Consider the following 55817-nt stretch of genomic DNA (forward strand, 5'->3'; position numbering starts at 1 on the left):
CGATCTGCCGCCGGCCTATCTGCGCGAGGCGCTGCTGGCCTGGGCGGAAGCCGGAGAGACTGTCGAGCCTTCCACGCTGCGGCTGCTGGTCGTCGGCGGCGAGGCCGCACCGCCCGACCTGCCGGCGCTCTGGCGTGCCGGGCCGCTGCGCGGGGCGCGGCTGCTGAACGCCTATGGCCCGACCGAGACCACCGTCACCTGTACGCTGCATGAGGTGCCACGGGATGGCGCGCCTGAAGAGGCGCTGCCGATTGGCCGGCCGCTGCCGGGCACCGAGGCCTATATCCTCGACCCTTCGGGGAATCCGGTGCCGGAAGGGATTGAGGGCGAATTGCATATCGGCGGGCGTCGGCTGGCGCTCGGCTATTTCCGCCAGCCCGACCTTACCGAATCGCGTTTCGTGGAGCGGAAGCTTCCGGGACGGCGCCGTCCCGTGCGGCTGTACCGCACCGGCGACCGCGCCAGCTTCATCCCCGGCCGCGACGGGCTGATCGGTTTCCATGGCCGTATCGACCAGCAGGTGAAGCTGCGCGGCTTCCGCATCGAGCCGGGCGAGATCGAGGCGGCGCTGCGGGCCGGCGGCATGCGCGATGCCGCCGTGGTGGTGCAGGGCACGGGTGCTGCCCAGCGGCTGGTTGCCTATGTCGTCGCCGGCGAAAAGGGGCTGCGCGAGGAGGAACTGCGGCGCTGGCTGGCCGGGCGTCTGCCAACCTACATGGTGCCAGCGGCCTTCATGGCGCTGCCCGCCCTGCCGGTGATGCCGAGCGGCAAGCTGGACCGGGCCGCGCTGCCGGCCCTGCCGGACATCGGAACGCAGCAAGCGGTCATCGGGACGCACGATCCTGTCGAGGCCGACCTCTCCAGTCTGTGGCGCGCCGTGCTGGAGCTGCCGGAGACGATTGCCATCGGCCCCGCCTGCGATTTCTTTGCGCTGGGCGGCCATTCGCTGCTCGCCCTGCGGCTGCAGACCCGCATTCGCCAGCATTTCGGACGCGAGCTGCCGGTGGCGGCGCTGATCGCCACGCCGGTGCTGGCGCATCAGGCGGCACTGTTGCGGGAGCCTGCTGCGGCCCCAGAGACTGCGGGCGGACCGGGGCTGGTGCCGCTGCGGACAGAGGGTGGCAAGCCAGCACTGTTCGTTATCCATCCGGTCGGCGGGTCGGTTGCCTGCTACCGCGATCTTGCGCGGCTGTTGCAGTCGGGCCGGCCGGTGATCGGCATACAGGCCGCCGGTATCGAGCCGGGCGAGCAGCCCTTCGCGGGCGGCCTTCCCGCCATGGCTGGTGCCTATGCCGCGCTGATCCGTAGCCATCAGCCTGACGGGCCCTATCATCTTGCCGGCTGGTCGATGGGCGGGGTGCTGGCCTTCGAGACGGCACGGCAACTGGCGGCGGCGGGCCAGCCGGTGGGGACGGTGACGCTGATCGAGAGTTACACACCGGCCTTGCTGAACAGTTTCGGTGAGCCTTCAGAGGAGCCGCAGGAGGTGCGAGAGGTCCGCGCCTTCGCCCGCGATCTCTTGGGGCTGGCCGATATTCCGCCGTTGCAAGTGGCCGAGGGGCGCGATCCCTTCGCCGCGCTGCTGCTGTCGCCCTGGCTAACGGCGGCGCTGCCCGGCATGGACAGCGGCCAGCTGCGCCGGCTGTTCGCGGTGTTCCGCGCGCATGTCCAGGCGCTGGCCGATTACGAGCCGGCGCCCTATGGCGGCGCGGTCACGGTGCTGGCGGGCAAGGCGGTGCCGGTGGCGGACCAGTCCCGCGGGTGGACGCCGCTGGCGGGTGGCGGTCTCGATCTGCACGCGGTGCCGGGCGATCATTACACGATCCTGCGGCCGCCGGGGCTGGCACGCTGCGCGGCCATCCTGGAGTCTGCCCTGTCGCGCGCCGAGGGTGGCCGCCGCCCGCGGCGCAAGGCGCAGAACGGTTAGGGAGAAGGGCCGATGATCCAGGATCGAGGCTGGCAAGAATCGGAGGGGCAACGCATAATGCCGGGCACCAGGCGCCGAACGGGAGCTGTCGAGCTATATGTCTGACGATATTGAAGAAGACTATATCGAAGAGGCAGACAGCCGCCGCTTCCATCGTCGGACTGTCGCGGCCCTGCTGCTGATCGCGCTGCTGATCGCCAGCGTGCTGCTGTGGAGCCGGATCGTCGTCTCGATCCGCTCCGGTGAGGCCGGCGTGCTCTACCGCTTCTTCAGCGGCACCGAGATGGAGCAGATCTATGATGAAGGCGTGCATCTGCTGTGGCCATGGGACCGCATGTTCATCTACGACATGCGCCTGCAGACCAAGGAGCGGGAATATTCCCTGCTGACCAGCAGCGGCCTGCCGGTGGACCTGAATGTCGCGGTGCGCTACCGCCCGGATATCCGCATGCTGCCGCTGCTGCATGTCGCCGTCGGCCCGGAATATCTGGAGAAGGTGGTATTCCCGGAAACCGAGGCGGTGCTGCGCCGCGCGGTCGGCCAGTACGGGCCGGAGGAGGTCTATACCAGCAAGCGCGGCTTCCTCGAATCCATCGTCGTCAGCAGCCTGTCGAAGGTCGAGAGCCGCTATGTGCTGATCGACGATGTGCTGGTGAAATCGGTCGATCTGCCGGTCCCGGTGCGCGATGCCATCGAGCAGAAGCTTGTGCTGGGCGAGCAGGAGAAGGCCTATCAGTACCGGCTGGCCATCGAACATAAGGAGGCCGAGCGCAAGAAGATCGAGGCCGGCGGCATCCAGGAATATCAGCGCCGGGTGGGCGAGACCCTGACCCAGGACCTGCTGCGCTGGCAGGGCATTCAGGCAACGCGTGAGCTGGCGACCTCGAACAACGCCAAGACGGTGGTCATTGGCGCCGGCAAGGATGGGCTGCCGATCATCCTTGGCGACCGGTAGCGGCAATGCGGCGTGTCGATTCGATAGCCTCCCGTCTGGCGGGCAACTGGGCACTGGTGTCCTGGCTGCTCTCGGCGCTGATCGTTGCCGCGGTGGCCGGCATGGCGGCCTTCCTGTATCTCGGCCCGCAGGGCACGGATACGGCGCTTGCCGGCGAGCGCTTCAAAATCGCCGTGGTTTATCCCGACGACCCCGGCAGCCGTCAGTTCCTGGCGGGTATCCGCCTCGCCGTCGAGCAGGTGAATGCCGGGAACGGGCTGGCCGGCGCCCAGCTCGATGCGGCCTATGTGCCCGAACAGCCCTTCACCGACAGGATGAAGCTGACCAGCGTGGTGGAACGCACGCTGGATCTGGCCGGGCGCATCGTGGCCGACAAGGACACCATGGTGGTCGTGGGGCATGGCTATTCCGCCACGGCGGTGCCGGCCAGCGCCATCTATAACCGCGAGAGGCGGCTGTTCCTGGCCACCCATGCCACGGCGACATCGCTCAGCAACCTGCAATTCACCAATCTTTTCGCCCTGCAGCCGAACAATGCCGATATCGCGCGGGTGATGGCGCATTTCGCCATGTCGCAGGGCATGCGGCGCTTTGTGTTGCTGTCGGACAACAGCGGCTATGGCACGGAGACGACGAAGCAGTTCCAGAGCTTCATCGGCCAGGAGGGCGGGGAGATTCTCTATCGCGGCGCGTTGTCCGCCGAGGGGCGCTCCATCGACGATCTGCTGCTGTTCATCCTGGATAACAACCTGTTCTCGGTGAACGAGATCGATGCGTTCTTCATCGCCACCAACTCGATGGAGGATGCGGGCTATTTCATCCGCCGCGCCCGCACGCTCGGCCTCAGTATCCCGATCTTGGGGCCGGAGAATCTGTTCGCCACCGCGCTGGAGGATGTGGCCGGGCTGGCGAACATGCATGATGTCGCGGCCGTGTCGCTCTATGACGAACAGAGCGACAGCCCGGTCGCGCGGCAATTCCTGGCCGATTTCGAGGCGCGCTATGGCAAGAGGCCTGACCTGCTGGCGGCTATCGGCTATGATGCGATCAAGCTGCTGGATTATATCGTCGATATCACCGGGACGCGCGATACCACCAAGCTGGAGGACAAGCTCAGGGTGATGCGCTACGAGACGCCGTTTGAAGGCGCCACCGGCATGGTATCCTTCGACAGCAACGGGCTGATAACCGACACGGACACCTTTATCGTCTATCATAACGGGAAGAATTTCGAGGCGGTGGCCAAATACCGCAAACCTTTCGCCTGGCACGGGTCTGTTACACCGCCGGACAGCGGCCGGCCATCGGCAATCATCAAGGATTACATGCGATGACCTTCCTCTTCCATCCTGGCTTCCTTGTAACCTGGATCGGCGCGAGCTGGCTGATCGGTATCCTCGGCCGCAACAAGCGCTTCGGCTTCCTGGGGAACTTCCTGATTTCCTTCCTGTTCAGCCCGGTGGTCGGCGTGATCGTCCTGCTGGCCTCCGACGACAAGGTCGGCAAGCGCGCCCGGCTGTTCTGATAGGACCCTTCCGCAACGAAAAACGCCGCCGTCCCGGCCGGGGCGGCGGCGTTTGCGTTCAGAGCCGGCGAGGTCAGGCGGCGGGCGCTTCCTCGAAATCGGCCTCGGCGGAGCGCTTGCGGGCTTCAGCCTTGACCTTGGCGGCCAGCTTCTTGCCCTTCTCGAACTGCTCGTCATAGTAGCTGCGCATGCTCTCGACATCGAAGTCGAAGACCGAGCCGCCCTCCTCGAAATGCTTCAGATAGGCGCGACCGATGGCGTAGGTCGAGCCGCCGGCAATCACCGGCATGGAAACCATGCCCAGCATCCAGCCGATGCCCGGGATCGCCTTGGTCATGCTGATCGCAACCGCAGCACCGACGCCATAGCCAAGCACGCCACCGGCCAGCGCGGTGATGACGTTGCGCACGGCGCTCTCGGAGAAGGGCGTGCCATACAGCTGGGACAGCTTCTGGATCATGCGCAGCTGGATCGCCGTGACGGCGGCGATGTCGAACAGCGGAACCGGCACGATGGCCGCCGCGGTCGAGGCGATCACATAGCTCTTGATCTTGCTCTCGCCGCTGAGCGCGCGTGCCACGCCGTCAGCGCCGGAAACTGCGGCCGTCTTGGTGTCGGCAGCACTGCCGCTGTCGGTGGATTTCGTGGCCATTGGCTCTCTCCCGTTGTTCTCTGCCCGCCATATCTCGCCCACCGCTCAATATTAGCGGATGGATACTCCAGACGGTACCGCTTCGCCGCCGCGATGGAAAGAGGGTAAATGCGGTGTTGGGCGTGTTTCATCAAACCTTTACAGGCAATCGGGCAGGCTGCAGAACAGGGGGCAGGCCAGCAGCGCCTGCAGGGAGTGAGTAAGCATGAGTGAGTCCGCCTCCGCCCGCCCGGTGGTGTTCTGCTTCGCCGGCCAGGGCGCGCAGTACTTCCGCATGGCGGCGGATCTGTACGAGCAGGAGCCGGTGTTCCGCGACTGGATGCGGATTGGCGATGCGCTGTTGCGGGACCGGTTCGGCTATTCGCTGATCGCGGAAATCTATGGGCCGGACCGCCGCATCGGTGACCCGTTCGACCGGCTGGCGGTCAGCCACCCTGCGCTGTTTCTGGTGCAGTATGCGGTGGCGCGGGCGGTGATGCAGCGCGGCCTGCGCCCGGACCTGCTGCTGGGCGTCAGCCTGGGCGAGTTCGTCGCCATGAGTGTCGCCGGCATGCTGCCGTTCGAGGAGGCGTTGCTGCATGTCGCCGATCAGCCGGCCCGGTTCGAGGCAAGCTGCGCGCCCGGTGGCATGGTCGCGGCACTGGCGCCGCCCGCGCTGTGGCGCGAGGAGCCGGAACTGGCGCAGAACAGCGAGATCGCGGGCATCAGTTCCAACGGGCATTTCGTGCTGTCGGCGCCGGCCGGGGCGCTGGAGACGATAGAGGCAACGTTGCGCGCTCGCTCGGTCGCGTTCCAGCGCCTGCCGGTGGGCTTCGCCTTTCATTCCAGATGGATCGATCCGGCGGCGGAGGCCTGCCGCGCCGCCTCGGCCGGGTTGCGGCTCGCGGCACCCTTCTGGCCCTGCTGGTCGAGCTGCCTGGGCGGGCCGCTGGACCCTGCCAAGCTGCCGGCTGACTTCCTGTGGCGTATCGTGCGCGACCCGATGGATTTGCGCGGCTGCTTCACGGCCCTGGAAGAGCAGGGTGGCGCCCGCTACGTCGATCTCAGCCCGTCGGGCACGCTGGCCGCACTGGCGCGGCAGAATATGGGGGCGTCCTCTGCGTCCCAGACCCTTGCGCTGCTGTCGCCCTTCGGCGGCAATATGAAACGGCTGGAGGGGCTGGGGAAGGCGGTCTGAGCGGGGCGTTATTGGTTAATGCGTGCCAGGCCGGTGTTTGTCATTCCGGTCACTGTCGCGTTTCACGATGTACAGCATGATGACGGCCATCAACAGGCCAGCGGCTGGCATGAGCAGCAGCGCCAATGTTTCCTGTGTCATGGCTTCAGCCTCCGCAAAATATCGCGTGCCATAAGATGTATGGCGAAGGCGGCGAGGAAACAACCCGCCGCGATGGCCAGCAGCGACTTGTCGAGTGCTCTGCCGTCATAAAGCCGCGTGAGCATGGGGGCGATGCCGCCAACGGCGAATATGGCAATGGACAGCCCATTCAGCCATGTTGCCGATAGTTTAACCCTCTCATTATGTATCCGGCTCATGCTGGCTTTACCTTGCACAGGCATACACCAGGTTCCGGCGTGGCCGACTCCTGCAGTGCAATGATGACACGGCGGTGCCGTCGGCACCAGATCATCAGCTGAGATTTGGTCTGGAATGGTGGGCGCGACAGGGATTGAACCTGTGACCCCTACGATGTCAAGACGGCGTTGTTCAAAGAAATCAAAGGCATAAGTTAGCAGATCAACTCGCATGCCAACTCCGGTTTTCAAGGGGTTAGGATGACCGTGCGTGCGAGCGGCGTGTTAGACGATTGGGGCGATATTTCCTCCGCTTCGGCAGAGCTGCGGGTTCTTGCGCGCGCTGTCCGAATGCTTGGCGATGGCTATCGCACCGACCCCGAATCCATCGCTATTGCAAAGTCCGAAATCGCGCATCGGCTGGTGAAGCTGGCAATCCGCCTTGAGGGTGCCAGGTGACAGACTTCGCCGCGCTGCTGCCGGACGTGGCCGAACGGCTGTTGGGGCGGCCGAACAAGGCGCTGTCGAACAAGGCCGAGCTGCGCTACGGCACGCACGGCAGCCTGTCGGTGAAGGTCGGCGGGCCGCAAGCCGGCACCTGGCGCGATCATGAATCGGGAACGGGTGGCGGCGTGCTGGACCTGATCATCCGCCAAGGCGCGGCGCGCGACAAGGCCGGCGCGATGGGCTGGATCAGGCAGGAATTTCCCGAGACCGCCCCCGAAGCGTCACCCGCCACCTCACCGCGCGGCAAGCGCGAGATCGTCGCAACCTATGATTACACCGACGAGGCTGGCGAACTGCTGTTTCAGGTGGTGCGCCTCACCCCGAAGGAGTTCCGCCAGCGACGGCCGGATGGCAAGGGCGGCTGGACCTGGAACCTTAAAGACACGCAGCGCCTGCCCTACCGGCTGCCCGAGATGATCGAGGATATCGCCCTCGGGCGGCCGGTCTTCATCGTGGAAGGCGAGAAATCCGCCGACAGGCTGCGCAAGATCAACGTGCCGGCAACGTGCTTTCCCGGCGGTGCCGGCAAGTGGCGCGCCAACTATGCCGAATGGTTCAGCGGCGCGCATGTCGTCGTGCTACCAGACAATGACGATCCGGGGCGGCTGCATGGCGAGGCTGTGGCGCGCGGCCTATACACGGCGGCAGCCAGCGTGAAGCTGCTGAACCTGCCGGATCTGCCGCGCAAAGGTGACGTGGTTGACTGGCTGGATAGTGGCGGCACGGTCGAGGCGCTGAACGCGCTGGTCGAGGCGTCGGCGGAATACCGGCCGGATATCAAGACGCGGCTGCCTTTCATCTGGTTCGGCGAGGAAGACAAACAGCCGCCCTTGAGCTGGCTGGTGAAGGGCGCGCTGCCGAATGGCGGCTTCAGCGTGATCTATGGCGCGCCGGGCAGCAGCAAGAGTTTCCTGACGCTGGACCTGGCGCTGTCTGTCGCGCATGGGCGGGACTGGTTCGGCCATCGAGTGACGGCCGGGACGGTGCTGTATGTCGCGGGCGAAGGTGCAACCGGCATGATGCAGCGCATGGCGGCGTGGCGGCAGGAGAAGGCGGGCGATCCTGCCATACCCTTCGCGCTGATCCCGCGCCAGCTCAATCTGTTCGATGACGATGACGATACCGACATGCTGCTGGCCGATATCGCGCAGCAGGCGCAGCGGCTGGGTGAGCCCGTCCGGCTGATCGTCTTCGATACACTGTCCCGCATGATCGGCACCGGCGACGAGGACCGGGCGGCGGAAGTCAGCCAGGTGGTGCAGCGGTGCGCGCGGCTTCAGACGGAGACCGGCGCGCATGTGCTGATCGTCCATCATTCCGGCAAGGATCAGGCGCGCGGCATGCGCGGCAGCAACGCGCTGCTGGCGGCGGCCGATGCGACTGTTGAGGTCAAGCAGTTCGACAGCGGACTGTGCGAGGCGAAGTTTACCAAGGTGAAGGACGGAGCGGGGATAGAGGCTATCCGGTACGAGCTTCGGCAATCGGTTCTCGGCCAGGACGAGGATGGCGAGGATATCGCCTCCTGTGTCGTGACGGCCACGGATGCGAGCCAGGGCTTCGGGACGGCGAAGAAGACCAGGCTATCCGATACCGAACGCATCGCCCTCGATGCGTTGAAACAGGCCATCGATGAGGGCGGCGAAGCATCGCCGGGTGGTCATGTGCCGGCAGGGGTCCGAGTGGTTCTTGCCGATCACTGGAGGCGCTATGCGGATCTGAAGGGGCTTTCTGATTCGGACAAGCCGAACACAAAACGGCAGGCCTTCCTTCGCGTCCGCAATAAGCTCCAGTCGCGCGGAATCATTGGCATCTGGAATGAGAGCGTCTGGATTGTCCGTGAGCCGCGTGACGGTGACAGGGGATGATGTGTCACGCCTGTCACGCTTTGGAGCCTTCGGGGCGTGACATTCCGTAGCTGTGACGTCTGCCCTAATCGAGGCTTCTGGTGGAGCATTCGGCTAAGGATATCAGCAGGCGGCGGGCTTATGAAAACCCACCGATTCCAACGATTTGACGATGGTTGCGGCGGTGCCCTGACATGGTTGAAGCGAAGCGCTACAGGGCGTGACATGTCACTCCTTTGTCACGGCATGTCACGGGGGAAGGTGACAGGTGACAATCCCCCTAAAGGGGGTTGTCACTCTGTCACCGCTTACGCCCCGTGCCGGCTGTCGTCTCGTCGGCTGTCGTGCCCGTCCGGATCAGGCCGGCAAGGGCTGGAAATTTGATCGCCCTTAGGCTTTGCAGAAGATTGGCGAGGGCTCAATGGGTCCTTCCCTGCCCAAATCCGTATACGGGCAGCTTTAGCGCATGAGTTCGCCAGTTTGAGAGCCTTACGAAAAGGCTAAAGTCAGCGCAAGTCAGACTAAATTCAGCAAGTCAATGCAATGGGTTAAAAAAAATTACTAACACGCATTATAAATCTGTTTGACTCACATTTATCTTCCGTGAATGCTTGTGAAGCGATCAACGGAGGATTTTGAAATGATCGATGCAGCCATGCGGAACCGGGTGCTTGGGGCGACTTTTACGCCTGCCGAGATGGACATCATCCTGCACAACCGCAACTTCACCAATCTGCGGTCTGTGATCAGTCGCCCGACCAAGAGCACTGTGCCGACAGCACGAGGTGCCTTGCTGCTGCCGCAGGAAGCCGGACGGGGTAAGCGAGGCGAAGTCTACACCTTCGCTCACGCAATCGAATTCGCCTTGCACTACGACATTCCGGGCACACGAGAAGAAGTGCTCACCCTTATCTATCTGGCGTTCCAGGAGATGGCTGGACCGACGCGTTTCATCCGCAGCCTGAATAAGCTGCCGGAAAAGGAGCGGCAGGACATCATGTCCAAATGTCGGGCAATCGGCCGCACCGACGACCCCTGCGAGCTTGGCGCTCTCACGGTTGCTCCCGAGATTGCTTTCAGTCCGGAATTTATCTCTCGCGATCCTGCGCACCCAACCTTCTGGGTGATGCGCTACCGAGGGGATGGCCGGTTTTCGGGCTTCTGCTGGATCGATGATGGGGCTGGCTATTCTCTGGCTGCTGCTGCCGGTGATATAGCCGAACGCATGGCGATGCCTGCATCGGAGCCAGATCATAAGGCGTTGATTCGTCGTGAAGCGCGGTGCCCGTTCATCCTTAACGTCACCGAACTGATTCTCGATCTGGAGAGTATGTGCGCCAAGGTTCTTGCCTGGCGCGATCTACACGGCAGTGCCGGCTGATGCGCGGCAATCTCCATACTGATTCGCTCCGGCCGTGCATCGCCGATGGCCGGCAGCGACCCTGCGAGGGAGGCGATCTGGTGCCCCTCGCAGGGACCCTTTCTAATCGGCAGGGGGCCGCCATGTCAGCGGGTTACTGCCGACCCCTCGCCCTGGTCGAGCTGCGCGACCTAGGCGAGGGGGGCTTTTCGCGGCTGCTGCCGTCCGTACTGCGCCGCCCCACTTTCTGGCTGTAGGAGGATCTGCACATGAGCCTGCTAAAGCGCTTCCTGAATATCGGCCTGGCATCCCAGCCGATCCGTTCTGGTGCCGGGTTCCCTGAAGACGATGATCCTGCTGCCCACACCGACGATGAAGAGGCCACGGCGGACAATCCCGAAGATGATGAATCTCTGGAAGGCGGAGACGAGGCAGGCGACGGCGATGAACAGGATAAGGAAGAAGCCGACGGCCGCTCCAAGTCCAGGGGCGAGCGGGCGCGCATCGCGGCCATCCTGAACAGTGAGGAAGCCACGGGCCGGGAGAAACTGGCCCGGTTCCTGGCATTCGAGACCGACTCAGCGCCAGGCGATGCACATGCCATTCTGGCCGCCGCGCCGAAGGCCAGCCCCGGCACCGGTTTGGATGCCCGCATGGCTGCAATCCCCCAGCCGGATATCGGTCGCGGTGGTGGTTCACATGATGGTCTTCCGCGCGGCGGCAGTGTCGAGGCGCGCGCCGCACGCATCCTGGAGGGCTACCGTGGCTGAGCGCGATACCCTTGCCGCGTTCGCGGACAGGCCGTTGCTGCTGGCACCGGCCGGCACGCGCGATCTGTTGACTCGCCCAACCGAGCGTATCGCGAGCGCCTTGGAAATAAGCCCTGAAGGGCTGGCCGTTATCGGCATATCGGGCCCGCTCGTTACCCGGCAGAACTGGTGGCGTGGCTATGACGCTATCGAGGCCGAGCTGCAGGCGGCGCTGTCCGCGCCGGAAGTCCGGGAAATTGTGCTGCACCTCGATACGCCGGGCGGAATGGCAAACGCTTTCGACCTGGCCGATCAGATCTACGCGGCCCGAGGATCCAAGCCGATGACCGCGCTGGTCGATGAAATGGCATTGTCAGCCGGGTATCTGCTGGCTTCGGCCTGCGACAGGGTGATTCTGGGCCGCACCGGCAGTGTCGGTTCGGTTGGCGTCATCACCATGCATGTCGACCAAAGTCGGATGCTCGATAAGGCTGGCCTTGTCGTCAGCGAGATCATCGCCGGCCTGCGCAAGGCCGATCTTTCCCCTTTCCAGCCGCTTTCCGACGCGGCGCGCGAACGCCTTCAGGCCGAGGTTGACCGCCTCTATGCCCTGCTGGTGGAGACGGTCGCGCGCAATCGCGGGCTGTCGACAAAATCCGTCCGCGACCAGCAGGCGGGCGTTTTTCATGGTCCCACGGCCATCGCAGCTGGCCTTGCGGATGATCTTTTCAGCTTCAAGGGCGGCCATCGCGCCGCGTAGCAAGGGAGCATCCTATGTCAGTTGCTGTCACCAAACCGAAACCCTCGCCGTCTTCGCGGCTGGCCGGCGCGGCACGTCCCAATATCCGCATCCTGCGCCCTGACGGTATGCCCCGTCCCGCCACGGCTACCGAGGGGCTAAGCCGGCCCTCCAGGACCGGCCTGCTTGCCGAGGCGGCGAACTGTCTGAGTTCCGCTGGCGTGACGGTGCCAACCGCACGATTGCTGGACGATCCGGCGGGCGTCTTCATGGAGGCTGTCACGCATGGCAGCAGCGACTTCGCAGCCGTGCTTGGCACCGTCTACTGGACGCAGGTGGTCGAACAGTCGAAAATGCTGCCGGCCTGGATTCGCGTCGTCGGCAAGAAGGTGGACGCGCCGGACTTCCGGGAGATCGCGCATATTCGTCTGGGCGATATGGAGCTGAAGAAGCTCAACGAGACCGGCGAGATCGAGCAAGTCTCGATCCCTGAGGGCGGCGAGCGGTGGAAGCTGGAAACCTACGCCGCGATTTTCACCCTCTCCCGGCAGCTCATGACCAACGATATCGACGGGGCGATCATCCGTGCCGCCGGCAATAACGGTCGCACCATCGGCAAGCTGGAAGCGAAGGTGGCGACTGACGTTCTGACCCAGAATGCCGGGCTTGGCCCGATGATGGCCGATGGGAAGACCTGTTTCCACGCGGATCACGGCAACATTGGTGACGAGCTGCTAGACGTCGAAGGCCTCGACGCCGGGCGGAAGCGGATGCGCCAACAGAAGGCGCTGGACGGCGAGACGCCGTTGAACGCGCCGCCGAAGTTCCTGTTGGTACCCTCTGCGCTGGAAACCAAGGCCGAACAGGTGCTTGCCGAACTGCAGCCGGCCAAGGTCGAAGACACCAACCCGTTTTCGCAGAAGCTGGACCTGGTGGTGGAGCCGCGCCTAGATGCGGTCAGTGAAACCGCCTGGTACCTGCTGGCCGACCAGATGGCCGTGGAATCGGTCATCTACGGCAATCTGCGCAGCGCGCAGGGGCCGATGGTCGAGTTGCGCCCGGCCTGGGAACAGGATGGCCTCGGCATCCGCGTCATCTATGACTTCGCCGCGGCCATCACCGACCATCAGGGCGTCTATCGCTCGTCCGGCGATGCCGGCGGCGGCGAATAATCGGGAGGGTTGGCAAGATGAAGAACTATATCCGTACCGGCAACACGATGCCGATTGTCGCCCCGCTGGGCGGCGTGGAGACCGGCCAGCCGGTACTGGTCGGGGATATCGTCGGCGTGGCTGCTGTGGCTGCTCAGGAGGGGGCTGCGACCGAGGTACATATCGAGGGCGTGTTTGATCTGCCGAAGGTGGCCGACGACATCGACCAGGGCGCGCTGGTGTACTTCGACGCAACGGCCGGCAATTTCACCACGGACCCGGCCGACAATGCGCCGGCCGGTATTGCTTTCCGTGCCGCTGTGGCGCTGGACGGGACGGTGCAGGTGAAGCTTACCCCCGGCGCAGGGTTCCGCGTCGAGCTTACCGAAGCACCATAAGGTAACGGATCGAAGGAACACGGGAAGGCGGTGAGGACGGTGCGCGGCTCACCGTGAAGTCCTGCGGGGTGCTTTCCCGTGCCGGGGCCTGAGCAACCCCGGCGGTCTTTTCCCCCGCAGGACAAGCCGAAATCTCTAAAGTTTACTTACTTTGATTTCTTAGCGCTGAAAAAATGGCTGTCCTTGCCCTGCAGATGTTGTGAAGCCAGTTAGGATTTCCCTGGTCCATGAAAGTACTTCCAGGTCTTCAGTCCCAAATTCATGCCTTTTTCTGGCATAGGCCTCATCTAGACGTTTTAAGAAACGTTCCTGGAAACTTGGGTCTGTCTCATTCATCGTTGTTACGATGCATGCCGCTAACAGGGATACAGCCTGTCGGCCATCGGAAGGAATTTCCTTATCACTCATTGGGAGGGCTCCATAGTTTTAGCTTCGGACGTATTTTTATTTTTGAAATGGTTGTTCTAAATATTTGTTCTTTCGTAGCCATTCTACGAGGATTTTTTCAATCATTGATGACGTGGAGCGTAGGTCGTCTTTTGCCGCTTTCTCTACTGCGGCTTTTACCTCAGGTTCTACGCGGAAGCCGAGTGGATGGGTTTTTGCCATGTTGCACAATCTCATACAATGTAGTTGATTTTTGCAAACATTGTATGAGAAAGTTGGGGATGCTGCAACGAGCAGCGGCCCGCCGTGGTGTTGGAGCACCAGCGACGGGCCTAACCCCAGGCAAGAGGAGAACACTCATGCCCGAAGCTGGCTTGCACTCTATCCGCATCCCCGTCGAGCTGCCAGACGATGCGCACAAGCGTTCGGCACTGCTGAACCTTATCGAGAACATCGACATCATTGAAACGCCGGCCGGCCCCTGGCTGCTGTTGCCGGCGCATCCCGTCCTGATCGATAAGCTTGCCTGCCTGCTGACCGAGGACGAATGGCCGGAAGACGATGATCCTGCAGAGGACGATGATCCGGACGAAATGAATGGCGATGAGATGGAGGAAAGCGAGCCGGGAGACGACACGGCCTATTGCTCGTTGCGATGGAAGCAGCAACAGGCGCTCAATTTCGGACGTCATGTCGACCGTGCACCGGAAGATGACCGGCCCGGGATGTTGCCTATAGAGTTCGCCATTCCTTTAAGGCCGGTCATATGAGTGGCGGACCAATCGATCTGCCAAGGCTACTGACCGAGCGGGAGGCGGCGGAGGCGCTGGGCGTGTCTGTCTACACCATCCAGCGCCTGCGGAAGCAGGGGGAAATCCGATTCAAGCGCCTCGGCGGCCGCTGGAAGACGCGGGCGGATTGGTTGAAGGAATATCTCGACCGGGAGGACAATCAATGTCTGGAAAGCGAGAGGAAGACCGTGGCGGAGACCGTCCCGGCGAGATCGCTGGTCACTGGCTCAGCCGGCGGCACAATTCACCCCACTGGTGCGCCACCTGGTTCGATTCGCAATCCCGACAGACAATCCGCCGCAGCCTCGGCACGCCTGATCTTCGGATCGCGGAAGGCCGGTTAGCCGAGTTTGTCGCCAAGCGTATCCAGCCGGAAAACGAGCGGCCGGAGGATATCGCCCTGGCGACGGTCTTCGTCCGCTACTGGGAGGCGCATGCGCAGCATCGGCCGAGTGCCGACCAGGCTCGGCATGCCTTGAGGGAATGGAACGACCATTTCGGGGAGGCTGTGGCGGCTGACGTTAAGCCGCGCACTGTCCGGGAGTTCGTCACGGCCTTGTCCGCGCGCGGGCTGTCAGGCGGCTATATCAAGCGCATTCTGTCTGTTGGCAAGGCCGCATTGAACTGGGCTTACAGGGAGGGCGAGCTTCAGGCGCCGCCTTTCGTGGACCTGTCCCTGGCGCAGGCCGGAGAGCCGAGGGAACGCTATGTGACCCTTGAGGAAATGGCCTGGCTATTTCGGGCCGCTACCGTCCCTCATGTGCGCCTCTATCTGCTGCTGGCTTGCGGCACGGCAGCCCGACCGAAGGCGATTCTCGACCTGGGGCGCGACCAGGTGGATACCGAGCTGGGGTTGCTGCGCCTCAATCCGTCCGGCCGGGCGCAGAACAGGAAGCGCCGTCCGACGCTACCGCTTTGTCCGACCTTGCGGACCCTCGTGGAACAGCTACCCGCTGGCCCGCTCGTGCATTGGAAAGGGCAGCCTCTGCTGCGCACGAAGATGATGTTCGAGCGCTTGCGTCTCCGTGCCGCGAATCTGCTGCGCGATGACGCGGCGGCCAAGGTGCGGGCGCTGCGGGGTGAAGGGAAGCGATCGGCGGCGATGGCGCTGGCGATCGACGTGCAGCGCCGATCGCGGGCCATGCTGGATATCACCGCCTATGCGATCCGCCACACGATGGCGATGGATCTGCGCCGGCGCGGTGTGTCGGTGTGGGAGGTCGCTGGCTGGCTAGGTCATTCGTCCGGCTATAGGACAACCGAAATTTATGCGAAGGCCGGTCCGGACCATCTGGCGGCGGCCGTGGCGGCAACCGAGTCGTATTTTCAGGACCTGCGGAAGCTGGCCGGCGGCGATCTGGCTGGGCCGGTTACTGCTGGTTTGCGTGTGGATGGTGTGCGAGTTGACTTTGCTAATGTGCCGCAAGTCATTGATGGAATGGTGGGCGCGACAGGGATTGAACCTGTGACCCCTACGATGTCAACGTAGTGCTCTCCCGCTGAGCTACGCGCCCATTCCATGCGGCGTTCAGGGCGAAAACGGGGTGTCTCCTGAACGGAGCGAAGCGTTTAGCATCGCCGCGCCGCCAAGGCAAGCCCGACGAACGTCGTTCCGCGCGGTTTTTCAGGCCGGCCTGTCGCGGGCCTTGCAGACCACCGGAAGCTGGCTGATGACAGGTCAGTGCGCCCGCCCTATCATCCTTCGCGATGACAAGAGACACGGCTTTTCCCGATCATCCCGGCGATAACAGCCTCGCGGCGGAAATCGCACCGGCCTTCGAGGTGCTGCGCCCGGCGGCGGGTCAGCGACTGCCTTTGGTATTCGCCTCCCCGCACAGCGGCAGCGTCTATCCGGAGTCGCTGAAGGCGGCATCCCGGCTGACCGACCATGCGCTGCGCAAGTCGGAGGATTGCTTCGTCGATGAGATCGTCGCGGCCGCCCCCGGCCTCGGCGCGCCGCTGATCCGCGCGCTGTTTCCGCGCGTCTATGTCGATCCCAACCGCGAGCCGTTCGAGCTGGACCCGGCAATGTTTGAGGGCCAGCTGCCGGACTATGCCAATGTGCGCTCGCCGCGGGTGGCGGCTGGGCTGGGCACCATCGCGCGCATCGTTGCCGATGGCGAGCCGATCTATCGGGAAAAGCTGCCGGTGGCGGAGGCGATGCGCCGCATCTCCACCTGCTATCGCCCCTATCACGCCGCCCTGGCCGCGCTGATCGAGGAGACGCGGCGGCGTTTCGGCTTCGCCATCCTGGTCGATTGCCATTCCATGCCCTCCACTGGCCTGTCGCCGATCGGCAGCGGCCGTGGCTCGCAGAAGAACGGCCGCATCGACACGGTGCTGGGCGATTGCTTCGGCACGGCCTGCTCGCCGGCGGTCACCGAACGCTGCGAGGCGCTGCTGAGCGGCCTTGGCTATTCGGTGGTGCGCAACCATCCCTATGCCGGCGGCTACACCACGCGCCATTACGGCCGCCCGCGCGAGGGCGTGCATGCCATCCAGATCGAGATCAACCGCGCGCTCTACATGGACGAGCGGACGCTGGAGCGCAAAGCCCACCTGGCAGTGCTGGCGGATCAGATGCGCCAGCTGATTGTCGGTCTGGGAGACATCAACCTGAACCTGCTGGCCGCCGAATGAACCTCGACACCATTGTGGTCCGCGACGCGCGCGAGGCCGATATTCCTGCCATCCGCGCCATCTATGCCCATCACGTCCAGCACGGGCTGGCCAGCTTCGAGGAGACGCCGCCGGACGAGGCGGAGATGCTGCGCCGCTTCCGCACGCTGAAGGAGGGTGGCTTTCCCTACCTAGCGGCCGAGTTGGCCGGCGATCTCGTCGGCTATTCCTACGCCGGCCAGTACCGGCCGCGCCCGGCCTACCGCTATTCGGTCGAGGATTCGGTCTATGTCCGCGACGGCATGGCGGGCAAGGGGGTGGGGCGCGCGCTGCTGACGGCGCTGCTGGCGCGCTGCACGGATATGGGCTTCCGCCAGATGATCGCGATCATCGGCGACAGCGGCAATCACGGCTCCATTGGGCTGCATCAGGCGCTGGGCTTCAAGAATGTGGGCACCATCCGCTCTGTCGGCTTCAAGCATGGCCGCTGGGTGGACAGCGTGCTGCTGCAGCGCGCGCTGGGCGAGGGCGATACGAGCCTGCCGTCATCCCGTTCCTGAGGCCCGTTTCTGATCCCGTTTCCGGGTATCTTTTCGCAGGCGCAAAAAAATGGGCCGTGCGGCTGCACGGCCCAAGTTTAGGGAGGAAACGCCCAAAAGTGCGTACGACAGAGGACAAGGTCATGTCGCACTGCAAAATATGATCCTCGACTTTCGGCTTGTCAACGCATTCTCGCGTTAAAAAAGATAAGAAAATCAGAGATTCTTTAATCTGTAATCCTATGAAAGAATTAACTGTGCGTTGCAGCATAATCGGTCGCCTGGTAGCAGCTGGCCGTAATCTTCGGTCGTGCCGGCCGAGGGAATAGGAGCTGGCAGCATGGGCACTGTCAGAATCCCGGTGGTGGTTATCCTCTTGCATATGCTATTTTACTGAAGTGCCGGTTCGCCCGGTGCAAGCCAAGGACGATCAAGAAACGGGCCCGCAAAATCGACGGCGTCCGCTCCCTCGAAAAGAACAGTTTCAATGGGTCTTGCGGTCCCGCTCAGCCGCGCGGGATTGCCTGGATATGGGGATAGGCGGTGACGGAAAACGGCAGTCAGGCACCTGCGGAAGCCATGCGGGCGGAGCTTATCGAGCAGGCGCTTGAGGCCTCGGACGTTGCGGTCGTCATCTATGATGCGGCGGACCGGATGGTCGTCTGCAACCAGGCCTTCCGCAATTTCTACCCGGACTGGTCGCCGCATTTCCGGACTGGCCGGCTGCGGCTGGATATCTTGCGCGACTGCCTTGTCGCCGGGCTGATCCCACCGAAGGATGAGGTGTCGGGCGAGGCCTGGATCGCCCGGCTGGTGCTGGAGCGCCAGCCGCCCTGGAGCAATCCGGAGCAGCAGCTGGCCGACGGGCGCTGGCTGCGCGGCGAGCTGAAGCAGCTGGCGGATGGCGGCATCCTCGTCACCCAGGTGGACATCACCGCGGACAAGCAACGCGAGATGACCCTGCTGCTGCAGCGCAGCGAGGCGGAGCGGGCCGAGCGCAGCAAGACCGAATTCCTGTCCAACATGACGCATGAGCTGCGCACGCCGCTGAACGCCATCCTGGGCTTTTCCGAACTCATCATGGGCGAGGTGAACGGGCCGCTGGGCGACCCGCGCTACCGGACCTATGCCGCCAGTATCCGTGAAAGCGGGGAGTATCTGCTGTCGATCATCAACGATTTGCTCGACATGGCGAAGTTCAATGCCGGCCGTACCCAGCTGGTCGAGGCGCGGGTCGATATCGCCGGCATCGTCGCGGCGGTGGCGCGCATGGTCGATGGGCGGGCCCGCAATGGCGGGGTTGCGTTCCAGGCCGCGCTGGAGCCGCCGGTGCCTGACCTGCTGGCCGACGAACGGCAGCTGAAGCAGATGCTGCTGAACCTGGCCTCGAACGCGGTGAAGTTCACGCCTTCCGGCGGTGAGGTGCAGATCACCGGCACGATGACGGAAGAGGGCGGCTATGCCCTCAGCGTGCGCGATACCGGCATTGGCATGACGGAGGCGGACATCCCGGTCGCGTTGTCGCCGTTCGGGCAGATCGATTCGCCGCTGGCGCGCGGCCATCACGGCACCGGGCTTGGCCTGCCGCTTGTGAAATCGATGATCGAGGCGCATGGCGGAAGGCTGCTGCTGTCCAGCCGCCCCGGCAAGGGCACCACAGCGACCCTGCTGTTCCCGGCGCGCCGCGTGCTGACCGACCGCGCCGCCCCCGCTGGCGAACAGACAGCGAAGTAGCGTTTCCTTATCCGAACTGTGCCGTGGCCTGCATGCCGAGGTAATTGCCCGGCCCGGCGATCCACAGATCGGCGCCGCCGTCTTTTGGCGTGCCGTTCACATGGAAGGGGGCGGTGTCGAACACCGGGCTCATGCCGCGGAAGGAAAAGCCGGTCAGGCGCTTCTCCGGCGCCTCGCGGCGCACCAGGTCGAGCAGCAGCGTCGCCATCAGCGGGCCATGCACGATCAGGCCGGGATAGCCTTCCACCTGCGTGACATAGGGGTGGTCGTAATGGATGCGGTGGCCGTTGAAGGTCAGCGCGGAATAGCGGAACAGCAGCGGCGGCGTCGGTACCACCTCGCGCGACCACACGGCCTCGGCGGCCGGTGGCGCGGCGGGCGGCTGCTTCGCCTTTTCCGCCTCGCTGGGCCAGCCGCGATAGACGATATCGTGCTCCTCGACGATGGCTACGCCCTCGGCCCCGGCGATCTCATGCTTCACCGTGACGAACACCAGCGGCCCGGTGCGGCCCTCCTTCACGGCGACCGACATCACCTCGGAGGTGCGGGTGGCCCGTTCGCCGATGGCCAGCTTCTTGAGGAACTGTAGCCGTCCGCCGGCCCACATGCGGCGCGGCAGCTCGACCGGCGGCAGGAAGCCGCCGCGTTGCGGATGGCCATCCTCACCCAGCTGGCTGGTGCGTGCCGCCTCGTGGAAGAAGATCCAGTGCGCGCCGGGCGGCAGCGGGTCGCCTTCCTTCGGCTTTTCGTCCTCGCGGTCCAGCGTGGCGTTCCAGGCATGCACGGCCCAGGCGGCGAGGCGTTCATTCACCTCCTGGCGCTTGCCGATCCAGCCCTGCAGCTTCTCTGCGTCAATGCTCATGCGGCGAATTCCTTGCGGATGGCCTCGCTGTGCTGGCCGATGGCGGGCACGGGCTTCAGGCCGGGTGTCATGCCATCCACGATGGCGGCGGGGGCGACGATCTCGACCGCTCCTTCCGGCGTCTCCACCGGGACGAGGCGCAGCGCCGGATGGCCCACAAGATCGGCAACGCTGTTGACCGAGGCGAAGGCGATCTTCGCCGCCTTCAGCTTTTCGACCACCTGTGCGCGCGGCAGCGTCCTGAACACGGCCTCAATGGCGTCGCTCAGCGCCGGGCGGTTGGCGCAGCGCGCGACGTTGGTGGAAAAGCGTTCATCGGTGGCGAGGGAGGGCTGGCCCAGCACCTCGGCGCAGAGCCGCGCCCATTCGCGCTCGTTCTGGATCGCCAGCATCACCTGCCCGTCGGCGCAGGCGTAGGCGCCATAGGGCTGGATGGTGGCATGGCCGAGGCCGATGCGCGCCGGCGCCTTGCCGCCATAGGCATATTGCAGGTAGGGCACGTTCATCCAGTCGGCCAGCCCGTCGAACAGCGAGACCTTGATGGCGCTGCCCTGGCCCGTCGTGCCGCGTTTGATGAGGGCTTCCAGCACGGCGGCATAGGCATTCATGCCGGCGCCGATATCGCCGACCGACACGCCGACCCGGGCCATGCCCTCCGGCGTGCCGGTGACCGAGCACAGCCCGCTTTCCGCCTGCACCAGCAGGTCATAGGCCTTCATCTCGGCCAGCGGGCCTTCCTCGCCATAGCCGCTGATATCGACGGTGATCAGCGACGGATGGCGCTGGCGCAACTGCTCCGCGCCGATGCCGGCGCGCGTGGTGGCCCCGGGGGCGAGGTTCTGCACGAACACGTCGGCCTTCGCGATCAGCCGTTCCAGCAGCGCCTTGTCGTCCAGGTTCTTGATATCGAGCGTCAGGGATTCCTTGCCGCGGTTTAGCCAGACGAAATAGCTCGCCTGGCCCTTCACCGCATCGTCATAGCCGCGCGCGAAATCGCCCTCGGCGCGTTCGATCTTGATCACCCGCGCGCCAGCATCGGCCAGCTTTGCGGTGCAGAGCGGGGCGGCGACGGCCTGTTCCAGCGCCACCACCAGCAATCCGTCCAGTGCGCCCATTACAGTGCGCCCATCAGTAAGAGCGCGGCAGGCCGAGCACATGCTCGGACAGATAGGCATAGATCAGGTTGGTGGAGATCGGCGCGATCTGGTACAGGCGCGTCTCGCGGAACTTGCGCTCCACGTCGTACTCCTCCGCGAAGCCGAAGCCGCCATGCGTCTGCAGGCACATGTCGGCCGCTGCCCAGGAGGCGTCGGCGGCCAGCAGCTTCGCCATGTTGGCTTCCTTGCCGCAGGGAATCTTGCCGTCATACATCTGCGCCGCGCGCTCGACCATCAGCGCGGCGGCTTCCGATTGTGCATAGGCCTTGGCGATCGGGAACTGGATGCCCTGATTCTGGCCGATCGGGCGGCCGAACACCTTGCGCTCGGTGGCGTATTCGGTGGCCTTGGCGATGAACCAGCGGGCATCGCCGATACATTCGGCGGCGATCAGGATGCGCTCCGCATTCATGCCGTCGAGGATGTAGCGGAAGCCCTTGCCCTCCTCGCCGATGAGGTTCTCCGCCGGCACTTCCAGATCGTCCAGGAAGATTTCCGTGGTGGCATGGTTCAGCATGGTGCGGATCGGGCGGATGGTCAGCCCCTTGCCCAGCGCCTTCTTCATATCGACCAGGAAGACCGACAGGCCTTCGGTCTTCATCGTCACCTGGTCCTTCGGCGTGGTGCGGGCCAGCAGGATCATCAGGTCGGAATGTTCGGCGCGGCTGGTCCAGACCTTCTGGCCGTTCACGATGTATTTGTCGCCCTCGCGCACCGCCGCGGTGCGGATCGAGGTGGTGTCGGTGCCCGCCGTCGGCTCGGTCACGCCGAAGGCCTGCAGCCGCAGCTCGCCGGTGGCGATCTTCGGCAGATACTGCTTCTTCTGCGCCTCGTTGCCGTGCCGCAGCAGCGTGCCCATCGTGTACATCTGCGCGTGGCAGGCAGCGCCGTTGCAGCCGGCCTTCTGGATTTCCTCCAGGATCGCCGCCGCTGCCTCAATGCCCAGGCCGCTGCCGCCATATTCCTCCGGGATCAGCACGGAGAGGTAGCCGGCCTCGGTCAGCGCCTGCACGAACTCGGTCGGATAGGCGCGCTCGCGGTCCTTCTCGCGCCAGTATTCGCCGGGATAGTTGGCGCAGAGCTGGCGCACGGCCTCGCGGATCTCGGGGAAGCTCTCTTGCGTGGAGGGTGTGGCGGACATGGGGGCGTTTCCTCTTTATCGGGCTTTGTCGGACAAATAGGCCGCCCGCACGATAAGGAAACGCTGTTGCCATGCAATATGAAACCGCCTTCCGCGCCGTTCCGGGGGCGGGCCATGCGCCGAAGGCATGGCGGGGAGACTCTTTTTTGTCATTGCCGGGCTTGACCCGGCAATCCAGGGGCGGTGCCCTGCCTGAATCGCTTCGGCTTGTGGCCCCTGGACCCCCGGGTCAAGCCCGGGGGTGACAAAGTAGGATGATTCCTGAGGGTATTTGATTTTAGAAATGTATAGTTTTATACGATTCAAGATATTACTGGAATTCCAGTAATATATGGAGGAATTCCATTTTCTCTATATAAAGCCGCGTTCTTCAAATTTTTGAGAACGGTGTCATTTTCCTTATTTTCGTGAAACCAGGCCTCTACTGCAGCAATGATATCGGCGCAAAAAATTGTCAGGTCAATATTTATGGCGTCATTTATTATGTTGTTATGAAAAATATTCCCTCTTCCATCGGGAAGGGTGAAGATGATTCTCGAAAACCCTGCTTTCCGATGAGAAAGTGTTGATGTATGAGCAATTCCGCATCTTATATAATATAAATCCCCGCCTTTGAGTTTTGGGTATTTTTTCTTAATATATCTGTTAAAGAAATTATTGTACAATTCTTCACTTCTATTTGATTCTGGAGTTTGTTGCTCAAGCCTGGAGCAAATTTCCGGTAAAGATAGTGCGACGGCGATGGCGGAGTAGTATAATTTCTCTTCGACGGCGGTCTTAATTTCATTTAGGATTCGTTCTATTGGTGCCATATCGCTCATTTGCCATTTCACTCAGAACGAGGAATTCGGCTGGGTGAGGAAGGTCTTTTCCTCCTCGGTCATCTCGCGGCCCAGCGCCGTGTTGCGGTGGGGGAAGCGGCCGAAGCAGGCGATGATGTCGCGGTGCAGGACGGCGTAATGATGCCAGCCGGGATCGTCGGTTTCCTGGCTCAGCTTCTCGAACAGGGCGACGGAGCGGTCCTGGTCGGCCAGATCCTCGCTATGCTCGAAGGGCAGATAGACGAACAGCCGCTGCAGGGGCAGCAGCTTGCGGTCATAGCCCTCCGCCAGCGCCTTCTTCGACAGTTCCAGCGCGCGCATGTCGCCATCGAAGGCGCGCGCCGTGCCGCGGAACAGGTTGCGCGGGAACTGGTCGAGCAGGATGATGAGTGCGAGGCAGCTCTCCGGATCGCTCTCCCAGGTGGACAGGCCGCCCTCCAGAGCATCCTCCACCAGCGGCAGGAAGCGCTCGCGGATTTCCTCGTCGAAATTCTCGTTCTTCTCGAACCAGACGGCCCGCTTCTCGCCATAGCCTGGCGAGGCTTGCTTGCCGAACCAGAAATCCAGAACGTCGCGCGGGGTCATTCCACTCTCCCAAGATTTTCCGCGATGATAGCCGACAGTGCGGCGTCGAGCGAGCGGGCGAAGCCGGCACCATCCAGAAAAGGCGCTGCCGGCAACGCCCGGCGGATCGCGTCGCCGATGTGCTGTCGCTCCGCAGGGTCGCCGATCAGCCGCAAGGCGATGCGCCGATACTCCGCATCGTTTCGGGCGACAAGATGGCTGAGGCCAAGCGCCTCCAGCATCGCTGCCGCCTGATTGCCGCGCTGGCTGGTGCCGCGCATGGTGATAACCGGCAGGCCGGCGGCCAGCGGGTCGAGCAGGCTGGTGCAGCCGGCATAGGGAAAGGCATCGAGAGTGAGGTCGGCCATTCCGGCCAGTGCGGCAAGGCTGCCAGCCTCCGCAAAAGGGCCGGCCAGCCGCACCCGCCAGCGCGCCACGCCCTGCGCCAGCGCGCGATCCTCGACATGCTGGCGGAAGCGGGCGACGGGAGCGTCGGGCCCGGTCCAGAACGGGTTAAACGGGGCCAGCAGCAGCACGGTATTTTCCGTCTCCGCCAGCAGCGAGAGCCAGCAGTCCAGCGTCTCCGCCGTCAGCTTCATCAGGTTGGCGGTGGAGAGCAGGAGGGTCGCTTCCGCCGGAATGCCGAGGCTGGCGCGGGTCAGAGGTGGCACTTCCTGCGCCAGACTGGGGGCGAAGCAGCAGAAGGGCCGGTCGAGCCGTACTGGCTGTTCCGTATAGTGGCAATCGGCCTCGGGCGGTGTCTCGCTGCCCAGCAGCACATGCGTCATGCCGGGCAGGCCGGTGGTGACCGGGCTGGCGGCCAAGGCGATCTGCACGGGCGCGAGCCGGTGCGCCGCCAGCCGCGCCAGCGGGTCCATCGCGGCTGCTACATTGCCGCCGACCAGCAGCACATCCAGCCGGTCATTGCGGATCGCCGCCACACGCGCCGCAAGGCTCATGCCGTCCAGCCGTTTTACGTGGCCGATTTTCAGCCGTGCCAGCGCCGCCATATTGTCCTCATCGCCCGCCAGCGCATAACCAGTAACGGTGAAGCGGTCGCGGTCCAGCCCGGCGACATGCGGCAGCAGGAAGCGTGTGTTCGGCCGGTCATCCAGCCGCATCGCCAGCAGGCCGAGGCGGATCTGCCCGTCGTCACGTCTCGGCGGTGTCCACTCCTCGGCATGGGAAAAGCGCGCGATCAGCTTGCCGCGCCGCGCCATCAGCGGCTTCAGGTCGCCGGTCCCGGCAAAGGCGGCGTGCAGGCGCAGCGCCTCCAGCAGGGCGAAAGCGTCGGTCTGCCGCTCGGGCGGGGCGGTCTCGATGGCAGCCAGCAGACTTTCCGCCCAGCCTGCCCAGCGCTCGGGATCGCCGGCTTCACGGAAGAAATCCGGCCCGCGCGCGAGGGTGCGGAACAGCGCCGGTCCCAGCCAGACGGGCAGGCCCGCAATCGGATCGAGCGGCGGCAGGCGATAGGGTTCGGTCAGCAGCAGCCCCGCCAGCAGGGGCGCGGCGCGCTCTTCGGGGGTATCGGCGCCGCGCAGCCTTGCAACAGCCTCTTCCAGCGGTTCCGGCGCGTCCGGCCAGCGCAAGGGGGGCGCCTCCAGCGCCGCCAGCAGCGCCTTTCCTTCCGCTCCGTGAAAGGCTTCTTCCGCCCCGGCGGCATCGCGGACCAGCCAGCGCCGTGCCAGCGCGATACGGCGGAAGGCGGGGAGCGGGGGGCTCATGCCCGCACCTCATAGCCCAGCAATTCCAGCGCCTGCCGGTACCGCCGGTCGCGGTTCAGCCGGTGCAAGAGATGCGGCGGCGCCGGTCGCGGCTCCAGCCTCTCGATGGTTGCCGAGGATGCGGCCCGTCCCGGCACGCCGCCGGTGCTGAACTGCGTGGTCTCGCGCCAGCCCTCTAGCCGCGCTGGATCGAAAGGCAGGGCCAGTCTCCGGCACAGCTCTGCCATGCCGGCCGCCGGATCGGCGGCGATATCCTCATAGCGCACGAAACCGGTTGCCGCTGCCATTACCGCGAAGGCCACCATGCCGTCCAGCCAGTGCTCCAGCTCGGCCTGCCGGGGCGGGCGGCCCTCGGCGGCCAGCATGGCGGCGAGGCTCAGCCACTGGTCGAGCGGATGGCGGACGGTGGCGATGCGGATGAGGTCGAAGCGGTCCGCCAGCACCGCCGCCTGAACGGATACCAGCGACGACTTCAGCCCCATGCCGATGGGCATGAAGTCGAGATGGCTCCAGTCGCGGATCGCCAGCTTCTGTTTCTTGCGCCGGGCCTTGTCCGCGATCAGCGCGATAACCTCGGCATAGGGCAGCCCGTCCCGTCCCTGCAGGTCGCCCTCGCCGATCAGGCCGAACCAGTCGCAGGCCTGCGCCAGCGGGTCAAGATTGGCCCAGCCCAGCGGGTGCACCTCGCTCAGCACCGCGACGCCCTGCGCCAGCAGCAGCCGGTTGATGAGCGTGCCGCCGCTGCGCGCGAGCTGGTGGATCAGCCGTAGCTTCATAGCGCTACCGGTAACAGGGTGAAGGCTTGCAACGTCAGACCGGATGCCGCGGTCAGGGCGATGCGGTCGCAGGGCGGCAGATAGGCGATGCCGTCCCGCACCGCGATCTCCTGCCCACCGGCGGTGAGGCGCGGCGGCGTCTCCGTGTGAACCCCCTCCAGCACCAGCAGATGCCGGCCCGTCAGCGGCTGGCGTGGGAAGAGCGTTCCGGTGCGCCCCGGCGGCAGACGGAACAACCCGTCTTCGATCTCCCAGCCGGTCGCCAGCAGTGGCGAGGTGGTGTCAATGCGGATCGTGCCCGCCGCCGGATGCAGCGCGAAGCGCGACAGCGCCACGCCCAGCGGGCGCGGATCGCCCTGCGCATGCTGCGGCGGCGTATGCAGCGCGATCCCGGCCGTACCGCCCACCAGCAGTGCTTTCGGGATCGTGGCACGCAGCAGCGCCGCCTCGGCGGGATCGGGCGCCGGCAGCAGGCGGTGCGGGACAGGCCTGCCGCCGATTTCGACCCGCAGCCCACCCCTTGCGCCATCCGGCAGATGGCGCAGCGCCAGTTCCAGCATGGCAGGACCGGCAAACGGGACAGGAAGCGAAAGTTGCGCCGCCTCCCCGCCGATGGACCAGCGCCAGCCTCCCGCCTCCGCCGCGTGCCAGCCGCGCCCGAACCCTGCCGACCGCACATCGCCGCGCAGGGCCTCCGCCGCCAGTGGATCGGCCTGTGCTGCCTGCTCCATGATCTCGCGGAACAGGATTTCCCAGCAGGCGGCGGCGCGCCGTCCGAAATCCGCCGGATCGAGGAACGGGGCTGCTTCGATGCGCGACAATATGCGGCTGCGCCAGTGCTCGCGCGTCCCAGCATCGCCCGCCAGCGCCACGGCGATATCGGCGTAAGCCACCGGATCGCTGGCCACCAGCGCGTCCAGAGCGATGGATCGCAGCAGCGCCGCCCCCTGCCGTTCCTTCTGCGCCTCGCCCTCCAGCGCCACCACAGGCGTGCCGGCGCGCAGCGGGTCGATCAGGCTGGCGCAGCCGGCATAGGGGAAGGAATCGAGGAAGATATCCGCCCGCCGCGCCAGATGGACGAGCGCCGCCCGATCCTGGAACGGCCCGGCCACGGCGATGCGGCGCGCATCGCGGCCGCGCGCCGTTGCGGCCTCCCGCATCCAGCGTAGCACCGCACGTTGCTCGACCGGCACGGTCCAGCCGGGATTGCCCGGCAGCAATAGCAAGACGGCGTCGGGCGCGCGTTCCAGGATCGTCAGCCAGCAGTCGCGCAGGGCCGGGTTCAGCTTGGCGGCATGTGCGGTTGCCAGCAGCAGGGTCGCCGGGCCGGGGATCGTGCGGCGCAACTCCGCCACCTGCCGGTCGATCAGATGGGATTCGGGCGGGCGATGGACGGGCAGGGGCGGTTCGGCGAAGCAGACCGGCAGCCCCTCCATCAGCAGCGGCTTTTCGCTGTACCGTGCAGCGATATCCGGGCCTTCCGCGTCTGCCGAGGTCAGGAACCGGGCGATCCCCGACAGCCCGGTGCTGGCCGGGCTGGCGATGGTGGCGACCTGCCGCCGGGCGAGGCGCTGGCAGGCCAGGCGCGGATATTCGCCGGCCCGGCCGAGCAGATTGTTGGCGAACACCAGAATGTCGAGGTCGAAACCGCGAATGTAGTCCGCTCGTTCCGCCTCCGGAACGCCGGACAGATCGATGATGCGCTCCACGCACGCGGCATTGGCGCGCGCCGCGTCGGTGCGGATGCCGTGGATCAGGATCAGGAAGCCCTCGATGCGGGCGCGGTTCAGCCCGGTAAGGAAGGGCAGCAGCACGCGCGTCTCGGTCCGGTTGCCGGCATCGAGGATCAGGAAACCCAGCCGTATCCGTCCCGGCCTGCGCGGCGGCAGGCAAGGGCCGGGTGGACCGGCGAGATGCGCGATCAGCTTACCGCGCCGGGCAAGGGTCTCGCGGTCCGTCCGGCCCCGGAAATGCGCGAGGAAATTGCAACCGGACTGGAAGGCGCGCAGCAGCAGGCGTGCCCGGTACCCGGCGGGATCGGCCGAGACTGTCGCCTCAATCCAGCCGATGAGGCTGGCGTACCAGGCTTCGCGCCGGGCGGTTTCTGCGTCGTCTGCATCCAGCGGCAGGCCGGTGTCCAGCAGAGTGTGCACCACCGCCTCCAGCAGCGGTGGCGGGCAGTCTTCCAGGGCCTCGATATCGGGCAGGCAGCGATGCGGCCAGTCATACAGCAGCCGGCCCAGCAGGCCGGGCCAGAAGCGCGCATCGCCCGTTCTCGGGAAGCGGGGCGGTAGATCGTCCGCATCGGGCAGGGCGCGCAGGTTCCGGGTCGCCACCTGCCGGTACAGCACGCCCAGATCGCCGCGCAGCGCCGTGCCCAGGCCGATGGGCGGAATCTGCGGCAGCAAGCGCGCCAACCGCCGGCGTGCGTCGCGCCAGCCTTCCTCCGGCGTGTCGTCGGGCTGCGGGCGCAATGTTGGGATCATGAGCCCACCGCCGCGATCAGGTCGCGATTCCGTCGACGCACCTCCGCCTGCCAGCGTTCATGCTGGCCGGGCGGCGCATCAGACAGGCCGCCGCCCTGCCGGCGGTAGCGCGTACCGATGATCCCGGAATGCCGCCAGACAGCGGCAAGGGCAGACAGCCGCAGCTTGAAATCCCAATCCTCATAGAGCGGCAGATCATGGGCGAAGCCACCAGCCTGCAGATACACCGCCTTCGGCAACAGCATGTCGCGCGGGATCGGTGCCGTCCGGCGGGCGAACCAGCCGGTGCGTTCCGCCCCGTCCATCGCACCATAGAGCGACAGCGACCAGCGCCCGGTTTCGGCGCCGAAAGCATCGGTCAGCGCCACGTCGGAGAAGCCGATGGCCGGCGCGCGGCCCGCGAAGGGCAGCACCGCCGCCCATTCCGCCGCATGCTTGCCCGGCGCCATCACATCGTCGCCGTCCAGCGTGACGATCCAGTCCGCCTGTGTGTCGCGGATGGCAAGATCGCGGTTGGCGCCCGGCCCCAGCCGTCTTTCGCGCAGGACCGGGACGATCCTTCTGTCCGCCGCCGCGAGGACACGGATCAGATCGCGCGAGCTATCGGTGGAGGCATCGTCGGCGATGACAATGGCCTCGAAGGGCAGGCTCTGCGCCCGCACCGAGGCGATGGCTTCGGCCAGATAGGGGGCATTGTCGCAGGAGGCCAGGATACAGGCGCGGAGGCTCATGCGCGCCTCCGCCATTCATGCGATTTGGTTTTGTGCGATGCTGGGGCATGCGGATCAGCCTCGTCATGCCCTCCTTCAATCAGGGCCGGTTCATCGGAAAGGCGCTCGCCAGCGCTCTGGACGGGCCGGACGTGGCGGACGAGGTGATTGTGCTCGACAATCTCTCGACCGATGGCACGGCGGAGGTGCTGGCCGGCTTCAAGGCCCGGTATCCGGACCGGCTGACCGTTTTGCGCGCAGCCGATGGCGGGCAGGCGGAGGCGCTGAACCGGGGTTTCGCGCTGGCGACCGGCGATCTGCCCTCCAGCGATCTTATGGGCTGGCTGAATGCCGATGATGTTCTGGCCGAGGGCGCGCTTGCCCGGATGCGGGCGATGTTCGTCGCCCAGCCTGATCTCGCGCTGGCGCATGGCAATGCGCGCTGGATCGATACGGATGGCCGCGACCTCGGCCCCTATCCGGTGCGGGCGGATGGGCTGCTGCATGATTTCCGCGATGGCTGTTTCGTCTGCCAGCCGACGATGCTGCTGCGCCGGGCTGCCTTGCAGGCGCTGGGGCCGCCAGCGGGGATACTCGATGAGGCATTGGAAACCGCGATGGATCTCGATCTCTGGCTGCGCGCCTGGAAGCGCTTTCCGGGGCGGATTGGCTTCGTGCCGGAGGTTCAGGCGCTGCAGCGCCGTCATGGCGGGGCCAAGACCGAGCGGCTGCGCGCCACCGTGTTCGTCGAATCGATGCAGGTGCTGCACCGGCACGGGCTGGAGGTGCCGGACCGCTGGCCGCTCTCCTACGCAGAGGAGGTGGCGGCGGGCACTGCCCCGGCGGCTGGCTGGCCTGCGGTGCGCGCTGCCTATGCCGCGGCGGCCGGGCCGGCTGCGCTGGCGGCACTTGAAGCGCGGGTGGCATCCGATCCGGCTTTCGTGATGCTTCACAGCCATCCGAGTTCCTCCAGCCGGGCACGGTAGCGGCGGCCAGCGGCTTCGGGGCTGTAGTCCCGCCGGATCAATGCCTGTCCGCGTGCGGCGCTGGCGCGGGCGCTGGCCGGATCGTCCGCCAGCTGCCACATCAGCCGGGCGGCATGGGTGATATCCGGTTCCGCCCAGTGCTGGCCCTCGGCGAAGGGATAGGCGCCGGGCAGCACCGGCACGAGGGCGCAATCGACGGGAAAGCCGGTCTCCGCCGTCAGGTAATCCGCCAGGCCGGACCAGCCGGTGGCGATCACCGGCAGGCCCAGCGCGAGGGCTTCCGCCGGAATACGTCCGAACCCCTCCGCCCGGTGCAGCGAGACATACGCGTCGCAGCAGGCGAGCAGCGCCTCGGCCTCCGCACGGGGCAGGCGGCGGTCGATCAGCTTTATGCGCGGATCGGCGGCAATAGCGTCCTGCAGTTCCGACTCCGGCGGCAGGTTCATCGCTTTCACCACGAGGCCGACATCGCGGCGGGCGCGCGAAAAGGCCATTTGGAACGCGTCGATGACGCCCAGCGGGTTCTTGCGCGCCAGCGTGGAATTGCCGTCGAACCCGGCATGGAACAGGAAGCTTCCCGCCGGCAGGCCGAAATCGGCGCGGGAGAGGCTGGCGGGAGAAACCACTACGGCAGGCGGCAGATGCCGCACCGGTACCGGCGCGTCGCCATAGGCAGCGGCGGTAAAGGCACTGGCGGCCCAGAGTTCATCAACCAGATCGCAGGCGGCGGCGAAGCGGTCGGGCCAGCGCGGCAGTTCCCACGGCCACAAGCCCGCGACGGAGCGGCCATCCCATAGGCCGCCGCCTTCGCGGGCGAACAGCTCCAGGCTGGCAAAGCCGGTCAGGCACAGCAGCGTCGCCGCATAGGGTGGGGCGTCGCTCAGCAGGCCACGCAAGCTGTCATCCGCCGCATCGCCCGGCACCGGCACGTCCAGCACCGCGACCGGCACCCCGGCTTCCTGCAGCGCGCGGGCGGCCATCCGGCAATCCTCGCCAATGCCGAGCGCGCCCCGCGCATGGCCGACGAGGGTGACGCCGCCCTTCTGCAAATGAATAGGCGTGCGCCGGATGGCAGGGGCCGCCAGCGCCGGCACTTCCGCCGCGCCATGGGTTCTGCACCAGTCAGTGAAGGCTGGACCATCCGGATCGGCGAAGGCGGTTTGCAGGTCGGGCCGTGCCGCCTGCACCGCGCGGCGCAAGGGCGCGCCCTGCCAGGCCGGGTTTTCGCGCAAGGCCGGGTAGTCGCGGCATCCTTCCAGCAGGCACCAGGCCAGGAAATCCCCGTTAGTCGGATGGCGCGCCGTCACATCGGGTCTGAGATGCCGCAATGCCGCCATCAGCCGGGTGAGGGGCAATGGCAGGCCTTCCGGCTGGCCCGGTTCGGGATCATGCAGACTGTGCCAGCGCTGCGGCGGGCCGCTCTCCAGTAATCGGGCCAGTGTCGGTTCGCCGGGCAGGAAGCGGGTGATCAGCGGCAGCCAGCCGACGGGGATATGCCGCCCCAACGCTGACAGCGCCAGCGCTTCGGACGAGGCGATGTCCACCGCGCTGCCGTCCCGCGCTGTGAGCCGGATATGCGTGGCCGGCTCGACGGTTTCCAGCAGCACGATCCAACCCGGCAGGCCGGCGGCGCGCGCTGCCACGTCCAGATGGTTGCGCATGCGCCAGTGCCGCGCCGGGCTGCCCTCCAGCAGCGGCGGTGCTCGTGTGTCCATCGGTCGGTCGCTGGCAAAACAATGCAAGATGCCGCCCCCGGCCAGCGCGAAGCCGGTGCAGGGTAGCGCAGAGGTTTGTACCTCCGGCTTGCGCAGAGGCAGCGCGCTGCTCATTCCAGAACCAGGAAGTGATCGAGGGTCAGGGCCGCCGGGTCGATGCCGGCCAGCGTGATGAAGGTATCGTGGCCGAGATCAATGACTGCATTGCCATCGTCATCCGTTCCGATCCGCGCCAGCGCCATGGCGGCATCGAGGCCCAGATCGGCGGCCAGCAGGATGACATCCTCGGCAAGGTCGAAATCGAGGATCAGATTCTCCTCGTCCCCGGCCTTGAAGTGGAAGCTGTCGGCGCCGCCCCCGCCGGCCAGCGTGTCGCCGCCCTTGCCGGCATGGATCGTGTCGTCGCCGGCGCCGCCTCGGATCGAATCGCCGTCCTTGCCGCCGCGCAGCAAATCGCCCTCATCCCCGCCCAGAATGGTGTCGGCGCCGCGATTGCCCTGCAGCTCGTTGCGGCCTGCCCCGCCGCTCAGGATGTCGCTGCCGCGACCGCCGAACAGCGTGTCGTCGCCGGCCCCGCCTTCCAGCCGGTCGCGCCCCTTGCCGCCGCCCAGAAGGTCGCTGCCGGTGCCGCCCAGCAGCGTATCGTCGCCCTGCTGGCCTAGCACGGTGTCCGCGCCCAGCCCGCCAACGACGAGATTGCCGAGCGCGTTGGCGGCCAGCGAGACACCTTGCGTGCCTGTAATCTCTACCGCCTCCACCGCGTCGGGCAGGGCGTCGATGGTGAAATCCAGCAGCAGCAAATCGTAACCTTCGCTGGCTGCGCTTATGACATCGGCGGGATGGGCGGGACGGAGGATCGCATCGAAGCTGGGCAGACCGTCCAGCGCTGCCTTCTCGGAGGGGGACAGCGCCGGATTCTCCGCGAAATGCGCCGAGGGCACCGTCGCCATCCGCCGCTCCAGAAATGGTGTAGTTGATTAAATTTCACCATTCTTGCGCGTGGCACACAATAGCATGCCGGAACGTTCGGGAAGAAAAATGTGAGGGCGGATGAATTTCTAGGAATTCCAGTTGCTTACCCCCTCACCCAGCTTCGCCTAATCTCGCCATTTGGCTCGATAAGGCTGCGCAACCCTCTCCCGCAAGGGGAGAGGGAGTTTTTTTGATGTCATTTTTCTTATCCCTCTCCCCGGAAGGGGAGAGGGTTGCGACAGCTTGGTGAACGATAGTGAGCCTAGCTGAAGCTGGGTGAGGGGAGACGGACAATCGTCTTGAAGGACATGCTGTAGAGCGCCCTCACCCCAACGTCAGCGCTGCCGCATCGCGCAGGATTGCCTCGGCGGCGGGGGTGAAGCCGCCGTCGGCGCCGTGCAGCAGCAGGCCGGGCGTGAGCACCAGCGGCGCCTTGCCGCCCTTGGCGGCGCGGACCAGCACGCGCTTGGCGGGTGTCTCGTTGCGCTGCCAGAGCGGAAACAGTGTGACGCTGCCAAAGCGGGCGCCATCCAGCGCTGCCAGCAATTCCGTCAGCCGGTCGGCGCGGTGGATCAGCGTCAGCGTGCCGCGATGCGGCAGGGCGGTGGCGGCGAAGTGCGTCCAGGCGGGCAGGTCGGCCTCGCCCTCGACATGGGCCAGCGCCTTGGAGGCATCGGGCGGGGCATTGCCGCGCGCCGGTGGCAGGAAGGGCGGGTTGCTCATCGCCATATCGAAGCGCGCGTCCAGCCGCAGGGTGGCGATATCGCCCTCGATGATTTGGAAACGGTCGGCAACGCCGTTCAGCGCCGCGTTCTGACGCGCCAGTTCGGCAAGGCCGGGCTGGATCTCGATGCCGGTGATCGTGATATCCGGCCGCCTTGCCAGCAGGCACAAGGCCGCCGCACCGACGCCGCAGCCGATATCCAGCACATGCTGGCCCGGCTTCGGGTCGAGGGATGCAGCGAGCAGCACGGGGTCGATGGCGGCGCGGTAGCCCTGCCTCGGCTGGCGCAGCAGGACGCGCCCGCCCAGCAGCCGGTCTTCAGAAAAATCCGGGCTCATACGGCTCCTCGCCGGCATCGCGCAGCAGCCGGCAGGCGGCATCATACTCGTCGTCGGTGACCATCAGCCGGCGCGGCAGCACGCCCAGGCTGCCCTCCAGGATGCTGGTATGGGTGTCGAACACCACAGCCTCGATGCCGGAATCGGCCAGCAGCGAGACCAGCCAGGACAGTTTCACCGGGTCGTTGGTGCGCATCAGCTCGCGCAATGGCTTCTCCTCGCATGCGGCACTCGGTTGCACTTGACCGATGGTGCACCGGTCTTATGCTCGCTGTCGTCGCGGGCAGGCGTCAAGCCGGGCCGCTAAAGCCAACCGAGCATAAGGTGCATCCGTGGCCACAGCCACCAGCGTATCAGAGGACAGCAAGCCGGCGAACCGCAGCGCGCTCGACCGCTTGAGCGGTTTCGTCGCCGAAGACATGGAGCGGGTCAACCGGCTGATCGTGGAGCGCATGGCCAGCCCCGTGGCGCTGATCCCGCAGCTGGCCAGCCACATCGTCGCCGCCGGCGGCAAGCGCATGCGCCCGATGATGACGCTGGCCGCCGCCCAGCTGCTGGGCTATGGCGGCGATGACCATGTGAAGCTGGCGACGGCGGTGGAGTTCATCCACACCGCCACACTGCTGCATGACGATGTGGTGGACGAGAGCGACCTGCGCCGGGGCGTGGACAGCGCCAACGCAATCTGGGGCAACAAGCCCTCCGTGCTGGTCGGCGACTTCCTGTTCAGCCGCGCCTTCCAGCTGATGGTCGATGCCGGCTCGCTGAAGGTGCTGGGTATCCTCTCCAACGCCTCGGCCGTCATCGCCGAGGGCGAGGTGCAGCAGCTCATCACCGCCAACGACATCTCCACCGACGAGACTGCCTATCTGCAGGTGATCGAGTCCAAGACGGCGCAGCTGTTCGCCGCCGCCGCCCAGGTCGGCGCGGTGGTCGCGGGGGCGACGCCGGAGCAGGAGGCCGCACTCGCCGCCTATGGCCTCAATCTCGGCATCGCCTTCCAGCTGACCGACGATGTGCTGGATTACTCCGCGAAGCAGGCGGAACTCGGCAAGGCGGTCGGCGACGATTTCCGCGACGGCAAGATCACCCTGCCGATCATCCTGGCGGTCGCGCGCGGCGATGCGGAGGAACGCGGCTTCTGGCAGCGCACGCTGGAGGAGCAGGACATCCGCGATGGCGACCTGGAGCATGCCATGGCGCTGATGGTCAGGCACGGCACGCTGACGGAGTCGCTGGAGCGGGCGCGCTTCTACGGCAAGGCGGCGCGCGAGGCCTTGCACGTCGCCCCGGCTTCGCCGCTGCGCGACGCGCTGGAGGACCTGATCGACTTCACCGTCGAGCGCGCCTTCTGAGGTTATTTCAGGCTGAGGCTTTTCAGGACGAATCGTCAACCGATCCGGGACGGAAGGGACAGTGCCGCTGTTCCTGACCGCCGATACTGTCTTCCTCAATACACAAGGGAGACGATCCATGTCTGAAGCGGCGATTACGTCTTTTCTCGGCGATCTGGCGAAGGATGAGGGGCTGCAGGCCCAGGTGCGGGATCTGCTGCCCGCCAATCCTGGCAAGCCGGAGGTCAGCGCGGCGATCCTCGCGGTGGCGCGTCGCTCCGGCTTTGCGGTGGATGATGGCGATGCCGCGATTGTCGAAAGCGCGCTGGTCGAAGCCCCCCGCACTGCCGATGGCGAGCTGGACGAGGCGGCGCTGGAGCAGGTCGCCGGCGGCTTCGGCTTTGCCACCGCGGGCTTCTTCATGATCGGCCTCAAAGGCCTTGGGGATACGGTCTCGAACACCTTCACCGCGATTTTCAGCAAGGGCTGACGCGGCTGTTCGCAGGCAGGCAGAGACAATCGCGCGAATGTCGTGGCTTTGCCCTTGCGGGCCGGGATTTGGGGCGCTATAAGCACGCCCTCGGTCCGGAGCATAGCTCAGCCTGGTAGAGCACTGTCTTCGGGAGGCAGGGGTCGCAGGTTCAAATCCTGCTGCTCCGACCAACTCTTTCAAGAGCCTGGTCACGGACCGCCGCGCTGAAAGACAGTGCATGAACCAGATTTGAACCAGATCACCGCTGGGTCACTGGAACACATCCAGGTCGCCACCCCCTCACCTAACGCCCATCTGGCGCCGCTACACGCATGACGAGGGGAAACGAACCCGTGACCTCTAGAGTGCGATAATAGGGATGCCTCGCAAAAATGGCTGAATGCCAGTCGAGGCCTTGTGTTGGCAAGGCGGGAATGTGTCCCCGGTTCCGTCTATGCTCCCGCTTGTGTGCACGAGTGTGCACAGGGGAACTAATATTCTCAGGTAAGGCCTTGAAATGTTCCCGAAACGTCTAATATAGGCGCGATAACAAAAAGTTTATCGGCAAACTCCCAGGGTCGCGGGTTCGAATCCCGTCACCTCCACCATTTTCATGAGGGGGTGTAGCTCAGCGGGAGAGCAAGGGACTGTTGCGCGCCTCCGGGTTCTGCCCGGGGGCGCTTTCTTTTGGAGGGCGGCGCGGGCTGGTAAGAGTGTATGGTGCCGGGCATGTTGCGCAGCGCCATCATTATCGCCGGGCTGGTCGGCGCCACCGGAACGCTGGCTGAATCGCCGTCAGTCATTCCCGGCCCGGTCCCGGCCGACTATCTGTCGGCCTATGACGGCGACACAGTGACGGTGCGCGCCTGGATATGGCCCGGCCAGTCGGTCGAGACGACCGCCGGCACGCCGACATTCGCGTGGCCCACCCGGATCGATGCACCGAACAGCGTAGACAGCCGGTCCTCGTAATCGGGGCTGTCCATATCCAGCATATGGACCGGGAAATGGGCTGAAGTATAGAATACAGTACAGGTTATTAATTTACCAAACTTTGGTTTTTCCTCTGCATAGACTCCAATGTCTAACAAATTCTTCGTTTTCTTCTCTAAATTTCTTGGCCATCTTCTCGGATAATCTGTTCGATATAGGCTTGTATTCTGATTTTACGGACATTGTATCTGGCATAATTTTCTTGTGAACGTAATAGTAGATATTCCCAACCACACTCTCCGGGCAGGCGGTCATTTCTTCGTATGTTATTCTGAATGGCTTCTTTTTTGATTTCTCAAAATGCTGCTCAAAGCCCCATTCTTGTTGCATGATATGCAGTATCCATTTTTTAATCTCGTTTCCATTATATTTAACTTCGTTCTTGGCGTTGTAAGTTTGCGTAGAGTGAAAGTACCCAGTCGATACAGCTTTATAAAGAGAAACTGCCTGTGCGACGAAATCGCTCCTAGTCAAGTAAAATGGGACTATTCTTTTTGAAAAACTACCTAAAAAATCAATGTTATCCGCGATTAATTTCATCTGGAAGAATGTGATTTCAAAGCCAAATGTGCCATCTGTGGATTTTTTCGTTCTTCTAATTGAGTTTATATAATGATCTATGCTTGACGATTTTGTCTCTTTAAGCATTTCCGGTATGTTCTCAGGATTGAACCATTCTTCCGGATAGCCCATCACTCCTGTGGAATGTAGCATTTCGGTAAGCCAGGTACTTCCTGATCTGGGTGTGAAATAGATGCAATACTCTTTCTTAGGAAGAGGGATGTCCTGATAATTTGGCTCTTCTTTTTTTAAGGAATTATATTTTTCAAATATCGAATTAATAGCGTTCATGATTGCTCTCGTCGCCAGACTTTGTAATGAAGCGTCTTATTTTTTTTATTCTTGGGACTTTTTGATCGTTCTGTAAGGCGTGATTTTGGAGTACATCCCACCCTTGCGGAGGTCGAAGAACCGCGCGATCGATTCAGGAACACTGCTCAAGCCGGTTTCCCGCTAATGCCCGCCATACCGGCCATGAAGTCGGTTTCCCTGCACAGCCACTCGAAATAGCCGCCCTCGGCCTTCCAGGGGTCGGGGAAGGCGGCCCGGAGGTCGCTCCGTTCCCGGTACAGGACCCGCGCCTGCTTGGGGACCGGTACGCCATTGTCGAAGCTATCATAATACCAGTAGCGGTTGGGGATTTCCGGGCTGGTCGCCTTCTCGATCTGGTTGCGATACCAGAGCCACAGCTCATAGACCTCGATATTGTCCCCGGCATAGCGCTGCGTCATCGCATCGCCGACGGCGCCCAGCTTGGTGAAATGGAAGAAGCGCAGGGGCTGGCCGTTGACCCGCGCCATGCCCTGGTCGTCGAAGCTGAGGCGGCGCTGGCTGATGTTCCAGCTGGCGACATTGCAGCCGGGGTCGCGCAGGATTTTCACCCGGTCGAAGAAGCAGGGCACGAGATCGCACCATTTCTGATCGACGAAGACGCCCATATCCTGCCGGTCATGGCACCAGTCCTGCAGCCGGTCCGCCCACCAGTCCACGAAGCGCCTGCCTTCCTGGTCGTTGCGGACGGCAAGGAAGCCCAGATTGAAGGCACCGTGGCGCAGCGAGGCCATCTCATTATCCATGATGGCGCCGCGCCTGGCGCGTGGCTCCGGGTCGATCTGGTGCGGCGTCAGCACGATGGAATGGCTGTCCAGCAGATCGGCGATCTCCGTGACCGGGTTCAGCACCGCGATGTCAGGGTCGAAATAGAACAGCTTCGTGCAGGTATCGCTCTGCATGATCCACTGCATCGCGGCTGCCTTCACACCGGTGCAGGCCTCAATGACGTCATGGCCGAACAGCCATTGCCCGGCAGTGTCGCCCAGCAGTTCCTCGGCGGTCAGGACGCGGTCGAATTCCTCGCGCTGCCAGTCGATGGCGAAGCCTTCCGGCGCGCGGTCGGTCAGCACCGCCCACAGCACCCAGTCCGGATGCTGCCGGCGCAGCGTTGCGGCCAGCACCCGCGCCCGGTTCAGATAGCTGTAGGAAAAGCTGGTGAAGGCATGGATCGTCATGGCGCACTTCCGTCCAGCGCGGCGAAGGACAAGGCGCTGTAGCGCCGTTCGATGCGGGTCGTGCCGGCGGCCTTCCGCCGGTCGCGCGCCATCTTTTGGGCCCGTCCGTCGGTCAGGAAGGCCAGCAGTTCCGCCTTGCCGGACAGCACGATGCCGTGGCCGGTCTCCTCGATGATGGCCGTCACATTGCCCGATGTGCGGTTGGTGATGACGCTGGCGCCGGCGGCGATGGCCTCGCAGGTGGAGAAGGAAAAGGTCTCGAAGCAGTCCGCCCAGTGCAGGACGAAATCGATATCCTTCTCGCGCAGGGCCGTCACCATGGCGTCGGAGTCCTCCGCCGTGACGTTCACCGGAACATGCGTGATGCCTGCCAGGCCGGGGGACGCCGTCCCGAAGCACCAGAATTCCAGGTCCGTCTGGCCGGCGAGCGCTTCGTGAAGGTCGCAGAAGACCGTCCAGCCCTTGTAGGGCAGCTGTGTGCCGATGAAGGCGAGCCGGAGCGGTCTGTCCGGATCGCCCGGCTTGGCAGCGGTGGTAACCTTTTCCTCCGCCAGTGTCAGGTGCGGGATGACGATGGCGGAACGGGCCTCGATCCCGCCGCGCGCGCGCCAGAAGGCCAGCGCTGGCTCCGACGGGGCGATCAGGGTGGCACCGGTGTCGCGGAAGAAGGCGGCAAGCCGGCGCTGGTGGTCGCGGCGGGCCTCGCCGAACAGGCAGAGCTGGCAGGCGTTCGAGGCGATGTCCGGCGCGCCGCAGAAGGCGATATTGTTGCGCTGCAGCGCGAAGCTGGGGCAGATGGTGAAGGAATCGTGCAGCCAGACATGGCACGACGCCCCGGCGGCCTGCGCCAGTGCGGCCAGCGCCTCCGGCTGGTGCCCCATCAGATGGTGCACAATCAGGCTGGTCGCCGTGAACTTTCCCGCAAGCGATCCGATGCAGGCGGTAAGCTCCGACATCAGGACGGTGCCCACCTCTTCACCCGCCGCGATAACGCGCATCAGCGGATCGCCTTTCCGGTCCGCGAGGCAGGGCAGGGGCTGCCAGGGATGGATGTTCACATAGAGCGCGCCCTGCGCCGGGGCCAGCTTCTCCTCGCGCTGGATGCAGAACTGCACGCCGCCGCCGATCTTCCGGTAATCATCCTGCCCGGCCGAGATCACCAGCCGGTTCTGGCCGGCCTTGCGGCGCGCGAGGATGCGCTTGCCAAGCGTCGCCGCCTTCTGCCGGGCGGGCGGTTTCTCCTGCTTCAGCCATTTGGCGACCAGCGCCTTGAAGCTGGTCTGCTGCGCCAGAAGCTCATGCCGGCGGCCCGCCGGGTGGCGCGGCGCGCGTCCCTCTGCCTGGCCGGCGACGACATAATGCCAGAGCGGGTTGATGCCCGCCTCGGCGACATCGGGGTTGCTGGAAAGATAAAAGCCGGTCGAAAAGGCGGGGCTGGGGTCGCGGCCTTCCCGCCATCCCGACAGCCAGTAATGCTGTACCGGGTCGATGCCGGCCTCGGCGACGTCCGGATATTTGCCAAGATAGAAGGCGGCATCGACATGCGGCGCGATGATATCGGCCTGCCGTTCATGCAGTGGCGTTTCTTCGGCGGGACGCAGACTGCGGTTCTCGTAGCGCCCGAAGATGACGTAGTGCCAGAACGGGTTAATTTCCGCCGCCTCGACATCCGGGTTGGCCTGCAGATAGGCCAGCGTGCAGAAGTCGGGCGACGGGTCGCGGCGTTCGCGCCAGCCATACCGCACATAATGCGCGACGGGGTCCATGCCGTCGGCGGCCACGTCGGGATTGCGGTCGAGATAGAAAACCGCGTCGAAATACGCGGCGATATCCTCGATCTCCCGGTGGAAGTCGCTCTCGGCGGTCATGTCTCGGTTTCCGGCAACGCGCTTACGCCTCAGAAGAAGAAAATGAAAATCCAGAACAGGTGGGCGAACAGCCCGAGGAAGGACAGCGTGACGATGAACCGCCGGTTCCAGACGATCTTGCGGACGAAATCGCCGAAGCGCGAGGTCTGCTGCAGGATCGCCTCGGTGCGTTCGTCCTGGCGGTACAGCACCTTGTCGTGGAGGGTGACATCGCGCTGTAGCGTCTCCAGCCCCTTCAGGGCGAAGTGATAGAACCTGCCGGTTTTCTGCTGTTCGTCCTGCAGCCCCGCCACCGCCGACTCCAGCTGAGCCAGCCGCGTAAACAGCGCATGCGTCGCCAGCACGGAGGCCGCCTGTCCCGCTGCCGGCAGCGATCCCGCCTGCCCGGCCAGCCGGACCTCGATGCTGTGGCTGGCCAGCGCCCGGCCCTGGGGGTCCTGATATTCGAAGGCGTGATAGCCGTCGCCGATGCCGTTGGCGGCCAGATCCTCGCGCAGCTGCCCGGCTTCCATCCGCGCCGTCCGGTCGCCATCGACATAGATCTCGATCGGCAGCCGTGCCGACGGGCGTGACGGGTCCCAGGCCCAGCCGAACAGCCGGTCGCCATCGATGGCGTCGATGCAGCCGAGAATGCCGCCTGCGTGCGCCGGCAGGCTGCCTTGACGGGCCGGCAGGCTGCTTCCCGGCGCCGGGGCCATCAGCGCTGTCCTCCGACCGCCAGCGTCGGCTGCCGTGTGACGCCTGCGTCCTGAGTGCCCGTGTCCTGAATAAAGGACAGCATCCGCTCCGCCAGCGATGCGGCATCGCAGGCAGCGAAGGGGATGCCGCCCTCCTGCTGCCCGGCCTCGGCCAGCCCGCCCAGATCGGCATAGAGGATGGGACGCCCGGCGGCTGTAGCCTGGCGGACGATCAGCGGATCATTCTCCCACCAGACCGAGGGCACGATGACCGCATCGACGCCCGCCAGCAGGCCCGGCAGTTCCTCATGCGCGTAACCGCCGCGCTGCGAGACGGATGCGCCCAGCCTGTCGGAAAGTGCCGCGATCCGCGCCTTGTAGGCCTCGGGCGCATGCTTGTCCGATCCATGCACGGCGATGCGGAAGCCTTCTACGCCCTGTTCCTTCAGCGACAGGGCGGCCTCCAGTAGCACATGCAGCCCCTTGTGCGGCATCACATTGGCGAAGAAGCCGAAGCGGATGGGCGCGTCCGGCCGGCGGTCGCGCGGCGGCAGCGGCGTCATCGCCTCCCAGCCTTCCGGCAGGGCGTTGGGCTGGCAGACGATCCGCTCCGCCGGGATGCCCCAGGCGAGGAAGCGGTCGCGCAGGAAGGCGCTGGGGGCGATCAGCCGATCCACCAGCTCCAGTGCGGCGCGGATGCCCTGCTCACGGAGCGCGAAATCCTCAAGCGAGGCTTCCGGCAGACACTGCAGGCAGGCATGCGGCTGCGCGCCATAGCACAGCGCGCCGTCCTGCTTCTTCGTCATCAGCCCGTCATGGGCGCAGATCGCATAGTAATCATGCAGCGTCAGCAGGATTTCCGCGTCCGGGCAGGTGCGCCGCGCGACAGCGATGCCTTCCACCCCCAGATACAGCAGATGGTGGAAATGGATGCGGTCCGGGCGGTAATCCTGCAGGAAATCCCGGAAGGCGCGCAGGACGCCCAGATCATCCAGCTGCGACAGGTGGAAGGTGTCGAACGCCCGGATCGCGATGCCGGTCTCGTTCCGGCCGGCAGTCGGCGTCAGGAAATCGCTGCCAGCCCCCGGCCTGGCATGCCAGGAAGGCACGCAGGCCAGCAGGTGCGACTCGATGCCGGGTTCGCCGAGTGCCGCACGGTGCAGGCTGCGCGCGCACAGCTCCGTCCCGCCGGGCTGGAATTCGAAGAAGGCCGGGGCAACCTGGAGAATGCGCATCACGCCACCTGCCGCAGGGCGCCGCCGCCCGTGGACGACCCTTGCAAGGCCTCGATATCCGCGCCCCACAGCTTCGTGTGCAGCCAGCCATTATAGGCATCGACTGGCGCCAGGCTGTAGCTGGCATGGCCCTCGATGGAGGCGCGCTCCATATGCATCAGCGCGGTGTCGGCCATGTACCAGTTGCGCCAGCCCTGCCGCCGGCAGCGCAAGCTGAGGTCGGTATCCTCGAAATCGCCGATCACATACTGCTCGGAAATGCCGCCCACTTCCTCGTACTTGCCACGCGCGATCATCATGCAGGCGCCGGTGACGGCGGGAACCTCCCGCGAGGTGCAGGCCGCCGGCCAGTCGGCGGGGTAGCCCTTGCAATAGACGCCGTTCAGCCACCATTGCGTGATGCCACCGATGAAATGCAGGCCGGCATGCTGGATGCTGCCATCGGGGAACAGCAGCTTCGGCCCCAGCAGGCCGATCTCCGGTGTTGCCTTGTAGAAGCCCAGCATCTGGCTGAGCCAGCCATGCCCCATCGGCACGACATCAGAATTCAGGAACAGCAGCATCGGCGCGGTGGCCAGCGACGCCCCCAGGTTGGAGGCGCCGGCGAAGCCATAATTCTCCGCATTCACCGCCAGCCGGCAGGGCACGCCGAAGGTCAGGTGCAGCCCGCGCAGCAGCGAGTCGACCTCCGCCGCATCCTCCGGCTTGTCGAGCACATAGATCAGCTCGGCATTGGTCAGGTCAGGGTCGAAGGCGAAGCGCATCCATTGCGCGCGGATGAAATCATAGCGGCCATAGAGCGGGATGACGATGCTGATGCCGGGCTTCGTCGGTTGCGTGCCGAAGGAAACCACCCGGTCGATCCGCTTGCCGGCGAGACACTCCGCCTGTAGGGCGCTCAGCGCCGGATGGTAGAGGGTCTCCAGAATCTCCGGCGTGACGCTCTCGCGCGGGACGGAACGCAGCACAAGATCGCGGGCGAGGCGTGGTGTCATCTGCGAGACCGGGCTCATGAGATCGATCTTCACCCCGCCGGCAAAATCCAGCTCGGCGCGGGTCTGCAGCCCATGCCGCGCGCCCTTCGCCATCGGCAGGAAGGCGGCGAAGCCGGGCTTTTCCCGCAGCATCGGCAGCCCGTTCTTCTGGAAATGCTTGCCGACTTTCTCATCCTCGATGCGGACCAGATTGTCGAGGAGGGACGCTTTCTCGCCATAGGCGGACACCACGTCGAAGCGCTGCAGCGCCTCATGCGGGTCCCACAGCCAGCCGCGCAGGTAGATACCGGCATCGCCGCAGGGCACGGCAAGGTCAATGCCGCCGCCGAACGGTGCTCTGGCATTGGCGCTGGTCACGGCGCCGAAGGCCTGCAGCCGCTGCATCCAGGCGAAGACCAAGCCGAACGCATCGTCCTTGCCGATGATCGTGCCCAACGCCTCGCGCAGGCGCAGCCGGGCCGCCATGTCGAACTCCGCGATCCGCCCGAGAAACGCCTTCATCGAGGTGCCGCGGACGTTCGGCGCGGCGATCTTCAGGGCCTGATCGCCCTGCAGCATGACCACGATCTCGTCCCGGAAGGGCTTGTCATCCTGCCCGTTCAGGAACAGGCCCTGGCGGAAATCGCTGTTGGAGACGCGGGAAATTTCGACAGGTTTTGTCAGCGTGACGCGCGCGCCATCCTGCCCGATCGACAGGATCGTCACCGGGCGCGTGTCCGGTGCCACCAGCCGCGATTCGACATAATGCTTACCGTGCGACAGGTCGGCGTGATAGCTGACCGGCAGATAGGCGGTCGCCATATTGTGCAGCAGCCCGCGCAACGCTGCCGTATCGCCCCCGCGTTCGAACAGGCCAAAGCGGGGGGCTGCTTCCTTCACCAGAAAGTTAATGAGGCTGAGGCAGAGCCTTTCCCCCAGCAAACCTGCCGCCTCGGCCAGACTGGACAATGGCCGCACCGGCAAGAGGTCGATTGCCAGCCCGGTGCCGCGCAGACAGAGCCGTTCAACCGGTTGGCGCGACCGGGCGGACCGCTGGAACAGCAGGTAGCAGCGTCGCGCGCCGCCGGCGCGGATATCGACGATGGAACGAATCAGGCTGTCGGCCGGCTTTTCCCGCCGGTTTATCTCCAGCCGCACATCCTGCGGCAGGCGGGGCGCGCTGCGCAGAACCCCGATCTGCCAACCCTTCCCCATGTCGAACAGCTCAAGATCGAGCGTGTCCACAATTTAACTCCTCATCCGTTCCTTCCCCATGATGCCTCTTCTGTTCCACGGATAAAAGAAGAGGCGCTCCGGGAGCGCCTCTCTATCCTGGGATGTACGAGGACTCCGGAGAGCCGGGAGCGTTTATTGTTATGAGAACAGGAAGAGGTCAGCCGTCACGGTTCCGGCATCGACGCCCTGAAGCTCGATGGTCGTCCCGTCCGGCATGCTGATGACCGCATTGCCGTCGCCATTATTGGCGATGGTCAACTGGTCGAAGCTGTAGCCGGCGATCTCGATCCGGTCGCTGCCGGTGCCGAAATCGGTGATGACGTTCGTCTCGTCGCCTTCCTTGAAGGAGAAGATGTCATCGCCCGCACCGCCGGTCAGCGTGTCCGTGCCCTTGCCGGAATAGAGCGTGTCGGTGCCGCCGCCGCCGACAATGCTGTCATTGTCCTTGCCGCCGCGCAGCTCCGCCGACACCGCATCACCCGCTGTGATTGTGTCGTTGCCGTCATTGGCCTGGATCGTGTCATTACCGGTGCCGCCGACCATCGAATCGTCGCCCCGGCCGCCATACATCAGATTGTTGCCGGCCGTGCCTTCGACAGTGTCGTTGTCCTTGCCGCCGCGCAGCGTGTCATTGCCGGTGCCGCCGATGATACGGTCCTCGCCGACATTGCCTTCCAGCAGATTATGGCCGTCATCCTCGGCCGCCACGCCACCGTAAATGGTGTCAGCGTTGCTGCCGCCATACATAAGGTCATTACCGGCGCCGCCACTCAGCTGGTCGTCACCGGCGCCGCCGATTAAGCTGTCTGAGCCCGCACCGCCAAGAACCGAATCGCTGCTGGTGCTGCCCGCGATGCTGGCATTGCCAGAGCCGGTGACGATCACCGTCTTCCCGGTCGTGCCAGACAGTTGGACATTCACGGTCTGGCCAGAGCCGACCGAGAAGGTAGAGGTCGGCGTCGTGTCACTGATCGTGTTGGTGCCGGTCGTGCTGACCGTTACCTGGGTGATAGAGGTTTCAGAAATCCCCAGCTTGTCCAGAAAGCTGGAGATAATCACACCCTGGCTCGCATCAACGCTTGTGTTGGTGCTCGTATCGAAAATACCGCCTGGTATTGTCGCCATGAGATGGACCCTTTCTGGAAGGCTGGTATCCCAAACTGGCAATGCGCCAGAATAAAGATAAATTTCTTTTAGATATGCGCCGCCGCCGAGGCGCGGTCAATCAGGATAATCCGGGCCGGAAACTCTTTAACCAATGCGTCAAGTACTCAAACCAATGCGTCAAGTACTCGTCGCCGGGTACTCAAATTCAGGCCGGTCGCGGATATTTGACGGACATAGAGAGGCGCTCCGGGAGCGCCTTCTTACGAGAACAGGAAGAAATCGGCCGTCAGGGTGGCGGCGTCCACGCCCTGCAGCTCGATGGTGGAGCCGTCCGGCAGCGTGACCACGGCATGGCCCGAGCCATTGTTGGCAATGGCCAGCTGGCTGAAGCTGTAGCCGACGATTTCGATCCGGTCGCTGCCGGTGCCGAAATCGGTGATCACCGCCGTGCCGTCGCCCTGCTTGAAGGAGAAGATATCGTCGCCTGCCCCGCCGGTCAGCGTATCCGTGCCCTTGCCGGAATAGAGCGTGTCGTTGCCGCCGCCGCCGACGATGCTGTCATTATCCTTGCCGCCGCGCAGTTCCGCGGAGATGGCGCTGCCAGCGGTTACGATATCATTGCCCTGATTGCCCTGCATCGTGTCGCTGCCGGTGCCGCTGACAAGGGAGTCATCCCCCGTTCCGCCATAGATCAGGTTGTTGCCGGCCGTGCCTTCGACGGTGTCGTTGTCGTCGCCGCCGCGCATCGTGTCGTTGCCGGAGCCGCCGACCAGAGAGTCGTCGCCTTCGTCGCCGAACATCGTGTTGTTGCCATCATCATCCGCCGCCACGCCACCATAAAGGAAGTCATTGCTGCCGCCATACATGACGTCGTTGCCTTCGCCGCCATAATTGAGGTCGTCGCCCGCACCGCCGGAGACAATGTCGTTGCCGGCACCGCCGAACTGGGAATCGTTGCCGGCACCGCCCATGATGATGTCGGTGCCCGCCCCGGCGACGACCAGATCGTCGCCCGTGCTGCCGGCGACCGTCACCGTGTCGTTGGCGGAGCTGTCGATGATAACCTTGTTATTGGATCCGGTTAGCGTCACCGTCTGGGTCGGCGTGGTGATCGACACCTTCTGGATGCTGGTCTCGACGATGTTCTGCTGCGTCAGGATCGAGCTGATCACATCCTTGGTGATCTGCGAGATGCTGGTCGTCGTGTCGATGATGCCGCCGGGGATGGTTGCCACGGGAAGATTCCTTTCTGGAAGGCTGGCTGCCGCCTGCTTCTAGGGCGGCAAGACTGTGTGCACACCGGAGATGGAAACAATTTTATCGAAATTATGCGCCCGGTGCGTGCATGCCGTCAATGGAATAATAGTGTTTTACAGAATGATTAACCAATTATTCAAAGTGGTTAGCTGGTCACTTCGAAAAGAAAATCGGCCTCGGTCAAGGCGTTGATGCCGGCCAGCCTTATCGTGCTACCGCTGACGTTAAATATCAGAAATTCACCATCATCGGATTGCTGCGCCAGATTGGTCAGAATTTCCGCCTCGGTGACCCCCTCCACCATCAGCCGATCCATGCCCTGTGCGAAATCCAGCAGGGTGGGGGCAAGCTCGGCGCCCGGAAAGACGGGGTCGTATCCGCGCAACACGAAGACATCCGCCCCGTCCCCGCCTTCCAGCGTGTCGCGCCCCAGCCCGGAATAGAGCGTATCGTCACCGGCACCGCCGATGATCGAATCATGCCCCTTGCCGCCACGCAGCACGTCGCCGTCCTCGCCGCCTGTCAGCGTGTCCGCGCCCTTGCCGCCGCTCAGCGTATCCGCGCCACCGGCCCCGGCGATGCGGTCGGCATGGTCGGTCCCGGCAATCATGTCGGCCAGCGCGCCGCCGGTCACGTCGATGGCGCCATGGGCGCCCAGCAGATGCTCGTTGCCGGCGGTCAGGGAGAGGATTTTGTCGTATTGGCCGCCGCCAATCTGGAAGCCCCAGGCGATGGTGGAAACCAGCCCGACCAGCGCCGGCCCGTTGGCACCGTCGACCCAGACCGGCCCGCCGCTATGGCCAGGACGTACTTCAAATCCCGTCAGCGACAGCACGCCAGCGGCTTCCGTCAGGCCAGCCGATGCGGTCTCCGTCGTCATGCGGCCCGATTGTATTCCCGGATAGCCAGTCAGGGTGGCGGTTCCTGCTGTGAAGCCGGGGTCGAGCGTCATCCAGCCCAGCTCCTCGCCCAGCGGGGTGTCGAAGCTCAGCACCGCATAGTCACGCGTGACCTCGTCGATCTCCAGCACGCTGTCGTCATCCGGATCGACGATCTCGTGCGACCAGCTGACCGCCGTGTAGGTGCCGAAAGGCTGGCCGAACGGCGTGCTGCCCGGTGCGATCTCGATATGGTCGGCGACGCCATAGCGGGCGTCATAGACGATGTGCGAGGCGGTCAGCACGTCGTTGCGGCCGACCAGCACGCCGCTGCCTTCCTTGTCCACCCGGCCATTGGCGGTGTCGAACCAGGCCCGGACCGACACGACGGTCCGCCAGGGTGCGCTCTCGGTGTCGGGAACGATGCTGTATGCCATGAGGGGAGTCTATAAGAGGTTTTGGCGTCTGGCGGAAGTCGTCTGGCCTTACACCGCTGCCGGCCTGCCGCGCGTGACCAGGAAGACAAACACCAGCGCGGTGCCGAACATCATCAGGCTGTAGATCGCCGCCGGAATGGCATAGAGCGTCTCGTGGAACAGGCTGGCGGCCACGGCGATCGCCAGCGTGCCGTTCTGCAACCCGCATTCCAGCGCGATGGCGATGCGCTGCGGCCGGCGCATGCCCAGCCACGCCGCGCCATAGAAGGCAATCGCCATCATCGCGATGTTCAGCGTCAGGGTGATCGCCCCGGCCTGCGCGAAATATGTCGCGATATTGGCGCGCTCGGCATAGATCGCGCCCACCATCACCAGCACGAACAGCACTGCTGAAATCCGCCGCGCCAGTGGCTCGAAGCGTAGCGCGAAGCCCGGCATCGTATGGCGCACCGCCAGCCCGGCCAGCACCGGCACGGTGACGATGACGAAAATCTTCAGCACCGCACCGGTCACGGTCAGATCACCGGCGACTTCGCCCCCCGATCCGGCGGCAAAATGCTGGTGCGCCGTCACCACGATCAGCGGCACGGTGACGACGCTGAGCAGGCTGGTGATCGCGGTCAGCGAGACCGACAGCGCCACATCGCCGCGCGCGAACAGGGTCAGCAGGTTGGAGGTCACGCCACCGGGGGCCGCGGCGATGATCATGACGCCGACCGCCAGCACCGGCTCCACCCGCCAGGCGGTGACCAGCAGGAAGGCGACCAGCGGCAGCACGATGATCTGGCTGACGGCACCGATCAGGAAGTCGCGGGGCTGCGCCGCGACGCGCCGGAAATCGCCCAGCGTCAGCGTCAGCCCGATGGAGATCATGATGAAGGCCAGCGAAACCGGCAGCACGATGTCGGTGATAATCCCCATAGGCCTCCCCCGTTTTCCTGGTGCCGGCACTCTACGCGCTGCGGCGAGGCGTGGGTAGCGCGGTGACGCCGATTGACAGCGCCGAATCACCGGGGGCATCATGCCGTCATCCAAGGGGCGCCCCGAGAAGGGGCTGAGATACCGCTAGCGCGCGGGAACCCTTAGAACCTGATCCGGGTCGTACCGGCGTAGGGATGGAAAGGGCCGCACACACGTCACAGGCCAACCCCCATTTCGAAGCTCTCCCGGATCTCCTGCAACCTTGTTGGAGATCGCCATGTCATCCGCAAAGCCAGTCTCTGTCGAAGAATTTTCCGTCACCACGGGGCCGCTGCCGGCCTCGCGCAAGATTTACGTCCCCGGCACGCGCCATCCCGATATCCGGGTCGCCTTGCGCGAGATCGATCTGGAGCCGTCTTCCGGCGAGAAGCCGGTCCGCGTCTATGACGCCTCCGGCCCCTATACCGACCCCGCTGCCTCCATCGATATCGCGCGCGGCCTGCCGGCTCTGCGCCGCCCCTGGATCGAGGGCCGCGGCGATGTGGAAGCCTATGACGGCCGCGATATAAGGCCGGAGGATGATGGGCTGAAGCAGGGCGAACAGCGCAAGGTGGCGATGTTCGACCGGTCAGGCATCCGGCCGCTGCGCGGCAAGCCGGGCAGGGCGGTGACCCAGCTGGCCTATGCCCGTGCCGGCATCGTCACGCCGGAGATGGAATATGTCGCCATCCGGGAGAATCTGGGCCGGGAGCGGCTGAAGGAGCGGTTCGAGCGCGATGGCGAGAGTTTCGGCGCCGCCATCCCCGATTATGTGACGCCGGAATTCGTGCGCGACGAGGTGGCGCGCGGCCGCGCCATCATTCCGGCCAACATCAACCACCCGGAGGCCGAGCCGATGATCATCGGCCGCAACTTCCTGGTGAAGATCAACGCCAATATCGGCAATTCCGCCGTCTCCTCTTCGGTCGCGGAGGAGGTGGACAAGATGGTCTGGGCGATCCGCTGGGGCGCGGACACGGTGATGGACCTGTCCACCGGGCGCAACATCCACACCACGCGGGAATGGATCCTGCGCAATTCCCCGGTGCCCATCGGCACGGTGCCGATCTATCAGGCGCTGGAGAAGGTCGGCGGCAAGGCGGAAGACCTCAGCTGGGAGATTTTCCGCGACACGCTGATCGAGCAGGCCGAGCAGGGCGTGGATTACTTCACCATCCATGCCGGGGTGCGGCTGGCCTATATCCCGCTGACCGCGAAGCGTGTGACCGGCATCGTCAGCCGCGGCGGCTCGATCCTCGCCAAATGGTGCCTGGCTCATCACAAGGAGAATTTCCTCTACACGCATTTCGCGGAAATCTGCGAGATCATGAAGGCCTATGACGTGTCCTTCTCGCTGGGCGACGGCCTGCGCCCCGGCTCCATCGCCGATGCCAACGATGCTGCCCAGTTCGCCGAGCTGGAGACGCTGGGCGAGCTGACGAAGATCGCCTGGAAGCATGATGTGCAGGTGATGATCGAGGGGCCCGGCCATGTGCCGATGCACAAGATCAAGGCCAACATGGACAAGCAGCTTTCGGTCTGCGGCGAGGCGCCGTTCTATACGCTTGGCCCGCTGACCACCGATATCGCGCCGGGCTATGACCACATCACCAGCGGCATTGGGGCAGCGATGATCGGCTGGTTCGGCACGGCGATGCTGTGCTATGTGACGCCCAAGGAGCATCTGGGCCTGCCCGACCGCGACGATGTGAAGGTCGGCGTCATCACCTACAAGCTGGCCGCCCATGCCGCCGACCTCGCCAAGGGCCATCCGGCGGCGCAGGTGCGGGACGATGCGCTGTCCCGCGCGCGCTTCGAGTTCCGCTGGCGCGACCAGTTCAACCTGTCGCTCGACCCCGAGACGGCGGAGCAGTTCCACGACCAGACCCTGCCCGCCGAGGGGGCCAAGCTGGCGCATTTCTGCTCCATGTGCGGGCCGAAATTCTGCTCCATGAAGATCAGCCAGGAAGTCCGCGACTATGCGCAGAGCGGCATGGATGAAATGTCGAAGAGCTTCATGGAAAAGGGCGGTGATATCCTGATCGCCAAACCGGCAGCGGAATAACAGACGTCCGGGGGCGGCTCAGTTCCGGCGCGAAAGCAGCCGGGAGCCGCCCTGCGATGGCGGGTCGGCGAGGGTATAAAGCCCGACCATGACCCGATCCACGGTCACGCCGTCATCGGCCAGCGGCAGGATCACCCGGTCGAGTTCGCGCCAGGGCAGGCTGTGGTCGCTATAGTGGCGATAGACCGCCTGCCGCGTCTCCACGGCTTCCCGGTAGCAGGCCAGCACCTCGTCGCGGTAGCGCGGCGTAAGGCCCTCTTCAAGATAACGTCCGACCAGCGACAGGCCGGACAGCAGGGTGAAATGGCCGCCATGCAGGACGAAGCGGAAGCGTAGCGGATCGCGCTCCACCTCCAGCAGGCTGATATGGCCGATCCAGTCGGCAAGGTCCTCCGCCAGGAAATCATGGCGCGCGGGCAGCCGGCCGTCTTTCGACAGCCCCTGCCAGAAGCGGTGGAGCGCTGCCAGTTCCTCGTGCTGTATCGAATTCATGGTCCTTGCCGGGTCGGAATTTGGCCGTGGCTACAGGATGATCGGCAAATAATTAATAAAGTTCTAAATATTTGTTGAAGCTGGCCGTGGCGGGCGCGAATCAGGGCATATCCTCGCTGAAGGGCCGCGATGGCGTGCCCGCCATGTAGAGCCCTGTCATCAGCAGATCGACAGTATGGCCATCGCTGGCGAAGGGCAGCACCAGCCGGTCGATCCGCTTCCAGGGCTTCGAATCGTCGCGCTGGATGCGATAGACCGGCTGGCCGGTCATCGCTGCCTGGCGGTGCTGCTCCAGGATCAGCTCGCGATACTTGGTGTTCAGCGTCTCGTCGAGATAGCGGCCGGCCTGCCTGTTGCCGGTCAGCCGCGCCAGATTCTCGCCCTGCAGCCGGATGCGGAAGCGCAAGGACTCTTCCGGCCCATCGCCGCGCTCCACATCGACCATGCCGATATAGCCGATCCAGGGCCAGATATCCTCGGCCTGGAAATGCTGGCGGCCGGGCAGCAGATCAGGGGCCGGGCGCCGCGATTCCCAGAAATGATACAGGCTGCGCAGCTTGCTGTGCGCGATATCGACAGGGGCGCTCATAAGGGTGGCAATTCCTGATCCTGTTTTGCGGCAGTTTATCGGCAGGCCGCGCTGTTGACAGGATTTTGGATCAACATACTTAAGATTTTATGAAAATCCCGCTTCGCGATCCGGTCCTCTCAGGGCGTCGGATGCAGGATGAGGAAGCATGCGACGGCATGGTCCACGGCGCTGGATATCTCGGTGTCCGACATGGCCGGCTCCAGTCCCAGCACGCGCTTCAGGTGGCGCGGGCCGATCAGCATGCCGAGGAACATTTCGGTGGCGCGCGCCGGATCGTCGAGCCGGATCAGCCCCCGGTCGGCGGCGCGCTCCAGATAGCGCGCGATACGGCCGCGCGTGTTCTGTGGACCGGCGGCATAGAAGCGCCGGCCAAGGTCGGGGAAGCGCGGCGTCTCCGCCACCACGACGCGGTAGATCGCCTGGGTGTCGGGGCTCAGCAGGAAAGTGAGGAACTGCCGCCCGATCTGTGTCAGCGCGGCGCGCACCGGCAGCCCTTCCAGCGTCTCCTCCTTCAGGCTTTCGGCGATGCGCCGGCAGTTGGTCGCGACCATCGCCGCGAACAGTTCCTCCTTGCTGCCGAAATGGGCATAGACCGTGGCCTTGGAGACGCCGGCCACGCGGGCAATGGTGTCCATGCTGGTGTTGGCGAAGCCGTGGCGCAGGAATTCCGCGCGGGCGGCGGCCAGCACCTGCGCCGGCTTCGAGCCGGCGGCGGGTTCCTCCATCACACTGTCCAGCAGGACCGTCTCCACCTGATGCCCCTTCTCTATCCTTGTCATTGCCGGGCTTGACCCGGCAATCCAGGGCCGCGTTCTGAGACGATCCAAGCTGGGCACCGCCCCTGGACCCCCGGATCAAGTCCGGGGGTGACAGTTGAGTTGAACCGAATCCACGCAGTCAATATTGACGGACTATGAAGCCGGGCGTAGCGTGCGGGCAAGGATAAACTGAACCGTTCAGTTCAGTTTGGACGGGTGCAGAGAAACGGTACGGAAAAGACGGGGATGGAATGCGCAAGCTGGTGCTGATGCTGGCCCTGGCGGGATTGCTGTCGGCGGCGCTGTATGCCGGCTGGCGCTGGCAGACCGAATGGCGCTTCGTCGAGAAGACCGACAACGCCTATCTCCATGCCGATATCTCGGTCGTCAGCCCCATCGTGCCCGGCGATGTGGCCAGCGTCCCGGTGGCTGACAATCAGCGGGTCAGGGCGGGCGAGGTGCTGGTGACGCTGGTGGACAGCGATTAAGCCGCGCGTGTCGCCGAGGCGGCGGCCAATGTGGCCTCGGCCCAGGCGGCGATTGTCGGCATCGACAGCCGCTTGCTGCTGCAGCTGCCGCTGATCGAGCAGGCCGAGGCGGCGGTTGCCGGCGCCGATGCCGAGCTGAACCGCAGCCGGCGCGACTATGACCGGCTGAAGGCCTTGCGCCGCGACGATGTGGTCAGCCGCCAGCGGCTGGAGACGGCGGAGGCCGATTTCGCCAAGGCGACGGCGGCGCAGGCCAGCGCGCGGGCTGCGCTCGCGGCGGAACGCCAGCGCCTGGATGTGCTGCAGAGCGAGCGCGTGCTGGCCGAGGCTCAGGTCGAGGAGGCGCGTGCCGCCCAGACTGTCGCCGAGGTCGATCTGGCCCATACGGTGATCCGGGCGCCGGTCGATGGCGTTGTCGGCAATCGCGGCGTGCGGGTCGGTCATTATGTGCGCGCCGGCACCAACCTGATGTCCGTCGTGCCGTTGCCGGAGGTCTATCTGGTGGCGAATTTCAAGGAGACCCAGATCGGCCGCATGCGCATCGGCCAGCGTGTGCGGGTCGAGATCGACGCCTTTGCCGGCACGCCGCTGGAAGGCCGCATCGAGAGCCTGGCGCCGGCCAGCGGCTCCCAGTTCAGCCTGCTGCCGCCGGAGAATGCCAGCGGCAATTTCACCAAGGTGGTGCAGCGCCTGCCGGTCCGCATAGCGCTGCCGCCGGATAACCCGCTGCGGGAGAGGCTGCGGCCCGGCCTGTCGGCCGTGGTGTCGGTGGATATCCGCGATTCCGGGGAATGAGCAGCACGCCCGCCCCAACCCCGGCCATCGGCGACCGGCCGCCGCCGACCTTCCGCCAGAAGGCCGGCTTCTTCGCGATGATCTTCGGCATGTTCATGGCGATCCTGGACGTGCAGATCGTCGCCAGCTCGCTGGCCGATATCCAGGCGGGTCTGTCGGCCAGCCTGGAGGAGATCAGCTGGATCCAGACCTCCTACCTGATCGCCGAGGTGGTGATGATCCCGCTGTCCGGGGCGCTGGCGCGCATCCTCTCGACGCGGGTGATGTTCAGCATCGCCGCACTGGGCTTCACCATCTTCAGCTTCCTGTGCTCGCTGGCCACCAGCCTGGAGGCGATGATCGTGGCGCGCACGCTGCAGGGCTTTTTCGCCGGGGCGATGATCCCGTCGATCTTCTCCACCGCCTACACCATGTTTCCGCGCTCCAGCATGGGAAAGGTCTCGGTCGTCATCGGGCTGGTCGCCACCATGGGGCCGACCATCGGGCCGACGCTGGGCGGCTTTATCACCCAGTCGCTGGGCTGGCACTGGCTGTTCAACGTGAACATCGTCCCCGGCCTGATCATCGCCGCGACGGTGTGGAGCTGCATCGATGTGGACAAGCCGGAGCCGGCCTATCTGCGCGGGCTCGACCTGCCGGGGCTGGTGGCCCTGGCGATCTCGCTCGGCACGCTGAACTATGTGCTGGAGGAGGGGCCGCGCGAAGACTGGTTCGAGGACCAGACGATCTTCCGCCTCGCCGTGCTGTCCGCCGTCTCGGGCT

56 protein-coding genes, 2 tRNA genes and 1 riboswitch (1 of these 59 running past the window's edge) are annotated in these 55817 nt (G+C 64.8%); of the genes, 26 read left to right on the top strand and 32 right to left on the bottom strand.

All coding sequences use genetic code 11. The annotated features are described in order from the left end of the window. The 4 genes from MK313_RS06495 to MK313_RS06510 all read left to right on the top strand — a co-directional run. The coding region (locus MK313_RS06495) for a thioesterase domain-containing protein (RefSeq protein WP_287780533.1) at positions 1-1927 on the top strand (1927 nt) is incomplete at its 5' end. A 97-nt stretch (positions 1928-2024) separates the two neighbouring features. Further along, entirely contained in the window at positions 2025-2882 is an 858-nt protein-coding gene (locus MK313_RS06500) for a prohibitin family protein (protein WP_008945423.1), read from the top strand. Between the two features lie 5 nt (positions 2883-2887). After that, the gene (locus tag MK313_RS06505; protein ID WP_008945422.1) at positions 2888-4216 is read left to right on the top strand and encodes an ABC transporter substrate-binding protein; all 1329 of its coding nucleotides are present in this window, start codon (positions 2888-2890) and stop codon (positions 4214-4216) included. Next, a complete protein-coding gene (locus MK313_RS06510) occupies positions 4213-4407 on the top strand; it encodes a hypothetical protein (protein WP_008945421.1) in 195 nt (64 codons plus the stop codon). Before MK313_RS06505 ends, MK313_RS06510 begins: the two co-directional genes overlap by 4 nt. Before the next feature lie 73 nt (positions 4408-4480). Here MK313_RS06510 and MK313_RS06515 read toward each other — a convergent pair whose 3' ends face one another. After that, complete coding sequence (locus MK313_RS06515) at positions 4481-5059, bottom strand: YcjF family protein (RefSeq protein ID WP_008945420.1); 579 nt, start codon at positions 5057-5059, stop codon at positions 4481-4483. 205 nt (positions 5060-5264) lie between these two features. Between MK313_RS06515 and MK313_RS06520 the strand changes: the two genes are divergently transcribed. Beyond that, on the top strand, positions 5265-6236 hold the full coding sequence (locus tag MK313_RS06520; protein ID WP_287780534.1) for an acyltransferase domain-containing protein: 972 nt from the start codon (positions 5265-5267) through the stop codon (positions 6234-6236). A 15-nt stretch (positions 6237-6251) separates the two neighbouring features. Here the strand turns inward: MK313_RS06520 and MK313_RS06525 are convergent, their stop codons facing one another. Beyond that, positions 6252-6377, bottom strand: coding sequence for a hypothetical protein (locus MK313_RS06525; RefSeq protein ID WP_272943354.1), 126 nt, complete (start codon positions 6375-6377; stop codon positions 6252-6254). Beyond that, entirely contained in the window at positions 6374-6808 is a 435-nt protein-coding gene (locus MK313_RS06530; protein WP_287780535.1) for a hypothetical protein, read from the bottom strand. Before MK313_RS06530 ends, MK313_RS06525 begins: the two co-directional genes overlap by 4 nt. Positions 6809-6835: 27 nt before the next feature. On the opposite strand from MK313_RS06530, the gene MK313_RS06535 reads away from it, so the two are divergent. The 7 genes from MK313_RS06535 to MK313_RS06565 all read left to right on the top strand — a co-directional run bounded on the left by MK313_RS06535 (position 6836) and on the right by MK313_RS06565 (position 13322). Beyond that, the gene (locus tag MK313_RS06535; RefSeq protein WP_287780536.1) at positions 6836-7033 is read left to right on the top strand and encodes a hypothetical protein; all 198 of its coding nucleotides are present in this window, start codon (positions 6836-6838) and stop codon (positions 7031-7033) included. Further along, positions 7030-8946: an AAA family ATPase gene (locus MK313_RS06540; RefSeq protein ID WP_287780537.1), complete on the top strand. Its 1917-nt coding sequence runs from the start codon at positions 7030-7032 to the stop codon at positions 8944-8946. The genes MK313_RS06535 and MK313_RS06540 overlap by 4 nt, the downstream gene beginning before the upstream one ends. A 619-nt stretch (positions 8947-9565) precedes the next feature. After that, the gene (locus MK313_RS06545; protein ID WP_287780538.1) at positions 9566-10306 is read left to right on the top strand and encodes a hypothetical protein; all 741 of its coding nucleotides are present in this window, start codon (positions 9566-9568) and stop codon (positions 10304-10306) included. Between the two features lie 248 nt (positions 10307-10554). Then, entirely contained in the window at positions 10555-11055 is a 501-nt protein-coding gene (locus MK313_RS06550) for a hypothetical protein (RefSeq protein WP_287780539.1), read from the top strand. Next, positions 11048-11794 (top strand): S49 family peptidase, encoded by a 747-nt coding sequence (locus MK313_RS06555; protein WP_287780540.1) that lies wholly within the window; start codon positions 11048-11050, stop codon positions 11792-11794. Before MK313_RS06550 ends, MK313_RS06555 begins: the two co-directional genes overlap by 8 nt. A 14-nt stretch (positions 11795-11808) precedes the next feature. After that, positions 11809-12945, top strand: a complete 1137-nt coding sequence (locus MK313_RS06560; RefSeq protein ID WP_287780541.1) for a Mu-like prophage major head subunit gpT family protein — start codon at positions 11809-11811, stop codon at positions 12943-12945. A 17-nt stretch (positions 12946-12962) separates the two neighbouring features. Further along, a complete protein-coding gene (locus tag MK313_RS06565) occupies positions 12963-13322 on the top strand; it encodes a DUF2190 family protein (RefSeq protein ID WP_287780542.1) in 360 nt (119 codons plus the stop codon). A gap of 159 nt (positions 13323-13481) precedes the next feature. On the opposite strand, the gene MK313_RS06570 is transcribed toward MK313_RS06565, so the two are convergent. Next, positions 13482-13730 carry a hypothetical protein gene (locus MK313_RS06570; RefSeq protein WP_287780543.1) on the bottom strand — a complete coding sequence of 83 codons (249 nt, stop codon included), beginning with the start codon at positions 13728-13730 and terminating at the stop codon, positions 13482-13484. Positions 13731-13766: 36 nt separating this feature from the next. Continuing rightward, the gene (locus MK313_RS06575; RefSeq protein WP_287780544.1) at positions 13767-13931 is read right to left on the bottom strand and encodes a hypothetical protein; all 165 of its coding nucleotides are present in this window, start codon (positions 13929-13931) and stop codon (positions 13767-13769) included. Between the two features lie 137 nt (positions 13932-14068). Here MK313_RS06575 and MK313_RS06580 point away from each other — a divergent pair, with 137 nt between their 5' ends. Then, complete coding sequence (locus MK313_RS06580; protein WP_287780545.1) at positions 14069-14479, top strand: hypothetical protein; 411 nt, start codon at positions 14069-14071, stop codon at positions 14477-14479. Continuing rightward, positions 14476-14844, top strand: a complete 369-nt coding sequence (locus MK313_RS06585) for a helix-turn-helix domain-containing protein (protein ID WP_287780546.1) — start codon at positions 14476-14478, stop codon at positions 14842-14844. Before MK313_RS06580 ends, MK313_RS06585 begins: the two co-directional genes overlap by 4 nt. Positions 14845-15939: 1095 nt before the next feature. On the opposite strand, the gene MK313_RS06590 is transcribed toward MK313_RS06585, so the two are convergent. Further along, positions 15940-16014, bottom strand: a tRNA-Val gene (locus MK313_RS06590). 193 nt (positions 16015-16207) lie between these two features. On the opposite strand from MK313_RS06590, the gene MK313_RS06595 reads away from it, so the two are divergent. The 3 genes from MK313_RS06595 to MK313_RS06605 all read left to right on the top strand — a co-directional run bounded on the left by MK313_RS06595 (position 16208) and on the right by MK313_RS06605 (position 19392). Further along, entirely contained in the window at positions 16208-17140 is a 933-nt protein-coding gene (locus MK313_RS06595) for an N-formylglutamate amidohydrolase (RefSeq protein WP_008945417.1), read from the top strand. Continuing rightward, the gene (locus tag MK313_RS06600; RefSeq protein WP_287780547.1) at positions 17137-17679 is read left to right on the top strand and encodes a GNAT family N-acetyltransferase; all 543 of its coding nucleotides are present in this window, start codon (positions 17137-17139) and stop codon (positions 17677-17679) included. Before MK313_RS06595 ends, MK313_RS06600 begins: the two co-directional genes overlap by 4 nt. 558 nt (positions 17680-18237) lie before the next feature. After that, a complete protein-coding gene (locus MK313_RS06605; protein ID WP_287780548.1) occupies positions 18238-19392 on the top strand; it encodes a PAS domain-containing sensor histidine kinase in 1155 nt (384 codons plus the stop codon). A gap of 7 nt (positions 19393-19399) precedes the next feature. On the opposite strand, the gene MK313_RS06610 is transcribed toward MK313_RS06605, so the two are convergent. The 9 genes from MK313_RS06610 to MK313_RS06650 all read right to left on the bottom strand — a co-directional run bounded on the left by MK313_RS06610 (position 19400) and on the right by MK313_RS06650 (position 29654). Further along, positions 19400-20254 carry an FAS1-like dehydratase domain-containing protein gene (locus MK313_RS06610; protein ID WP_287780549.1) on the bottom strand — a complete coding sequence of 285 codons (855 nt, stop codon included), beginning with the start codon at positions 20252-20254 and terminating at the stop codon, positions 19400-19402. Then, a complete protein-coding gene (locus tag MK313_RS06615) occupies positions 20251-21369 on the bottom strand; it encodes a CaiB/BaiF CoA transferase family protein (RefSeq protein WP_287780550.1) in 1119 nt (372 codons plus the stop codon). Before MK313_RS06615 ends, MK313_RS06610 begins: the two co-directional genes overlap by 4 nt. A gap of 13 nt (positions 21370-21382) precedes the next feature. Continuing rightward, positions 21383-22552 (bottom strand): acyl-CoA dehydrogenase family protein, encoded by a 1170-nt coding sequence (locus MK313_RS06620; protein WP_287780551.1) that lies wholly within the window; start codon positions 22550-22552, stop codon positions 21383-21385. 302 nt (positions 22553-22854) lie between these two features. Next, positions 22855-23373, bottom strand: a complete 519-nt coding sequence (locus MK313_RS06625) for a hypothetical protein (protein WP_287780552.1) — start codon at positions 23371-23373, stop codon at positions 22855-22857. 12 nt (positions 23374-23385) lie between these two features. After that, positions 23386-23958 carry a DUF924 family protein gene (locus MK313_RS06630; RefSeq protein WP_287780553.1) on the bottom strand — a complete coding sequence of 191 codons (573 nt, stop codon included), beginning with the start codon at positions 23956-23958 and terminating at the stop codon, positions 23386-23388. After that, positions 23955-25661, bottom strand: a complete 1707-nt coding sequence (locus tag MK313_RS06635; protein ID WP_287780554.1) for a hypothetical protein — start codon at positions 25659-25661, stop codon at positions 23955-23957. Before MK313_RS06635 ends, MK313_RS06630 begins: the two co-directional genes overlap by 4 nt. Further along, entirely contained in the window at positions 25658-26437 is a 780-nt protein-coding gene (locus tag MK313_RS06640; RefSeq protein ID WP_287780555.1) for a sulfotransferase, read from the bottom strand. Before MK313_RS06640 ends, MK313_RS06635 begins: the two co-directional genes overlap by 4 nt. Next, a complete protein-coding gene (locus tag MK313_RS06645; RefSeq protein WP_287780556.1) occupies positions 26434-28923 on the bottom strand; it encodes a hypothetical protein in 2490 nt (829 codons plus the stop codon). Before MK313_RS06645 ends, MK313_RS06640 begins: the two co-directional genes overlap by 4 nt. Continuing rightward, the gene (locus MK313_RS06650; RefSeq protein WP_287780557.1) at positions 28920-29654 is read right to left on the bottom strand and encodes a glycosyltransferase family 2 protein; all 735 of its coding nucleotides are present in this window, start codon (positions 29652-29654) and stop codon (positions 28920-28922) included. Before MK313_RS06650 ends, MK313_RS06645 begins: the two co-directional genes overlap by 4 nt. Before the next feature lie 47 nt (positions 29655-29701). On the opposite strand from MK313_RS06650, the gene MK313_RS06655 reads away from it, so the two are divergent. Beyond that, positions 29702-30619 carry a glycosyltransferase gene (locus tag MK313_RS06655; protein WP_287780558.1) on the top strand — a complete coding sequence of 306 codons (918 nt, stop codon included), beginning with the start codon at positions 29702-29704 and terminating at the stop codon, positions 30617-30619. On the opposite strand, the gene MK313_RS06660 is transcribed toward MK313_RS06655, so the two are convergent. The 4 genes from MK313_RS06660 to MK313_RS06675 all read right to left on the bottom strand — a co-directional run bounded on the left by MK313_RS06660 (position 30583) and on the right by MK313_RS06675 (position 34576). Beyond that, the gene (locus MK313_RS06660; protein WP_287780559.1) at positions 30583-32448 is read right to left on the bottom strand and encodes a glycosyltransferase; all 1866 of its coding nucleotides are present in this window, start codon (positions 32446-32448) and stop codon (positions 30583-30585) included. The genes MK313_RS06655 and MK313_RS06660 overlap by 37 nt on opposite strands. Then, on the bottom strand, positions 32445-33284 hold the full coding sequence (locus tag MK313_RS06665) for a calcium-binding protein (RefSeq protein WP_287780560.1): 840 nt from the start codon (positions 33282-33284) through the stop codon (positions 32445-32447). Before MK313_RS06665 ends, MK313_RS06660 begins: the two co-directional genes overlap by 4 nt. A 346-nt stretch (positions 33285-33630) precedes the next feature. After that, positions 33631-34368: a tRNA1(Val) (adenine(37)-N6)-methyltransferase gene (locus tag MK313_RS06670; RefSeq protein ID WP_287780561.1), complete on the bottom strand. Its 738-nt coding sequence runs from the start codon at positions 34366-34368 to the stop codon at positions 33631-33633. Next, the gene (locus tag MK313_RS06675) at positions 34349-34576 is read right to left on the bottom strand and encodes a DUF2007 domain-containing protein (RefSeq protein ID WP_287780562.1); all 228 of its coding nucleotides are present in this window, start codon (positions 34574-34576) and stop codon (positions 34349-34351) included. Before MK313_RS06675 ends, MK313_RS06670 begins: the two co-directional genes overlap by 20 nt. Positions 34577-34700: 124 nt before the next feature. Here MK313_RS06675 and MK313_RS06680 point away from each other — a divergent pair, with 124 nt between their 5' ends. From MK313_RS06680 to MK313_RS06695, 4 genes are all read left to right on the top strand, one after another. Beyond that, positions 34701-35723, top strand: coding sequence for a polyprenyl synthetase family protein (locus tag MK313_RS06680; protein ID WP_287780563.1), 1023 nt, complete (start codon positions 34701-34703; stop codon positions 35721-35723). Positions 35724-35841: 118 nt separating this feature from the next. Next, positions 35842-36192, top strand: a complete 351-nt coding sequence (locus MK313_RS06685) for a hypothetical protein (RefSeq protein WP_287780564.1) — start codon at positions 35842-35844, stop codon at positions 36190-36192. 96 nt (positions 36193-36288) lie between these two features. Then, positions 36289-36365: transfer RNA gene (locus tag MK313_RS06690), tRNA-Pro, on the top strand. A 538-nt stretch (positions 36366-36903) separates the two neighbouring features. Then, on the top strand, positions 36904-37146 hold the full coding sequence (locus MK313_RS06695) for a hypothetical protein (protein ID WP_287780565.1): 243 nt from the start codon (positions 36904-36906) through the stop codon (positions 37144-37146). Positions 37147-37218: 72 nt separating this feature from the next. Here MK313_RS06695 and MK313_RS06700 read toward each other — a convergent pair whose 3' ends face one another. The 10 genes from MK313_RS06700 to MK313_RS06745 form a co-directional block, all read right to left on the bottom strand. Then, positions 37219-38019 carry a Stf0 family sulfotransferase gene (locus MK313_RS06700; RefSeq protein WP_287780566.1) on the bottom strand — a complete coding sequence of 267 codons (801 nt, stop codon included), beginning with the start codon at positions 38017-38019 and terminating at the stop codon, positions 37219-37221. A 146-nt stretch (positions 38020-38165) separates the two neighbouring features. After that, a complete protein-coding gene (locus tag MK313_RS06705) occupies positions 38166-39236 on the bottom strand; it encodes a hypothetical protein (RefSeq protein ID WP_287780567.1) in 1071 nt (356 codons plus the stop codon). Further along, on the bottom strand, positions 39233-41104 hold the full coding sequence (locus MK313_RS06710) for a hypothetical protein (RefSeq protein WP_287780568.1): 1872 nt from the start codon (positions 41102-41104) through the stop codon (positions 39233-39235). The genes MK313_RS06705 and MK313_RS06710 overlap by 4 nt, the downstream gene beginning before the upstream one ends. A gap of 29 nt (positions 41105-41133) precedes the next feature. Next, complete coding sequence (locus MK313_RS06715) at positions 41134-41802, bottom strand: hypothetical protein (protein ID WP_287780569.1); 669 nt, start codon at positions 41800-41802, stop codon at positions 41134-41136. Continuing rightward, positions 41802-43016, bottom strand: a complete 1215-nt coding sequence (locus tag MK313_RS06720; protein WP_287780570.1) for a glycosyltransferase — start codon at positions 43014-43016, stop codon at positions 41802-41804. Before MK313_RS06720 ends, MK313_RS06715 begins: the two co-directional genes overlap by 1 nt. Continuing rightward, positions 43016-45235, bottom strand: coding sequence for a glycosyltransferase (locus tag MK313_RS06725; RefSeq protein ID WP_287780571.1), 2220 nt, complete (start codon positions 45233-45235; stop codon positions 43016-43018). The genes MK313_RS06720 and MK313_RS06725 overlap by 1 nt, the downstream gene beginning before the upstream one ends. A gap of 129 nt (positions 45236-45364) precedes the next feature. Beyond that, a complete protein-coding gene (locus tag MK313_RS06730) occupies positions 45365-46351 on the bottom strand; it encodes a calcium-binding protein (RefSeq protein ID WP_287780572.1) in 987 nt (328 codons plus the stop codon). 242 nt (positions 46352-46593) lie between these two features. Continuing rightward, positions 46594-47568 carry a calcium-binding protein gene (locus MK313_RS06735; RefSeq protein WP_287780573.1) on the bottom strand — a complete coding sequence of 325 codons (975 nt, stop codon included), beginning with the start codon at positions 47566-47568 and terminating at the stop codon, positions 46594-46596. A 167-nt stretch (positions 47569-47735) separates the two neighbouring features. After that, complete coding sequence (locus MK313_RS06740; protein WP_287780574.1) at positions 47736-48905, bottom strand: trypsin-like peptidase domain-containing protein; 1170 nt, start codon at positions 48903-48905, stop codon at positions 47736-47738. Between the two features lie 48 nt (positions 48906-48953). Then, a complete protein-coding gene (locus MK313_RS06745) occupies positions 48954-49928 on the bottom strand; it encodes a bile acid:sodium symporter family protein (protein ID WP_322098629.1) in 975 nt (324 codons plus the stop codon). A 1-nt stretch (position 49929) separates the two neighbouring features. Then, positions 49930-50038, top strand: a riboswitch (TPP riboswitch). A 65-nt stretch (positions 50039-50103) separates the two neighbouring features. Here MK313_RS06745 and thiC point away from each other — a divergent pair. Beyond that, the gene (gene thiC / locus MK313_RS06750; protein WP_287780575.1) at positions 50104-51930 is read left to right on the top strand and encodes a phosphomethylpyrimidine synthase ThiC; all 1827 of its coding nucleotides are present in this window, start codon (positions 50104-50106) and stop codon (positions 51928-51930) included. An 18-nt stretch (positions 51931-51948) separates the two neighbouring features. On the opposite strand, the gene MK313_RS06755 is transcribed toward thiC, so the two are convergent. From MK313_RS06755 to MK313_RS06765, 3 genes are all read right to left on the bottom strand, one after another. Further along, positions 51949-52422: a PAS domain-containing protein gene (locus MK313_RS06755; protein ID WP_287780576.1), complete on the bottom strand. Its 474-nt coding sequence runs from the start codon at positions 52420-52422 to the stop codon at positions 51949-51951. 100 nt (positions 52423-52522) lie between these two features. After that, positions 52523-53011 (bottom strand): hypothetical protein, encoded by a 489-nt coding sequence (locus tag MK313_RS06760; RefSeq protein WP_287780577.1) that lies wholly within the window; start codon positions 53009-53011, stop codon positions 52523-52525. A 119-nt stretch (positions 53012-53130) separates the two neighbouring features. Further along, on the bottom strand, positions 53131-53793 hold the full coding sequence (locus MK313_RS06765) for a TetR/AcrR family transcriptional regulator (protein ID WP_287780578.1): 663 nt from the start codon (positions 53791-53793) through the stop codon (positions 53131-53133). Positions 53794-54023: 230 nt separating this feature from the next. Here MK313_RS06765 and MK313_RS06770 point away from each other — a divergent pair, with 230 nt between their 5' ends. The 3 genes in view from MK313_RS06770 to MK313_RS06780 are tightly spaced (at most 30 nt apart) and all read left to right on the top strand, a layout consistent with a single transcriptional unit that may run on beyond the window. Next, the gene (locus MK313_RS06770; RefSeq protein WP_287780579.1) at positions 54024-54260 is read left to right on the top strand and encodes a biotin/lipoyl-binding protein; all 237 of its coding nucleotides are present in this window, start codon (positions 54024-54026) and stop codon (positions 54258-54260) included. 30 nt (positions 54261-54290) lie between these two features. Beyond that, positions 54291-55055, top strand: a complete 765-nt coding sequence (locus MK313_RS06775; RefSeq protein WP_287780580.1) for an HlyD family secretion protein — start codon at positions 54291-54293, stop codon at positions 55053-55055. Then, positions 55052-55817, top strand: partial view of a DHA2 family efflux MFS transporter permease subunit gene (locus MK313_RS06780; protein WP_287780581.1) — the beginning only. 791 nt of this gene lie beyond the right edge of the window; the window shows 766 of its 1557 coding nt (coding positions 1-766); the start codon lies at positions 55052-55054; its stop codon lies beyond the right edge, outside the window. Before MK313_RS06775 ends, MK313_RS06780 begins: the two co-directional genes overlap by 4 nt.

Origin of the sequence: Oceanibaculum sp. (genome assembly GCF_022449305.1) — a bacterium.
Classification (GTDB): domain Bacteria; phylum Pseudomonadota; class Alphaproteobacteria; order Oceanibaculales; family Oceanibaculaceae; genus Oceanibaculum; species Oceanibaculum indicum.

Coding starts and splice junctions, on each gene's coding strand:
- MK313_RS06500 (WP_008945423.1), top strand. CDS start 2,025: ATGTCTGACGATATTGAAGAAGACTATATCGAAGAGGCAGACAGCCGC.
- MK313_RS06505 (WP_008945422.1), top strand. CDS start 2,888: ATGCGGCGTGTCGATTCGATAGCCTCCCGTCTGGCGGGCAACTGGGCA.
- MK313_RS06510 (WP_008945421.1), top strand. CDS start 4,213: ATGACCTTCCTCTTCCATCCTGGCTTCCTTGTAACCTGGATCGGCGCG.
- MK313_RS06515 (WP_008945420.1), bottom strand. CDS start 5,059: ATGGCCACGAAATCCACCGACAGCGGCAGTGCTGCCGACACCAAGACG.
- MK313_RS06520 (WP_287780534.1), top strand. CDS start 5,265: ATGAGTGAGTCCGCCTCCGCCCGCCCGGTGGTGTTCTGCTTCGCCGGC.
- MK313_RS06525 (WP_272943354.1), bottom strand. CDS start 6,377: ATGACACAGGAAACATTGGCGCTGCTGCTCATGCCAGCCGCTGGCCTG.
- MK313_RS06530 (WP_287780535.1), bottom strand. CDS start 6,808: ATGCGAGTTGATCTGCTAACTTATGCCTTTGATTTCTTTGAACAACGC.
- MK313_RS06535 (WP_287780536.1), top strand. CDS start 6,836: ATGACCGTGCGTGCGAGCGGCGTGTTAGACGATTGGGGCGATATTTCC.
- MK313_RS06545 (WP_287780538.1), top strand. CDS start 9,566: ATGATCGATGCAGCCATGCGGAACCGGGTGCTTGGGGCGACTTTTACG.
- MK313_RS06550 (WP_287780539.1), top strand. CDS start 10,555: ATGAGCCTGCTAAAGCGCTTCCTGAATATCGGCCTGGCATCCCAGCCG.
- MK313_RS06560 (WP_287780541.1), top strand. CDS start 11,809: ATGTCAGTTGCTGTCACCAAACCGAAACCCTCGCCGTCTTCGCGGCTG.
- MK313_RS06565 (WP_287780542.1), top strand. CDS start 12,963: ATGAAGAACTATATCCGTACCGGCAACACGATGCCGATTGTCGCCCCG.
- MK313_RS06570 (WP_287780543.1), bottom strand. CDS start 13,730: ATGAGTGATAAGGAAATTCCTTCCGATGGCCGACAGGCTGTATCCCTG.
- MK313_RS06575 (WP_287780544.1), bottom strand. CDS start 13,931: ATGGCAAAAACCCATCCACTCGGCTTCCGCGTAGAACCTGAGGTAAAA.
- MK313_RS06580 (WP_287780545.1), top strand. CDS start 14,069: ATGCCCGAAGCTGGCTTGCACTCTATCCGCATCCCCGTCGAGCTGCCA.
- MK313_RS06585 (WP_287780546.1), top strand. CDS start 14,476: ATGAGTGGCGGACCAATCGATCTGCCAAGGCTACTGACCGAGCGGGAG.
- MK313_RS06595 (WP_008945417.1), top strand. CDS start 16,208: ATGACAAGAGACACGGCTTTTCCCGATCATCCCGGCGATAACAGCCTC.
- MK313_RS06600 (WP_287780547.1), top strand. CDS start 17,137: ATGAACCTCGACACCATTGTGGTCCGCGACGCGCGCGAGGCCGATATT.
- MK313_RS06605 (WP_287780548.1), top strand. CDS start 18,238: ATGCGGGCGGAGCTTATCGAGCAGGCGCTTGAGGCCTCGGACGTTGCG.
- MK313_RS06610 (WP_287780549.1), bottom strand. CDS start 20,254: ATGAGCATTGACGCAGAGAAGCTGCAGGGCTGGATCGGCAAGCGCCAG.
- MK313_RS06615 (WP_287780550.1), bottom strand. CDS start 21,369: ATGGGCGCACTGGACGGATTGCTGGTGGTGGCGCTGGAACAGGCCGTC.
- MK313_RS06620 (WP_287780551.1), bottom strand. CDS start 22,552: ATGTCCGCCACACCCTCCACGCAAGAGAGCTTCCCCGAGATCCGCGAG.
- MK313_RS06625 (WP_287780552.1), bottom strand. CDS start 23,373: ATGAGCGATATGGCACCAATAGAACGAATCCTAAATGAAATTAAGACC.
- MK313_RS06630 (WP_287780553.1), bottom strand. CDS start 23,958: ATGACCCCGCGCGACGTTCTGGATTTCTGGTTCGGCAAGCAAGCCTCG.
- MK313_RS06635 (WP_287780554.1), bottom strand. CDS start 25,661: ATGAGCCCCCCGCTCCCCGCCTTCCGCCGTATCGCGCTGGCACGGCGC.
- MK313_RS06640 (WP_287780555.1), bottom strand. CDS start 26,437: ATGAAGCTACGGCTGATCCACCAGCTCGCGCGCAGCGGCGGCACGCTC.
- MK313_RS06645 (WP_287780556.1), bottom strand. CDS start 28,923: ATGATCCCAACATTGCGCCCGCAGCCCGACGACACGCCGGAGGAAGGC.
- MK313_RS06650 (WP_287780557.1), bottom strand. CDS start 29,654: ATGAGCCTCCGCGCCTGTATCCTGGCCTCCTGCGACAATGCCCCCTAT.
- MK313_RS06655 (WP_287780558.1), top strand. CDS start 29,702: ATGCGGATCAGCCTCGTCATGCCCTCCTTCAATCAGGGCCGGTTCATC.
- MK313_RS06660 (WP_287780559.1), bottom strand. CDS start 32,448: ATGAGCAGCGCGCTGCCTCTGCGCAAGCCGGAGGTACAAACCTCTGCG.
- MK313_RS06665 (WP_287780560.1), bottom strand. CDS start 33,284: ATGGCGACGGTGCCCTCGGCGCATTTCGCGGAGAATCCGGCGCTGTCC.
- MK313_RS06670 (WP_287780561.1), bottom strand. CDS start 34,368: ATGAGCCCGGATTTTTCTGAAGACCGGCTGCTGGGCGGGCGCGTCCTG.
- MK313_RS06685 (WP_287780564.1), top strand. CDS start 35,842: ATGTCTGAAGCGGCGATTACGTCTTTTCTCGGCGATCTGGCGAAGGAT.
- MK313_RS06695 (WP_287780565.1), top strand. CDS start 36,904: ATGTTGCGCAGCGCCATCATTATCGCCGGGCTGGTCGGCGCCACCGGA.
- MK313_RS06700 (WP_287780566.1), bottom strand. CDS start 38,019: ATGAACGCTATTAATTCGATATTTGAAAAATATAATTCCTTAAAAAAA.
- MK313_RS06705 (WP_287780567.1), bottom strand. CDS start 39,236: ATGACGATCCATGCCTTCACCAGCTTTTCCTACAGCTATCTGAACCGG.
- MK313_RS06710 (WP_287780568.1), bottom strand. CDS start 41,104: ATGACCGCCGAGAGCGACTTCCACCGGGAGATCGAGGATATCGCCGCG.
- MK313_RS06715 (WP_287780569.1), bottom strand. CDS start 41,802: ATGGCCCCGGCGCCGGGAAGCAGCCTGCCGGCCCGTCAAGGCAGCCTG.
- MK313_RS06720 (WP_287780570.1), bottom strand. CDS start 43,016: ATGCGCATTCTCCAGGTTGCCCCGGCCTTCTTCGAATTCCAGCCCGGC.
- MK313_RS06730 (WP_287780572.1), bottom strand. CDS start 46,351: ATGGCGACAATACCAGGCGGTATTTTCGATACGAGCACCAACACAAGC.
- MK313_RS06740 (WP_287780574.1), bottom strand. CDS start 48,905: ATGGCATACAGCATCGTTCCCGACACCGAGAGCGCACCCTGGCGGACC.
- MK313_RS06745 (WP_322098629.1), bottom strand. CDS start 49,928: ATGATGCCCCCGGTGATTCGGCGCTGTCAATCGGCGTCACCGCGCTAC.
- thiC (WP_287780575.1), top strand. CDS start 50,104: ATGTCATCCGCAAAGCCAGTCTCTGTCGAAGAATTTTCCGTCACCACG.
- MK313_RS06755 (WP_287780576.1), bottom strand. CDS start 52,422: ATGAATTCGATACAGCACGAGGAACTGGCAGCGCTCCACCGCTTCTGG.
- MK313_RS06760 (WP_287780577.1), bottom strand. CDS start 53,011: ATGAGCGCCCCTGTCGATATCGCGCACAGCAAGCTGCGCAGCCTGTAT.
- MK313_RS06765 (WP_287780578.1), bottom strand. CDS start 53,793: ATGACAAGGATAGAGAAGGGGCATCAGGTGGAGACGGTCCTGCTGGAC.
- MK313_RS06770 (WP_287780579.1), top strand. CDS start 54,024: ATGCGCAAGCTGGTGCTGATGCTGGCCCTGGCGGGATTGCTGTCGGCG.